The sequence below is a fragment of the Nonomuraea sp. ATR24 genome, from assembly GCF_041950485.1.
Taxonomy (GTDB): Bacteria; Actinomycetota; Actinomycetes; order Streptosporangiales; family Streptosporangiaceae; genus Nonomuraea; species Nonomuraea ceibae.
Genome location: NZ_JBGNUU010000009.1, coordinates 110,960 through 167,358 on the forward strand (window position 1 = coordinate 110,960; position 56,399 = coordinate 167,358).

At 72.3% G+C, this 56,399-nt stretch carries 54 protein-coding genes and 1 riboswitch (2 of these 55 running past the window's edge); of the genes, 19 read left to right on the forward strand and 35 right to left on the reverse strand.

Features of this window, described 5'->3' with window-relative positions:
* Positions 1–338 carry the beginning of an FG-GAP and VCBS repeat-containing protein gene (locus ACBI99_RS22850; RefSeq protein ID WP_375073413.1) on the reverse strand. It extends 1,027 nt beyond the left edge of the window, so 338 of the gene's 1,365 nt are visible here — the first part of the coding sequence; its start codon is at positions 336–338; its stop codon lies off the left edge, out of view.
* A 67-nt stretch (positions 339–405) separates the two neighbouring features.
* On the opposite strand from ACBI99_RS22850, the gene ACBI99_RS22855 reads away from it, so the two are divergent.
* A complete protein-coding gene (locus ACBI99_RS22855) occupies positions 406–1,635 on the forward strand; it encodes a cytochrome P450 (protein ID WP_308126103.1) in 1,230 nt (409 codons plus the stop codon).
* Here ACBI99_RS22855 and ACBI99_RS22860 read toward each other — a convergent pair.
* The 5 genes from ACBI99_RS22860 to ACBI99_RS22880 form a co-directional block, all read right to left on the reverse strand.
* Complete coding sequence (locus ACBI99_RS22860; protein ID WP_357590562.1) at positions 1,625–3,001, reverse strand: MFS transporter; 1,377 nt, start codon at positions 2,999–3,001, stop codon at positions 1,625–1,627. The genes ACBI99_RS22855 and ACBI99_RS22860 overlap by 11 nt on opposite strands.
* A complete protein-coding gene (locus tag ACBI99_RS22865; RefSeq protein ID WP_219513998.1) occupies positions 2,998–3,597 on the reverse strand; it encodes a TetR/AcrR family transcriptional regulator in 600 nt (199 codons plus the stop codon). The genes ACBI99_RS22860 and ACBI99_RS22865 overlap by 4 nt, the downstream gene beginning before the upstream one ends.
* Positions 3,598–3,618: 21 nt before the next feature.
* Positions 3,619–4,263 (reverse strand): heme oxygenase (biliverdin-producing), encoded by a 645-nt coding sequence (locus tag ACBI99_RS22870; RefSeq protein ID WP_219513990.1) that lies wholly within the window; start codon positions 4,261–4,263, stop codon positions 3,619–3,621.
* Positions 4,264–5,116: 853 nt separating this feature from the next.
* Positions 5,117–5,779: a response regulator transcription factor gene (locus ACBI99_RS22875; protein WP_219519048.1), complete on the reverse strand. Its 663-nt coding sequence runs from the start codon at positions 5,777–5,779 to the stop codon at positions 5,117–5,119.
* Entirely contained in the window at positions 5,776–7,029 is a 1,254-nt protein-coding gene (locus ACBI99_RS22880; protein ID WP_357590564.1) for a sensor histidine kinase, read from the reverse strand. The genes ACBI99_RS22875 and ACBI99_RS22880 overlap by 4 nt, the downstream gene beginning before the upstream one ends.
* A 175-nt stretch (positions 7,030–7,204) precedes the next feature.
* On the opposite strand from ACBI99_RS22880, the gene lon reads away from it, so the two are divergent.
* From lon to ACBI99_RS22915, 7 genes are all read left to right on the forward strand, one after another.
* The gene (gene lon, locus ACBI99_RS22885; protein WP_219519044.1) at positions 7,205–9,565 is read left to right on the forward strand and encodes an endopeptidase La; all 2,361 of its coding nucleotides are present in this window, start codon (positions 7,205–7,207) and stop codon (positions 9,563–9,565) included.
* A gap of 134 nt (positions 9,566–9,699) precedes the next feature.
* The gene (locus tag ACBI99_RS22890) at positions 9,700–10,827 is read left to right on the forward strand and encodes a Fic family protein (protein WP_375073414.1); all 1,128 of its coding nucleotides are present in this window, start codon (positions 9,700–9,702) and stop codon (positions 10,825–10,827) included.
* Between the two features lie 301 nt (positions 10,828–11,128).
* The gene (locus ACBI99_RS22895; RefSeq protein WP_375073415.1) at positions 11,129–12,079 is read left to right on the forward strand and encodes a methionine ABC transporter ATP-binding protein; all 951 of its coding nucleotides are present in this window, start codon (positions 11,129–11,131) and stop codon (positions 12,077–12,079) included.
* Positions 12,080–12,122: 43 nt separating this feature from the next.
* Positions 12,123–12,779, forward strand: a complete 657-nt coding sequence (locus ACBI99_RS22900; protein WP_219519039.1) for a methionine ABC transporter permease — start codon at positions 12,123–12,125, stop codon at positions 12,777–12,779.
* Between the two features lie 10 nt (positions 12,780–12,789).
* Positions 12,790–13,629: a MetQ/NlpA family ABC transporter substrate-binding protein gene (locus ACBI99_RS22905; RefSeq protein WP_375073416.1), complete on the forward strand. Its 840-nt coding sequence runs from the start codon at positions 12,790–12,792 to the stop codon at positions 13,627–13,629.
* 132 nt (positions 13,630–13,761) lie between these two features.
* On the forward strand, positions 13,762–14,325 hold the full coding sequence (locus tag ACBI99_RS22910) for a hypothetical protein (RefSeq protein ID WP_219519033.1): 564 nt from the start codon (positions 13,762–13,764) through the stop codon (positions 14,323–14,325).
* Between the two features lie 94 nt (positions 14,326–14,419).
* Positions 14,420–15,955, forward strand: a complete 1,536-nt coding sequence (locus ACBI99_RS22915) for an AMP-binding protein (RefSeq protein ID WP_375073417.1) — start codon at positions 14,420–14,422, stop codon at positions 15,953–15,955.
* Between the two features lie 39 nt (positions 15,956–15,994).
* Here the strand turns inward: ACBI99_RS22915 and ACBI99_RS22920 are convergent, their stop codons facing one another.
* Complete coding sequence (locus ACBI99_RS22920) at positions 15,995–16,471, reverse strand: VOC family protein (RefSeq protein ID WP_375073418.1); 477 nt, start codon at positions 16,469–16,471, stop codon at positions 15,995–15,997.
* A 244-nt stretch (positions 16,472–16,715) separates the two neighbouring features.
* Here ACBI99_RS22920 and ACBI99_RS22925 point away from each other — a divergent pair, with 244 nt between their 5' ends.
* Positions 16,716–17,957 carry a trypsin-like peptidase domain-containing protein gene (locus tag ACBI99_RS22925; protein WP_364181996.1) on the forward strand — a complete coding sequence of 414 codons (1,242 nt, stop codon included), beginning with the start codon at positions 16,716–16,718 and terminating at the stop codon, positions 17,955–17,957.
* An 81-nt stretch (positions 17,958–18,038) separates the two neighbouring features.
* Here the strand turns inward: ACBI99_RS22925 and ACBI99_RS22930 are convergent, their stop codons facing one another.
* The 8 genes from ACBI99_RS22930 to ACBI99_RS22965 all read right to left on the reverse strand — a co-directional run bounded on the left by ACBI99_RS22930 (position 18,039) and on the right by ACBI99_RS22965 (position 26,331).
* Positions 18,039–18,779, reverse strand: coding sequence for an ABC transporter permease (locus tag ACBI99_RS22930; RefSeq protein WP_375073419.1), 741 nt, complete (start codon positions 18,777–18,779; stop codon positions 18,039–18,041).
* A complete protein-coding gene (locus ACBI99_RS22935; protein WP_375073420.1) occupies positions 18,772–19,653 on the reverse strand; it encodes an ABC transporter ATP-binding protein in 882 nt (293 codons plus the stop codon). The genes ACBI99_RS22930 and ACBI99_RS22935 overlap by 8 nt, the downstream gene beginning before the upstream one ends.
* Entirely contained in the window at positions 19,650–19,979 is a 330-nt protein-coding gene (locus tag ACBI99_RS22940) for a transcriptional regulator (protein WP_364181988.1), read from the reverse strand. The genes ACBI99_RS22935 and ACBI99_RS22940 overlap by 4 nt, the downstream gene beginning before the upstream one ends.
* On the reverse strand, positions 19,964–20,587 hold the full coding sequence (locus ACBI99_RS22945; RefSeq protein WP_357590578.1) for a hypothetical protein: 624 nt from the start codon (positions 20,585–20,587) through the stop codon (positions 19,964–19,966). Before ACBI99_RS22945 ends, ACBI99_RS22940 begins: the two co-directional genes overlap by 16 nt.
* A gap of 81 nt (positions 20,588–20,668) precedes the next feature.
* Complete coding sequence (cydC, locus tag ACBI99_RS22950) at positions 20,669–22,348, reverse strand: thiol reductant ABC exporter subunit CydC (RefSeq protein WP_357590580.1); 1,680 nt, start codon at positions 22,346–22,348, stop codon at positions 20,669–20,671.
* The gene (gene cydD, locus ACBI99_RS22955; protein WP_375073421.1) at positions 22,345–24,369 is read right to left on the reverse strand and encodes a thiol reductant ABC exporter subunit CydD; all 2,025 of its coding nucleotides are present in this window, start codon (positions 24,367–24,369) and stop codon (positions 22,345–22,347) included. The genes cydC and cydD overlap by 4 nt, the downstream gene beginning before the upstream one ends.
* A gap of 17 nt (positions 24,370–24,386) precedes the next feature.
* On the reverse strand, positions 24,387–25,151 hold the full coding sequence (locus ACBI99_RS22960) for a cytochrome d ubiquinol oxidase subunit II (protein ID WP_375073422.1): 765 nt from the start codon (positions 25,149–25,151) through the stop codon (positions 24,387–24,389).
* A 10-nt stretch (positions 25,152–25,161) separates the two neighbouring features.
* A complete protein-coding gene (locus tag ACBI99_RS22965) occupies positions 25,162–26,331 on the reverse strand; it encodes a cytochrome ubiquinol oxidase subunit I (RefSeq protein WP_375073423.1) in 1,170 nt (389 codons plus the stop codon).
* An 88-nt stretch (positions 26,332–26,419) separates the two neighbouring features.
* On the opposite strand from ACBI99_RS22965, the gene ACBI99_RS22970 reads away from it, so the two are divergent.
* Positions 26,420–26,755, forward strand: coding sequence for a PadR family transcriptional regulator (locus tag ACBI99_RS22970; RefSeq protein WP_219509391.1), 336 nt, complete (start codon positions 26,420–26,422; stop codon positions 26,753–26,755).
* Here the strand turns inward: ACBI99_RS22970 and ACBI99_RS22975 are convergent.
* Positions 26,727–27,383 carry a permease prefix domain 1-containing protein gene (locus ACBI99_RS22975; RefSeq protein WP_375073424.1) on the reverse strand — a complete coding sequence of 219 codons (657 nt, stop codon included), beginning with the start codon at positions 27,381–27,383 and terminating at the stop codon, positions 26,727–26,729. The genes ACBI99_RS22970 and ACBI99_RS22975 overlap by 29 nt on opposite strands.
* Positions 27,384–27,478: 95 nt before the next feature.
* Here ACBI99_RS22975 and ACBI99_RS22980 point away from each other — a divergent pair, with 95 nt between their 5' ends.
* The 3 genes from ACBI99_RS22980 to ACBI99_RS22990 are packed head-to-tail and all read left to right on the forward strand — an operon-like array spanning position 27,479 to position 28,570.
* Positions 27,479–27,832, forward strand: coding sequence for a VOC family protein (locus ACBI99_RS22980; protein WP_219509393.1), 354 nt, complete (start codon positions 27,479–27,481; stop codon positions 27,830–27,832).
* Complete coding sequence (locus ACBI99_RS22985; protein WP_219509394.1) at positions 27,829–28,155, forward strand: helix-turn-helix transcriptional regulator; 327 nt, start codon at positions 27,829–27,831, stop codon at positions 28,153–28,155. Before ACBI99_RS22980 ends, ACBI99_RS22985 begins: the two co-directional genes overlap by 4 nt.
* A complete protein-coding gene (locus ACBI99_RS22990) occupies positions 28,148–28,570 on the forward strand; it encodes an SRPBCC domain-containing protein (protein ID WP_219509395.1) in 423 nt (140 codons plus the stop codon). Before ACBI99_RS22985 ends, ACBI99_RS22990 begins: the two co-directional genes overlap by 8 nt.
* Here the strand turns inward: ACBI99_RS22990 and ACBI99_RS22995 are convergent.
* Positions 28,536–29,573: a pentapeptide repeat-containing protein gene (locus ACBI99_RS22995; RefSeq protein WP_219509396.1), complete on the reverse strand. Its 1,038-nt coding sequence runs from the start codon at positions 29,571–29,573 to the stop codon at positions 28,536–28,538. The two genes, ACBI99_RS22990 and ACBI99_RS22995, sit on opposite strands and share 35 nt — an antisense overlap.
* 106 nt (positions 29,574–29,679) lie before the next feature.
* On the opposite strand from ACBI99_RS22995, the gene ACBI99_RS23000 reads away from it, so the two are divergent.
* Both ACBI99_RS23000 and trxA read left to right on the forward strand, forming a co-directional pair.
* Positions 29,680–31,377: an ExeM/NucH family extracellular endonuclease gene (locus ACBI99_RS23000; protein ID WP_375073425.1), complete on the forward strand. Its 1,698-nt coding sequence runs from the start codon at positions 29,680–29,682 to the stop codon at positions 31,375–31,377.
* A gap of 89 nt (positions 31,378–31,466) precedes the next feature.
* Complete coding sequence (gene trxA, locus ACBI99_RS23005; RefSeq protein WP_219509398.1) at positions 31,467–31,844, forward strand: thioredoxin; 378 nt, start codon at positions 31,467–31,469, stop codon at positions 31,842–31,844.
* A gap of 61 nt (positions 31,845–31,905) precedes the next feature.
* On the opposite strand, the gene ACBI99_RS23010 is transcribed toward trxA, so the two are convergent.
* From ACBI99_RS23010 to ACBI99_RS23020, 3 genes are all read right to left on the reverse strand, one after another.
* The gene (locus ACBI99_RS23010; RefSeq protein ID WP_375073426.1) at positions 31,906–32,679 is read right to left on the reverse strand and encodes an SAM-dependent methyltransferase; all 774 of its coding nucleotides are present in this window, start codon (positions 32,677–32,679) and stop codon (positions 31,906–31,908) included.
* 91 nt (positions 32,680–32,770) lie between these two features.
* A complete protein-coding gene (locus ACBI99_RS23015; protein WP_246645915.1) occupies positions 32,771–34,105 on the reverse strand; it encodes a class II 3-deoxy-7-phosphoheptulonate synthase in 1,335 nt (444 codons plus the stop codon).
* 5 nt (positions 34,106–34,110) lie between these two features.
* A complete protein-coding gene (locus ACBI99_RS23020; RefSeq protein WP_246645911.1) occupies positions 34,111–35,385 on the reverse strand; it encodes an FAD-dependent oxidoreductase in 1,275 nt (424 codons plus the stop codon).
* 112 nt (positions 35,386–35,497) lie between these two features.
* Between ACBI99_RS23020 and ACBI99_RS23025 the strand changes: the two genes are divergently transcribed.
* Positions 35,498–35,842 (forward strand): zf-HC2 domain-containing protein, encoded by a 345-nt coding sequence (locus ACBI99_RS23025; protein ID WP_357590590.1) that lies wholly within the window; start codon positions 35,498–35,500, stop codon positions 35,840–35,842.
* Between the two features lie 41 nt (positions 35,843–35,883).
* Here ACBI99_RS23025 and ACBI99_RS23030 read toward each other — a convergent pair whose 3' ends face one another.
* On the reverse strand, positions 35,884–36,813 hold the full coding sequence (locus ACBI99_RS23030) for a LysR family transcriptional regulator (RefSeq protein WP_357590592.1): 930 nt from the start codon (positions 36,811–36,813) through the stop codon (positions 35,884–35,886).
* A 77-nt stretch (positions 36,814–36,890) separates the two neighbouring features.
* Here ACBI99_RS23030 and ACBI99_RS23035 point away from each other — a divergent pair, with 77 nt between their 5' ends.
* Positions 36,891–39,161 (forward strand): M64 family metallopeptidase, encoded by a 2,271-nt coding sequence (locus tag ACBI99_RS23035; RefSeq protein ID WP_375073427.1) that lies wholly within the window; start codon positions 36,891–36,893, stop codon positions 39,159–39,161.
* Here the strand turns inward: ACBI99_RS23035 and ACBI99_RS23040 are convergent.
* The 12 genes from ACBI99_RS23040 to ACBI99_RS23095 all read right to left on the reverse strand — a co-directional run bounded on the left by ACBI99_RS23040 (position 39,105) and on the right by ACBI99_RS23095 (position 52,212).
* Positions 39,105–40,100, reverse strand: coding sequence for a phosphotransferase family protein (locus tag ACBI99_RS23040; RefSeq protein ID WP_375073428.1), 996 nt, complete (start codon positions 40,098–40,100; stop codon positions 39,105–39,107). The genes ACBI99_RS23035 and ACBI99_RS23040 overlap by 57 nt on opposite strands.
* A 16-nt stretch (positions 40,101–40,116) precedes the next feature.
* Positions 40,117–40,944, reverse strand: coding sequence for an aldose 1-epimerase family protein (locus ACBI99_RS23045; RefSeq protein WP_357590596.1), 828 nt, complete (start codon positions 40,942–40,944; stop codon positions 40,117–40,119).
* Positions 40,945–40,996: 52 nt separating this feature from the next.
* Complete coding sequence (locus ACBI99_RS23050) at positions 40,997–41,998, reverse strand: LacI family DNA-binding transcriptional regulator (RefSeq protein WP_375073429.1); 1,002 nt, start codon at positions 41,996–41,998, stop codon at positions 40,997–40,999.
* Positions 41,979–43,388, reverse strand: a complete 1,410-nt coding sequence (locus tag ACBI99_RS23055) for a GH1 family beta-glucosidase (protein ID WP_219509407.1) — start codon at positions 43,386–43,388, stop codon at positions 41,979–41,981. The genes ACBI99_RS23050 and ACBI99_RS23055 overlap by 20 nt, the downstream gene beginning before the upstream one ends.
* Positions 43,385–44,236: a carbohydrate ABC transporter permease gene (locus tag ACBI99_RS23060; RefSeq protein WP_375073430.1), complete on the reverse strand. Its 852-nt coding sequence runs from the start codon at positions 44,234–44,236 to the stop codon at positions 43,385–43,387. Before ACBI99_RS23060 ends, ACBI99_RS23055 begins: the two co-directional genes overlap by 4 nt.
* Complete coding sequence (locus ACBI99_RS23065) at positions 44,233–45,186, reverse strand: carbohydrate ABC transporter permease (RefSeq protein ID WP_375073431.1); 954 nt, start codon at positions 45,184–45,186, stop codon at positions 44,233–44,235. The genes ACBI99_RS23060 and ACBI99_RS23065 overlap by 4 nt, the downstream gene beginning before the upstream one ends.
* An 81-nt stretch (positions 45,187–45,267) precedes the next feature.
* A complete protein-coding gene (locus ACBI99_RS23070) occupies positions 45,268–46,602 on the reverse strand; it encodes an ABC transporter substrate-binding protein (RefSeq protein ID WP_219509410.1) in 1,335 nt (444 codons plus the stop codon).
* Positions 46,603–46,870: 268 nt separating this feature from the next.
* Positions 46,871–48,088 (reverse strand): RNA polymerase sigma factor, encoded by a 1,218-nt coding sequence (locus tag ACBI99_RS23075; RefSeq protein ID WP_375073501.1) that lies wholly within the window; start codon positions 48,086–48,088, stop codon positions 46,871–46,873.
* 751 nt (positions 48,089–48,839) lie between these two features.
* Complete coding sequence (locus ACBI99_RS23080) at positions 48,840–49,277, reverse strand: YciI family protein (RefSeq protein ID WP_357590602.1); 438 nt, start codon at positions 49,275–49,277, stop codon at positions 48,840–48,842.
* Positions 49,278–49,430: 153 nt separating this feature from the next.
* Positions 49,431–50,126, reverse strand: a complete 696-nt coding sequence (locus tag ACBI99_RS23085; RefSeq protein WP_375073432.1) for a CHAP domain-containing protein — start codon at positions 50,124–50,126, stop codon at positions 49,431–49,433.
* A gap of 12 nt (positions 50,127–50,138) precedes the next feature.
* Positions 50,139–50,276, reverse strand: a riboswitch (cyclic di-AMP (ydaO/yuaA leader).
* A 114-nt stretch (positions 50,277–50,390) separates the two neighbouring features.
* On the reverse strand, positions 50,391–51,344 hold the full coding sequence (locus ACBI99_RS23090) for a Gfo/Idh/MocA family protein (RefSeq protein ID WP_375073433.1): 954 nt from the start codon (positions 51,342–51,344) through the stop codon (positions 50,391–50,393).
* 52 nt (positions 51,345–51,396) lie between these two features.
* Complete coding sequence (locus ACBI99_RS23095; protein ID WP_219509414.1) at positions 51,397–52,212, reverse strand: aldo/keto reductase; 816 nt, start codon at positions 52,210–52,212, stop codon at positions 51,397–51,399.
* A gap of 97 nt (positions 52,213–52,309) precedes the next feature.
* Between ACBI99_RS23095 and ACBI99_RS23100 the strand changes: the two genes are divergently transcribed.
* Complete coding sequence (locus tag ACBI99_RS23100) at positions 52,310–53,263, forward strand: hypothetical protein (RefSeq protein WP_375073434.1); 954 nt, start codon at positions 52,310–52,312, stop codon at positions 53,261–53,263.
* Positions 53,260–54,426: a DUF6716 putative glycosyltransferase gene (locus tag ACBI99_RS23105; RefSeq protein ID WP_219509416.1), complete on the forward strand. Its 1,167-nt coding sequence runs from the start codon at positions 53,260–53,262 to the stop codon at positions 54,424–54,426. Before ACBI99_RS23100 ends, ACBI99_RS23105 begins: the two co-directional genes overlap by 4 nt.
* Here ACBI99_RS23105 and ACBI99_RS23110 read toward each other — a convergent pair.
* Together ACBI99_RS23110 and ACBI99_RS23115 are read right to left on the reverse strand one after the other, a co-directional pair.
* Entirely contained in the window at positions 54,405–55,652 is a 1,248-nt protein-coding gene (locus ACBI99_RS23110) for an alpha-2,8-polysialyltransferase family protein (RefSeq protein WP_375073435.1), read from the reverse strand. The genes ACBI99_RS23105 and ACBI99_RS23110 overlap by 22 nt on opposite strands.
* On the reverse strand, positions 55,649–56,399 hold the 3' portion of the coding sequence (locus ACBI99_RS23115) for a glycosyltransferase family 2 protein (protein ID WP_375073436.1). 224 nt of this gene lie beyond the right edge of the window; 751 of the gene's 975 nt are visible here — the last part of the coding sequence; its start codon lies off the right edge, out of view; the stop codon is at positions 55,649–55,651. Before ACBI99_RS23115 ends, ACBI99_RS23110 begins: the two co-directional genes overlap by 4 nt.

Consider the following 56,399-nt stretch of genomic DNA (forward strand, 5'->3'; position numbering starts at 1 on the left):
TTGCCGTCGGCGCCGGGCACCCGCTCGCCCGCGAACTCCTCCGACACCCCCACCGCCAGGTCCGCGCACCCGTCGCCGTCGAAGTCGCCCGTCGCCAGCGCCGACCCGAACGCGTCACCCGGCTCCGCGCCGTCCTGGACGAGCTTCACCCGCTCGCCCGACCCGTACAGGATCGTCACGGAACCGGCCCTGCGGTCGTCGTACGGGGCCGCCACCGCCACGTCCGGGCGGCCGTCGGCGTCGAAGTCCGACGGCGTCCCGGAACACCGCGCCACCTGGGCGGGGGCCGTACCGGCGGCGAGGGGGAGGAGCAGGCAGGCGGCCAGCAGAGCGTTCATACCTCTAGGAATGTCCGCACCAGCCGAACCCGGTCTTAACTCCACGGGAACGTGCCAGGATAGGCATGTGGACATCGACCTCGCCGATCTCGACTTCTGGCGCAAGCCACTCAAAGAACGACACGAGGCGTTCGCCCGGCTCCGCGATCTGGACCGGCCGGTGTTCTTCCCGGAGAAGAAGGTGCCGTTCCTGCGGTCCGGCAAGGGCTTCTACGCCCTGGTGCGCCACGCCGACGTGGTCGAGGCCAGCCGCAACGCCAAGCTGTTCTCCAGCGAGCCGGCCGTGACCAACCCCGAGCCGCCCGGCTGGGTCAAGCAGGTGTTCGGCGAGTCCATGGTCAACATGGACGACCCCCGGCACGCCCGGCTGCGCCGCATCGTCACCCGGTCGTTCAGCCCGCGCATGCTCGCCGGGCTGCAGTCCGGCATCGAGGCCGCGTGCGCCCGCATCGTCGACGACGCCGTCAAGGAGGGGCCGCGCGACTTCGTCTCCCAGATCGCAGCCCGGCTCCCCATCCACGTCATCTGCGACATGCTCGACATCCCCGCCGAGCTGCGGGCCAAGGTCCACCAGCACGTCGACGTGTCCACCGCCTACACCGGCGTCCGGCCCAGCCTGGCCCGCAGCGTCCAGCTCGCCGGGCAGAACATGCTGGCCCTGCTCGCCCTCCAGCGCATGGTGATCAAGCTCGGGCACGAGCGCGCCGCCGACCCCAAGGGCGACCTGATCTCCCTGCTCGTCACCGCCAACCCCGACGGTGAGAAGCTCACCGACCGCGAGCTCGGCTCGTTCTTCGCGCTCCTGCTCGTGGCCGGCAACGAGACCGCACGCAACACCATGGCCCACGGCATCAAGCTCCTCACCGACAACCCGGCCCAGCGCGAGCTGCTGATGAGCGACTTCGACGCGCACATCGCCGGCGCCGTCGAGGAGATGGTCCGCTACGTCTCACCGATCATGCAGTTCCGCCGCACCGTCACCGAGGACTGCGCGCTGCGCGACCTGGAGCTGAAGAAGGGCGACAAGGTCGTGCTCTTCTACGGCTCCGCCAACCGGGACGAGTCGGTCTTCCCGGATGCCGACCGGTTCGACATCACCCGCGACACCAAGCCGCACGTCGGCTTCGGCGGCCCCGGCCCGCACTTCTGCCTCGGCGCCAACCTGGCCCGCCAGGAGATGCGCACGATGTTCCGCGAGCTGCTGACCCGGCTGCCGGAGATCCGCTCCGTCGGCGAGCCCGAGCTGCTGGTGTCCAACTTCGACAACAGCGTCCGCAGGCAGGCGTTCACGTTCTGAGCACGTTCTCCCGGATCGAGACCGCGGTGATCAGCGCGGCCACCGCCATCATCCCCGCGCTGATCAGCATCGCCTGCCGGAACCCGGCGTCGAACACCGGCGCGTTCTGGAACGCGTCGCCGACCAGGCCCACCAGCGGCGGCACCGCCGCCACCGCGAGCAGCCCGCCGGTGCGCGCCACCGCGTTGTTGATCCCGCTCGCCGTGCCCGCGTAGCGGTCGTCGACCGTGGCCAGTACGGTCGCCGTCAGCGGCGCCACCGCCGCCGACAGGCCGAGCCCGAACACGGTGACCGCCGGCAGCACCTGAAGCACGTACGAGGCCCCGGGGCCGATCGTGCTCATCCACACGAACCCCACGCCCGCCAGCGCGATGCCGCACGTCATCGGCAGCCGCGGCCCGACGCGCTTGGCCAGGTCGCCCGCCCGCGGCGACAGCACCAGCATCAGCACCGTGACCGGCAGCAGCGCCGAGGCCGCCGCCACCGGAGTGAACCCCGACACCACGATGAGCTGCACCGCCAGCAGGAAGAACACCACACCCATCGCGCCGTACATGATCAGCGTCACGACGTTCACCGCGCTGAACACCCGGCTGCGGAACAGCCCCACCGGCACCAGCGCGTCAGGCGACCTGCGCCGCTCCAGCCACACGAACGCCACGCCCAGCGCCACGCCCGCGCCAAGCACCACCGGCGCGCCCAGCTCGATCAGCCCGTACGTGATCCCCGCCAGCGCGAGCGCGGCCAGCGCCGCCCCCAGCACGTCGAAACGGCCCGTGGCGGACTCGTCGCGGCTCTCGGGCACGTGCCGCGCCGTCACCAGCACCACCAGCGCCGCGAACGGCAGATTGATCAGGAACGCCCACCGCCAGCCCACGGTCTGCACCATCAGCCCGCCCAGCAGCGGCCCCACCGCGCTCGCCACCCCGCCGAGCCCCGACCAGACACCGATCGCGCGCGGCCGGTCGGCGCGGTCGAACGACGCCTGGATGATCGCCAGCGAGCCCGGCGTGAGCAGCGCCCCGCCCACCCCCTGCAACGCGCGGGCCGCCACCAGGAACTCGATGTTCGGCGCCAGCCCGCACAGCGCCGACGCCAGCGCGAACCAGACCGTGCCGACGAGGAACACCCGCCGCCGGCCGTAACGGTCGCCCAGCGAGCCGCCCAGCAGGATCAGCCCCGCCAGCGTCAGCGTGTAGGCGTTGACCGTCCACTGCAGCCCCGCCATGCCCGTGCGCAGCTCCGCGCCCAGATACGGCAGCGCCACGTTGACCACCGTGCTGTCGAGCATCGCCAGGCCCGAGCCGAGCACCGTGGCGGCGAGCACCCAGCGGCCCTGCGCCGACCTGATCGCCAGATGGCTCATCGCGAGGCCGCGAGCGCGCGCAGCACGAACCCGGAGACCACCTCGGCCGCCTGGTCCACCGTGACCGCGCCGCTGATCAGCGGAACCCGCTCGGCGCCGACCACCGCGAGGATCATGCGGCTCGTCGCCGCCCGGTCGGCCACCTGGAAGTCACCCGAGGCGACGCCGCCGTCAAGGATGTCCAGCAGCACCCGCTGCATCGGCGCCACGTGCTCGGCCAGCCGCTGGTAGGCGTCCGGCCCCAGCGCCGCGCCCAGATCGGCCGCCCCCGGATGCGGGTGCGCCAGCAGCCCCTCGAGCTGCAGCCGCACGAACGCCCGCAGCCGGTCGGCCGGCGAGGCGTCCTCCGGCAGGCCGCGCTCGTAGCTGTCGATGAAGTAACTCGTCACCCGCTCGGCGAACGCCAGCAGCAGCGCCGCCTTGTCCGGGTAGTAGTTGTAGAGCACGGTGCGGGTGATGCCGGCCTCGCCCGCCACGTCCGTCATCGAGATGGCGTCGATGCCCTGCACCCTCGACAGGCGCGAGACGGCCTGCAGGATCCGGTCGCGCGTCTGGGCACGGTGCTCGCCGATGGTGGCGGCGGAGATGCGGGGCATAGGGCCATCGTAGGCTTTCGCTCAGGCGGCGGCCCGTAGCGTGTGCATGAGTTCGGCCAGGACCTCGGTGTTGAGCTGGTACGCCAGCCGCACCTCGCGGATGATCCGCTGCCGCTCCCGCTCGTCGAGCTCCAGCGCGTCCAGCCGCGCCCGATACTCGTCCTTGAACCGGGGCAGGCTGCCCACCTCGTCGAACACGTAGAAGTCGGCACCCCCGCCGCCCCTGCGGTAGCCGTAGATCTTCTCCAGCTCCATCCGGATGAACTGCCCGCCGGACAGGTCGCCGAGATAGCGGGTGTAGTGGTGGGCGATGTAGCCGCCCGGCCAGTCGGCCACCTGCTCGATCCGCGCGACCAGCGTCCGCGTCGCCTTCGACGGCGCGATCCGCTCCCGCCAGCCCGGCCCGTACACCGTCGCCAGATCCCGCTCCAGCGCCGCCTCCCGGTAGAGCTCCGGGAAGACGAACCGGCCCGCCACCGGGTGCCCGCTCAGCCCGCGCGACACCGAGTCGAGGGCGACGTAGGCGAAGTAGTGCTGGGCGACCATCTCGCCGTACTCGGGCTCGCTCAGGCGGCCGCCCATCAGCTCCTTGAGATAGCTCTCCCCCTCGGCCGACTCGTGGTCGCCCCAGGTGGCGGCTCTCAGGGTCTCGGAGAACGAGGTCACGGCTCACCCCAACATGTGCACGGCTCTTTCATGACACAGTGTCACAAACCTTGGGTGTGGCGGTCAAGTGGATGACGACACCATGTCACCAACCGTACGTACCCACCGTCACCACCCCCGACCCCCACCCAATACCCCCACCACCCCAACCCCCCACCTACACCAGCCCCGACCCCGAACTCCGACCCGCCCCAGCCCCCAGCCCTCAGGCCCCTGGCGCCGCCCCGAGGCCCCCTGCCCCCGGCCCCCGGGCCCCCGGCCTCCGGGCCCCCGGCCTCCGGGCCTCCGGGCCTCCCGGCCTCCGGGCCTCCCGGCCTCCGGGCCTCCGGGCCTCCGGGCCTCCGGGCCTCCGGGCCTCCGGGCCCCCGGCCTCCCAGCCTCCGGGCCCCCGGCCTCCCAGCCTCCGGGCCCCCGGCCTCCCGGCCTCCGGGCCCCCGGGCCTCTGGGCCTCTGGACCCGGCCGCCCCGGACCCCGAGGTGCCCGGCCCCCTGGCACCCGGCCCCGGACCCTGGGCCCATTGGCTCCTACCCCCCGGGCACCCGGACCCCGCCTCCTGGCTCGCGACCCCGGCCCCCCAGGCCCCGGGCCCCGGCCCTGGTCAGGGCCGTCCGTGCTGGGGCCGGGCGCTCGTGTGGTCGCCCGCCACTCCCTACGGTGGCGGGGTGGGCGCGGGTGCGCGGGTGCATCGGCGCATCGGCGGGCCGGCGGGGCGGCGAGGCGGAGGAACCTCCGGCGTTTCGGCGGCCCTGCAGGGCGCCCCCGGGCGTGTCGGCAAGGTGGGCAGGCTGCGCGGTGCATCGGCCCTACGGCGGGCCAGGCGTCCCAGGTGTGTCGGTGTCGTGCGGTGCGCGGCTACTCGCCCGGGCGTACGAGGCCGGTTTCGTAGGCGTAGACGATGGCCTGGGCCCGGTCGCGGAGGCCGAGCTTCATCAGGACGCGCCCCACGTGGGTCTTGACCGTCTGCTCCGCCAGCACGAGCTTGTCGGCGATCTCCTGGTTGGACAGCGCCTGGGCGATGAGCGTGAGGACCTCGGTCTCGCGGTCGGTGAGCTCGCCGAGGCGGCTGTCGGCGGGGGAGGAGGCGCGGGGGCGGGGCAGTTTGGCGAACTCGTGGATGAGCCGCCGGGTGATCGCCGGGGCGATGAGGGCGTCGCCGGCGGCGACGATGCGCACGGCTTCGGCGAGCTGGGCGGCGGAGGCGTCCTTGAGGAGGAACCCGCTGGCCCCGGCCCGCAGGGCCTCGTAGACGTAGTCGTCGAGGTCGAACGTCGTCAGGATGAGCACCTTGGACCGCGCGCCGGAGGCCAGCAGGCGGCGGGTGGCCTCCAGGCCGTCCATGACGGGCATGCGCACGTCCATGAGCACCACGTCGGGGGCCAGCTCGGCGGCGCGCTCGATCGCCTCGCGGCCGTCGGCGGCCTCGCCCACGACCTGGATGTCCGGTTGCGCGCTCAGGAACACGGTGAACCCCGTGCGCACCATGCCCTGGTCGTCGGCGATCAGCACCCGGATCACCCGGCCCCCCGTTCGTCGATCGGCAGTGTCGCGGTCACCTGGAAACCTCCCACGGGCACCGGGCCGGCGTCGAGCGTGCCGCCGAGCAGGGCGGCCCGTTCGCGCATGCCGACGAGGCCCTGCCCGGCGCCGGGCTCGCCGGCGGGGGAGGAGCCGGGCCCGTTGGTGACGTGCAGCCGCAGCCCGGTGTCGTCGCGGCCGATGTCGAGCATGACGGTGGCGCCGGGGGCGTGGCGCATGGCGTTGCTGAGCGACTCCTGGATGATCCGGTAGGCCGACAGGCCCACCGCCGGCGGCAGCCCGTCGACCGATTCGGGCCGTTTGACCAGCACGGACAGCCCGGTGGCGCGGGCGTTGGCGACGAGCTCGTCGATGCGGTCGAGGCCGGGCTGGGGCGCGGTGTCGGTGCGGCCCTCCTGGTCGCGCAGCACGCCGAGCACCTGGCGCAGCTGGGCGATCGCCTCCAGGGACAGGCCGCGGATCTCGGCCAGGCCGGCTTCCAGCTGGGCCGGATCGCCCGCCGCCCGCAGCGGCACGGCCTCGGCCTGGATGGCGATCACCGACATGTGGTGCGCGACGACGTCGTGCAGCTCGCGGGCGATGCGGGCGCGCTCCTCCAGCACGGCCTGGGCGCCCTCGGCCTCCTGGGTGCGCCGCTCCTCGGCGAGCAGCCGGGCGGTGGCGTTGCGTCGCACCCGCACGTTGTAGCCGAACAGGACGGCGATCGTCACCATGGTGAGCGCGATGGCCACTGAGTCGGGATGGAAGAGCCAGGTCGCCAGCGCGGTCAGCGCCCAGACCGCGACCGTGATCCGCCGGTCGCAGCGCACCGCGACCGCGTAGGTCACCAGCAGGTAGCAGATGATCGCCGGCGCCGTGTAGGGCAGCGTGTCGTCGGAGGGACGCTCGCGCATCCAGATCGTGAGGGGGATCAGCCCGGCGGCGATCCGCCAGGCGACCAGCGGGTGGCGTCCGCGCAGCGCCAGGGGCAGGGAGAAGGCGAAGGCCGCCACGTACGGCAGGAACTGGCCCAGGGCGCCGCCCCCGCGCAGGCCCGCCCGCTCGGAGGCCGTGGTGACGAAGAAGAGGGCGGCCAGCGCCAGATCGCCGGCCTGCACGAGGTCGATCCGGCGGAACGGCAGCAGGCCGAGCCAGCGCGGCACGCGCACGGTGAGGCGGCGGGGCGGCGGCGGGTCGGCGTCGCCCCGATAGAGCGCGAGCCTGAGCGGCTCCAGCACTGCCGAGAACACCCCCGAAGCCTACGAGCCGCGAGGTCCTGGCCGCGTCGGACCAAGGGTTGATCCGCCCTCACCCTCAGGTATGGCTTACAACATTACGATCGCTGTGAGCGAACATCGGCAGAGAAGGGAACAACGATAGGCTCCAATGAATTGAGTCGATGTAACTCAACCCTTTGGAGTTCGCATGAGTGAGAGCTTGATCCTCCCGGTCCTGCCGCTGGACGACGAGGTCGTCCTGCCGGGCATGGTGGTTCCGCTGGACCTGTCCGACTCCGAGGTGCGCTCCGCCATAGACGCGGCACAGGCATCCGGTGGCAACAAGCCACGGGTCCTGCTCGTTCCCCGGATCGACGGCCGTTACGGCGCCGTGGGCGTACAGGCCGTGGTCGAGCAGGTCGGGAGGCTGCCAGGCGGCGAGCCCGCCGCCGTCGTCCGCGGTGTCAACCGGGTGCGGGTGGGCACCGGCACGACCGGCCCCGGCGCTGCGCTGTGGGTCGAGGCCATCACGATCGACACGGTCGCCGCCGGCGAGCGCGCCCAGGAGCTGGCCAAGGAGTACAAGGCCCTGGCCACCACGATCCTGCAGAAGCGCGGCGCCTGGCAGGTCGTCGACCAGGTCAACCAGATCGACGACCCGTCGGTGCTGGCCGACAGCTCCGGCTACACGCCCTGGCTGACCACCGCCCAGAAGGTCGAGCTGCTGGAGGCGGCCGACCCCGCCGACCGGCTGGCCAAGCTCGTCGAGTGGTCCCGCGAGCACCTCGCCGAGCTGGACGTGGCCGAGACGATCCGCAAGGACGTCCAGGAGGGAATGGAGAAGCAGCAGCGCGAGTTCCTGCTGCGCCAGCAGCTCGCCGCCGTCCGCAAGGAGCTCAAGGAGCTCAACGGCGACTCGGCCGAGACCGAGGAGGAGGACTACCGCGCCCGCGTCGAGGCTGCCGACCTGCCGCAGAAGGTGCGCGAGGCCGCGCTCAAGGAGGTCGACAAGCTGGAGCGGACCTCCGAGCAGTCCCCGGAGACCGGCTGGATCCGCACCTGGCTCGACACCGTCCTCGACATCCCGTGGAACGAGCGCACCGAGGACAACTACGACATCACCGGCGCCCGCGCCGTGCTGGACGCCGACCACACCGGCCTGGCCGACGTCAAGGATCGCATCATCGAGCACCTGGCCGTGCGCAAGCGCCGTCAGGACAAGGGGCTCGGCGTCGTGAGCGGCCGCCGCAGCGGCGCCGTCCTCGCCCTGTCGGGCCCGCCCGGGGTCGGCAAGACCTCGCTCGGCGAGTCCGTGGCCCGCGCGATGGGCCGCAAGTTCGTCCGCGTGGCGCTCGGCGGCGTCCGCGACGAGGCGGAGATCCGCGGCCACCGGCGCACCTACGTCGGCGCGCTGCCCGGCCGCATCGTCCGCGCGATCCGCGAGGCCGGCTCGATGAACCCGGTCGTCCTGCTCGACGAGATCGACAAGGTCGGCGCCGACTACCGGGGCGACCCCACGGCCGCGCTGCTGGAGGTGCTCGACCCGGCGCAGAACCACACGTTCCGCGACCACTACCTGGAGGTCGAGCTCGACCTGAGCGACGTGCTGTTCCTGGCCACGGCCAACGTCCTGGAGGCGATCCCCGGGCCGCTGCTCGACCGCATGGAGGTCGTCACGCTCGACGGCTACACCGAGGACGAGAAGGTCGCGATCGCCCGCGACCACCTGCTGCCCCGCCAGCTCGACCTGGCCGGCCTGACCGCCGACGAGGTCACCGTCCAGGACGACGCGCTGCGCAGGCTCGCCGCCGAGTACACCCGCGAGGCCGGCGTCCGCTCCCTGGAGCGCTCGGTCGCCCGCATCCTGCGCAAGGTCGCGGCCAACGACGAGCTGCCCGTCACGGTCGGCGCCGACGACCTGGTCGGCTACCTGGGACGGCCCCGGTTCGTGCCGGAGTCGTCGCTGCCGGAGGCCACCCAGCGCACCTCGGTGCCCGGCGTCGCCACGGGCCTGGCCGTCACCGGCGCGGGCGGCGACGTCCTGTACGTGGAGGCGTCGCTGGCCGACCCCGAGACCGGCGAGACCGGCCTCACGCTGACCGGCCAGCTCGGCGACGTGATGAAGGAGTCGGCCCGCATCGCGATGTCCTACCTGCGCTCCCACGGCGCGGAGCTGGAGCTGCCGGTCACCGCGCTGAAGGACCGCTCGGTGCACGTCCACTTCCCGGCGGGCGCCGTGCCCAAGGACGGCCCCTCCGCGGGCGTGACGCTGACGACCGCGCTGGCCTCGCTGCTGTCGGGCCGCCTGGTCCGCGGCGACGTGGCCATGACCGGTGAGATCTCGCTGACCGGGCGGGTCCTGCCGATCGGCGGCGTCAAGCAGAAGCTGCTCGCGGCGCACCGGGCGGGCATCACGACCGTCCTGATCCCGGCCCGCAACGAGCCGGACCTGGACGACGTGCCCCAGGAGGTGCGCGACGAGCTCACCATCCACGCGGTGAGCGACGTGCGCGAGGTTCTCGACATCGCCCTCGCCCCGGCCCAGGTCGCCACCACGGTCGCGGCCTGACGCCCGACCGCCCCCCGCCCCGCCGTGTCTGGACACGGCGGGGCGTCGGCATTTCGTACGGCGGGGTGTCGGGAATAGATGGATAAATCATCCCGCCGTTTGACTGAATGATTCGTGCATGCTTGCCTGACCTCATGCTGTACGACACGCCCGCGTTGGAGCCGGAGGACAAGGCCGTCCTCCAAGAGGTCGAGGAGATGCGGCGGGATCTCAAGTACCGGCTCGCCGAGACCCACCGCTGGGACGGCCAGCTCCGCCGCCAGCTCCAGGCCAGAGCCATTCAGGGGTCCAACTCCATCGAGGGCTACCGGGCCAGCGTGGAGGACATCGAGTCCATCATGGAGGGGGAGGAGCCGCTGGAGGCGTCCGCCTCGGTCACCCGGGAGATCGCCGGCTACCAGCTGGCGCTCACCTACATCCAGCACCTGTCACGGGCCCCGAAGTTCCGCTACGACGCGGGCTTGCTCAACGCGCTCAACTTCATGATGATCGGGCATCACCGCGACAAGGGGCCGGGGGTGGTGCGACCCGGCGGCATCTACATCCGCAACTCGGAGACGGGTGAGGTGGTCTACGAAGGGCCTGACGCCGAATTGGTGCCTGGCCTGCTGGGTGAGCTGGTCCATTGGCTCAATGAGGGCGATCTGGATGCTCCCAGCTATGTCCGGGCAGCCATGGCGCACCTCAATCTGGTGAAGATCCACCCGTGGCGGGACGGCAACGGGCGGATGTCGAGGGCGCTGCAGACGCTCGTCCTCGGACGGGACCGGATCACCACCCCGGAGTTCTCGTCAATCGAGGAATGGCTGGGGCAACACCGGGCCACACTGGACTACTACGACGTTCTCGGTGAGGTCGGTGGGCGCCGATGGGGCCCGCACGGCGACACCCTGCCCTGGGTGCGGTTCTGTCTGCGGGCTCATCACATGCAGGCGCAGCGGGTCGGGCAGCGGCTGGCGCAGGCGGGGGAGATCTGGATGCTCCTCGAGGAAGAGGTGGACCGTGAAGGGCTCAACGTCCGTTGCGTGGCCGCCCTCTACGAAGTGTTCGTGAACCGGAGGGTCCGCCGCAGCCGTTATCAGGCGGATGAGGGGCTGAGTCAGGGGCAGGCGGCGCGGGATCTGCGGGATCTGGCCGCGCGCAAGTGGTTGCAGCCGTACGGGGAGACGAAGGGGCGCTTCTACGAGCCGGGCCCTCGGATGCTGGCGATCAGGGCGGAGTTCGCGGGGCGGGTGCGGCCGTTGCGGGACCCGTACCGGTAAGTGACGCAGATCACCCGGCAAGTCCGGAATACCGGGCGGCACGCAGGCCGTTGACCACGGCGTGAACGAGGCATACGCGGACCGCCGGAGCGCCATGGGCCCCCGGTGTTGTCGCATGTGTACGGGGCGAATGCCTACCCCCCGCACCCGCTGACGATCCGCCGTCTCCTCGAAGGTCACCATGATCACTCCGCACTTCGTGCTGCGCAGGCTGAGCCACCTGCCCTACCACCCCGGCACCGCGTAGCCCCCACCTTTCGCGTACCGACGTTTGTTCGTTCCAGATCTGTGGGGAATTGTTGTGATCCAGGCTTCCGGCCTGCGCAAGTCGTACGGCGGCACCGTCGCGCTGGACGGCGTCGACCTGCACGTGCGCCAGGGTGAGATCTACGGCGTGGTGGGCCAGAGCGGCGCGGGCAAGAGCACGCTGCTGCGCTGCGTCAACCTGCTCGAACGCCCTGACGCGGGCACCGTCACGGTCGACGGGCAGGAGCTAACCGCGCTGAGCGGCAAGGAGCTGAACCTGGCCCGCCGCCGCATCGGCATGATCCACCAGCATTTCGCGCTGCTGTCCTCGCGCACCGTCGCGGGGAACGTGGCCTTCCCCCTGGAGGTCATGGGCGTCCCGGCGGCCGAGCGCCGCCGCCGCGTCGGCGAGCTGCTGGAGCTGGTCGGGCTCGGCGGGCGTGGCGGCGACCGGCCGAACCAGCTCTCCGGCGGGCAGAAGCAGCGCGTGGGCATCGCCCGCGCGCTGGCCGGCAACCCGTCGGTGCTGCTGTCGGACGAGGCCACGTCCGCGCTGGACCCGGCCACCACGCAGTCGATCCTGGCCCTGCTCAAGCGGCTCAACACCGAGCTCGGCCTGACGATCCTGCTCATCACCCACGAGATGGACGTGATCAAGAGCGTCTGCGACTCGGCCGCCATCATGGCCGGCGGCCGGATCGAGGAGTCCGGCGCCATCGCGGACCTGATCAGGACGCCCGGGTCGCGGCTGACCCGGGAGATCTTCCCGCTGCCCGAGCCCGCGCCCGCGGGGTCGGTCACGCTCACCTTCACCGGCGACCCGCGCCAGCCGGTGGTGTCGGAGGTCGTGCGGAAGTTCGACGTGGACCTGAGCATCCTGGGCGGCTCCATCGAGGAGCTGACGGCCGGCCCGGTCGGCCGCCTGCGCGTCGCCCTCACGGGCGACGAGGCCGCCCCCGCGCTGGACTACCTGCGCGAGCGCGGCCTGCTGGTGGAGACGGCGTGAGCACGGGCGTCAGTACGCGTGCGAGTGCGCGGAGGGGGAAGCGATGACCTGGGACGAGATGGTTCCGCTGCTGGGCGAGGCCACCTGGCAGACGGCGCTGATGGTGGCCTGGTCGACGCTGTTCACGGTGCTGCTCGGGCTGCCGCTCGGAGTGGCGCTGGTGGTGTTCGACCGGGGCGGGCTGCGGCCGATGCCGGTGCTCAAGTCGGCGCTCGGCATGGTCGTGAACGTCGGGCGGTCGCTGCCGTTCATCGTGCTGATGATCGCCATCATCCCGTTCACCCGGCTGGTCGTGGGCACCACGATCGGCACGGCGGCGGTGGTCGTGCCGCTCACGGTGGGCGCGGTGCCGTTCTTCGCCCGGCTGGTCGAGACGGCGCTGCGCGAGGTCGACCGGGACGTGGTGCAGGCCGCGCAGGCGATGGGCGCCGGGCGGACCACGATCGTGCGCAAGGTGCTGCTGCCGGAGGCGCTGCCGGGGATCGTCGCGGGTGTGACCGTGACCGTGGTGGCGCTCATCGGCTACACGGCCATGGCGGGCACGATCGGCGGCGGCGGCCTGGGCGACCTGGCGGTGCGCTACGGATACATGCGCTTCGAGACCGAAATCATGATCGCGACGGTGGTGGTGCTCGTCGTGATCGTGCAGATCATGCAAAGCCTGGGCGATCTCGTCGCTCGGCGTCTTTCACATAAATAAAGGAAAAATCATGAAAATTCGTAGCATCGTAGGCGCGGCCGCCCTCTCCCTGTTGCTCACCGCATGCGGCTCGACACAGTCCGCCACCACGGACGCCGGCGCGGCCGGCCCGGCCGAGTCGGCCGACACCGTGCTGAAGGTGGGCGCCAGCCCCGTCCCGCACGGCGAGATCCTCGCCTACGTGAAGGACAACCTGGCCCCGGCCGCCGGCCTGAAGCTGGAGATCGTGGAGTTCACCGACTACGTCCAGCCGAACATCCAGCTCAGCGAGGGCCAGCTGGCCGCCAACTTCTTCCAGCACAAGCCGTACCTGGACGACTTCAACGCCTCCAAGGGCACCGAGCTGAGCTTCGTCACCCCGGTGCACCTGGAGCCGCTCGGCCTGTACTCGAAGAAGGCGACGGACCTGGCCGCGCTGCCCTCCGGCGCCACGGTCGCCGTGCCGAACGACGCCACCAACCTGGGCCGCGCCCTCAAGCTGCTGGCCGACAACGGCACGATCACCCTCAAGGAGGGCGCCGGCACCGCCGCCACCGAGCGCGACGTCACCGGCAACCCGAAGAACCTGCAGTTCAAGCCGCTGGAGGCGGCACAGCTCCCGCGCTCGCTCGACGACGTGGACGCGGCGGTCATCAACGGCAACTACGCGATCGAGGCCGGGCTCAAGCCCGCCACCGAGGCCCTGGTGCTGGAGAAGACCGAGGGGAACCCGTACGTGAACGGCCTGGTCGTGGCCAAGGGCCACGAGAAGGACGCGAGCATCGTCACGCTCGGCAAGCTCCTCCAGGACCAGAAGGTCAAGGACTTCATCGCGCAGAAGTACCAGGGCTCGGTCATCGCGGCCGGCTGAAGAACGACCGGCTGAGAAATCCGGCTGAAACGAAATTGCTGGACCGTTTCAAGCCGGATGAAAGCCGCGGGCAATGGGGGCGGCGTACGAATACGGGGACAGAAGAACTCACCTCTCCCGAGGAGTCCCCGAATGCGATTCGTCAGCCGGATCCTGATCGGCGTCGCCGCCGCCACCGCGGTCGCGATCGCCGCCCCCGCCGCGGCCTCGGCCACCACGCCGGCCTCCTACGAGGCCGGCTGGGGAGCCTATTTCTCCACCGACCACGACGCCAAGGCCCAGGGCCACGTGAGCGTGGACCAGAAGAAGTACAAGGACTGGTACTGGAAGACGTACTGGGTGAAGAAGCGCGTCTGCTGGAAGGACGCCGACGGCCACAAGAAGTGCAAGTGGGTCACCCAGAAGGTCAAGAAGCACAAGTGGGAGTGGAAGTACGAGGACGTCTTCACCGTGCGCAGCAAGCTCACCAACGACAAGTGGTGGGGCAGGAACAGGTGCGCGTGGGAGGTCTTCAAGGTCGTGACCGGCGAGGGCGACACGTACGTCAAGCGGTTCAAGAACTGCGGCGAGTCCCCGAAGCACTTCTCCTTCTCCGGTACGGACGCCGCCCACATCTACGTGGACGTCAGCCGGGGCCGCGCCTGGGGCCCCACCGGCAAGCACTCGGGCTGGAAGGACGTCTACCACGCCGCGTGACCCACGCCGAGCCGCGGTTCCCGGGAGGGGGGGCCGCGGCTCCGCCGTGTCCGGGTCCTGGCGCGGGACGAATCGGCAGAATAGTGTTCGGTCCATGCACCCGGGAGCCATCGCAGCCGTCACCCCCGACAAGCCCGCTGTGATCATGGCGGGCTCCGGAGAGGTCGTCACCTACCGCCGGCTCGACGAGGAGTCGAACCGCCTGGCCCACCTGTTCCGCGCCGCCGGCCTCCAGCCGGGGGACCACGTCGCCTTCATGCTCTCCAACCACCCGCTCTTCCTGGCCGTCGCCTGGGCGGCGCACCGCTCCGGCCTCTACTACACGGCGATCAGCTCGCGGCTGCAGAGCGACGAGCTCGCCTACATCGTCGGCAACTGCGGCGCCCGGGTGTTCATCGCGAGCGCCGACCTGGCCGCCGTCGCCACCTCCGTCACCGACGCCACCCCCGGCGTGGAGCTGCGCCTGATGCTCGACGGCGTCGCCGAGGGCTTCACCTCGTACGAGGAGGCCGTGGCGGCGCATCCGGCCACCCCGATCCCCGACGAGTGCCAGGGCGCCGACATGCTCTACTCCTCGGGCACCACCGGCAGGCCCAAGGGCGTCAAGCCCGCCCTGTCCAAGGCGCCGCTGGCCGAGCCGAACGTGCTGCTCAAGCTCATCGAGGGCCTGTTCGCGCCCACGGCCGACAGCGTCTACCTGTCGCCGGCGCCGCTCTACCACGCCGCGCCGCTGCGCTACTGCATGTCCTTCCAGCGGCTCGGCGCGACCGTCGTCGTCATGGAGCGCTTCGACCCCGAGCAGTACCTGGCCCTGGTGGAGAAGCACCGGGTCACGCACTCGCAGCTCGTGCCGACGATGTTCGTCAAGATGCTCAAGCTGCCCGAGGAGACGCGCAACCGCTACGACCTGTCGTCGCTGACGTGCGCCGTCCACGCCGCCGCGCCCTGCCCGGTCCCGGTCAAGGAGCGGATGATCGAGTGGTGGGGGCCCATCGTGCACGAGTACTACGCGGGCACCGAGGGCAACGGCTTCCTGTACGCGAACGCGCACGACTGGCTGGAGCACCGGGGCACGGTGGGGCGTTCGCTGCTCGGCCCCGTGCACGTGTGCGATGAGGAGGGCGAGGAGCTGCCGCCGGGCGAGCACGGCACGGTCTACTTCGAGAGCGCCGCGTTCGAGTATCACGGCGACCCGGACAAGACCCGGTCCGTGCAGGACCCGAAGGGCAGGGGCTGGACGACCCTCGGCGACATCGGCTACCTGGACGACGACGGGTTCCTCTACCTCACCGACCGCCGCTCGTACATGATCATCTCTGGCGGGGTGAACATCTACCCGCAGGAGGCCGAGAACGTGCTGTGCCTGCACCCGCGCGTCGCCGACGTGGCCGTGCTCGGCGTGCCGGACGAGGAGATGGGCGAGCAGGTCAAGGCCGTGGTCGAGCCGGTGTCGATGGACGAGGCCGGGCCGGAGCTGGAGGCGGAGCTGATCGCGTACTGCCGCGAGCGGCTGGCGCACTACAAGTGCCCCAAGTCGGTCGACTTCCGCGCGGAGCTGCCGAGGCACCCGACGGGGAAGCTGTACAAACGCCTGCTGAAGGACGAGTACCGGGCCCGCTACCAGCAGTGACAGGCGCCTCCCGGGCTCCGGCCGAACCGCGGGCAGCTCCTAGTCGCCCGGGCGGTCGGCGTCCGTGCCGAAGCCGTCGTGCGACGCGCGCTCCTCAAGGGTGCTCAACTCCTGGAAGACCGTGATGTGCAGGCCGCCGGGCGCGTCGAGCCGGGCGTTCAGCGACTCCCACGGGGTGACCGTGGGCGGCGCCACCTCGTCCGCGCCCGCGGCGACCAGCCGCGCGGTGGTCGCGCGAGCGTCGTCCACCTCGAACGCCACCCGGAACTTGGGCGCCACCTGCCGTCCGACCTCGACCTCGTCGATCATCTTCTTCTGCGCCGGGTTGGCGATCTCGAGCGTGGCCCGCCCGGCGTCCAGGATCGCCACCCGCGCCCCGTCGCCGCCGCTGAAGGCCGCCTGCTCGGGCAGGCCGAGAACGTCGCGGTAGAAGGCCACGGCGGCCTCGTAGTCCTCCGCCTCCACCACCAGCCTGAGCTGGCGGACGGCCGGGCTGCTCTCCTGGGGGGCGCTCATGGGGGCTCCTTCGGGTACGCGGGGTTCTGTGTCCCTGTGCCCAACCCTCGGCCGCTCCTGTTCATTCCGATCGTCGCGGAACGGCGCGGCATCGATTTCCGCGCGATCTGAGCTGCGTAATCGGGCCCCCACCAGCAGTGATAAGCGCCACGTCAGCGCTCTCAGGCTTCTCTGATCAATGCCTTAACCGGCGCTTACGCTGCTCTTGGCACCCTTGAGTCATCGGGACTTGAGGAGATGTGAGATGAACGCGAACGAGCCTCACGAGCAGGGCGCCGGAGGGTGGAGCCAGTTCGGTGACACGCCGCCCTCCGCCGGGGGCTTCCCCCGGCGCGACGACACCCGGGCGATGGCCCAGCCGGTGCCGCCGCCCCCGCCGCCACCGGCGGGGAAGCCGGGCTTCTCCGCCCGGCAGAAGGCGGTCGCCGGGCTGGCGATGGCGGCCATGGCCCTCGTCGGCGGCGTCGTGGGCGGCGCGGTCGTCACCTCCTTCCAGCAGCCGTCCGTCGCCGCGGTGAGCGCGCCGAGCCCGACGTTCAAGCAGGCCTCCAACCCGCTCTCCGTGGCCGAGGTCGCCCGGCGCACGCAGCCGTCCGTGGTGATGATCCAGGGCGCCTCCGGCGAGGGCTCGGGTGTCGTGCTGTCGGCCGACGGGCTGATCCTCACCAACAACCACGTCGTGGTCGGCGCCGCGCAGGGCGGCCAGATGTCGGTCAAGTTCAGTGACGGCAAGACGGCCAAGGCCACCGTGGTCGGCACCGACCCGGCCACCGACCTGGCCGTCATCAGGGCCGAGGGCGTCTCCGGCCTCACCGCGGCGCAGCTCGGCGACAGCGGCCGGCTCCAGGTCGGCGACTCGGTGCTGGCGATGGGCAGCCCGCTCGGCCTCGACGGCTCGGTCACCATGGGCATCATCAGCGCCCTGGACCGCACGCTGACGGTCGGCGGCGGCGGGCAGGAGCAGCTTCCCCCGGGCTGGGGGCGCGAGCAGGGCCAGTCGGGCCAGCCGACGACGATCGGCGGCGCCATCCAGACCGACGCCGCCATCAACCCCGGCAACTCGGGCGGCGCGCTCGTCAACGCCTCCGGCCAGGTCGTCGGCATCAACACCGCGATCGCCACGGCCGGCAGCAACGGCAGCATCGGCGTCGGCTTCGCGATCCCGATCAACACCGCCAAGCACGTGTCCGAGCAGCTCATCAGCACCGGCAAGGTCAGGCACGCGTTCCTCGGCGTGAGCGTCACCGACGCCACCGGCGACGTGGCCGGCGCCCTGGTCAGCCAGGTGAACGCCGGAAGCCCGGCGGAGAAGGCCGGGCTGAAGCAGGGAGACCTGATCACCAAGATCGGCGACAAGCCGGTCGACGGCTCCGAGAACGTTGTCGGGCAGGTCAGAGGTTTCAAACCGGGCCAACAGGTTCAGATCACTTATATGAGGGACGGTCGCCAGAGCACCGCCACCGTGACCCTCGAAGAGAAGAAATAACAGAAGCCCCCTCCCGGACGGGTGTGCCGTTGAGATCGCTGCGGACTCGGCGGCACACCCCCCGTACGCGGGGCCCGTACGTCAGGAGTAGCGGCGGCCCTCGTCGCGCCGGTACGCCCACGCCGCGACCGCCCCGGCCACGACCGTCCACACCGCCAGCGTCACCAGCGGCAGCACGCCGGGCTCGACGCCCGTGGTCGCCCACCACACCAGCTCGCCCGCGCCCCGGCTGGGCACGAACTGCGCGACCGTCCGCACCAGCTCCGGCATCATCTCCAGCGGCAGCATCAGCCCGCCCAGGATGGCGAACGGGAAGAACAGCAGCTGCGACACGCCGATCGCCGCCTTCGACGGCAGCAGGAAGCCCAGCACCAGGCCGATCAGCATGAACGGCACCGACGAGACGATCACCGCGCCCACCCCGAGCAGCAGCCGCAGCGGCGTCACCGTCGCCTCGGTGAACAGCGCCGCGATCAGCAGCACCGGGACCATCGACACCAGCATCACCGCCGTCGTGGTGATGATGCGGCCCGCGAAGCGCGGCAGCGGCCCGGCGGGCAGCGTGCGCAGGTAGGGGTCCCAGGGCTGCTCCCGGTCCTGCGCCACCGTGATCGACAACCCCATCAGCGCCGCCGACATGGCCCCGACCAGCGTCATCGACCCGGTCGACACCGTCGAGGACAGCGGGTCGTCGCCGACGAACGGCACCGCGAACGCCAGCATCGCGATGGCCGGGAACAGGCTGCTGGCCAGCAGGCCGATCGGCACCCGGATCTGCTCCAGCATCTGGTGCCGGGTGTGGGCCAGGACGAGGCTAGACATGCGCGCTCTCCTTCTCGGTGATGGCGAGGAAGGCCTCCTCGAGCGAACTGGGCCGGATCTCCAGGCCGGAGAACGGCACCCCGCTGCGCACCAGCTCGACGACCAGCTCGTCGGAGTCGGACGTCAGCAGGTGGAAGCGGCCGTCCTCACGGTCGCTGGAGATGAGCCCGGGCAGCTCCGGCAGCCGGTCGGCGACGAGCGAGACCCGTCGCACGCCCACCATGTCGCGCACGGCGCGGACCGTGTCGTCGGCGAGCACCCGGCCCCGGCCGACGACCACGACCCGCTCCGCCAGGGCCTCGATCTCCTCCAGGTAGTGGCTGGTCAGCAGGACGGTGCCGCCGGACTCGTGGTAGGCCTTGACGCCGTCCCACAGCGTGCGCCTGGCCTCGACGTCGAGCCCGGTGGTCGGCTCGTCCAGGAACACCATCCGCGGGTTGCCCGCGAACGCCAGCGCCACGGCCAGCCGCCGCTTCTGCCCGCCGGACAGCCCGCCGACCTGCCGCTTGGCCAGGTCCTCCAGCCCGAACTTGGCCAGCAGCTCCGCCTTGCCCGCCGCGTCGGGGTAGTGCGCCGACACCAGGTCCACGATCTCGCCCACCCGCAGCGCCTCGGGCAGGCCGGTCTCCTGCGGCGTGACGCCGATGCCGCGCCGCACCAGCGGGTCGGCGGGGGAGCCGCCGAGCAGCTCCACCAGCCCCGACGACGGGCGGCGCAGCCCCACGAACAGGTTGATCAGCGTCGACTTGCCGGCCCCGTTGGGACCCAGGAGGCCGACGATCTCGCCCGCGCGGATCTCCAGCGACACCCGGTCGAGCGCCACCACCTCGCCGTAGCGGCGTGTGGCCTCGACGGCTCTGGCCAGGACGGTCATGCGGTGCCTCCCGCGGTGTCGAGCAGGGCGCGGATCGCCCTGGTGTAGTCCTCCAGGGCCGCCCGGCCCCGTTTCGTCATGGCGACGTACGTGACGGGCGTGCGGCCCTTGTGGGTCTTGACGATGCGCACGTACTCCGCCTCTTCCAGTTTGGACAGGTGCACGGACAGGTTCCCGGCGGTCATGCCGAGCAGGTCCTTGAGGGACGGGAAGGCCATCTCGTCGCCTTCCGGCAGCGTGTTGAGCGTGACCATCACCCGCAGCCGGGCCTGGGCGTGGATGACCGGGTCGAGCTCCGGGGCGGCGTCGGTCACGAGCGCCGCCACAGCCACAGCCCCACGGCGATCTGGCCGCCGCCGAGCAGGACCGCCGTCAGCAGCGCGTGCCAGCCCGCCCCGACCAGCACGCCGACCCCGTTGACGGCGGCGATCCAGACGCCGAGGAAGAACATCGGCCACTGCAGCCAGAGCGCGCCGCCCGCCATGTAGAGGATCGCCACCACGGTCAGCATGCCGCCCGCCCACAGCAGGCCGGACAGCTCCGGAGGCAGCAGCGGCGACACGCGCATCGCGATCAGGATCATCAGCACCATGCCGGCGAACCACGTGTAGCCGTACATGGTGCCCCTGGCCTGGTTGTCGCCGCGCGTGTGGCCGCTCATCCGGACGATCTCGTACGCCGCCACCGACCCGGCCACGATCTGGGCGACCATCAGCACGGTCAGCGCCTGCATCTGGCCGATCGGCGCGTACGACTCGCCGTGCAGGCCGTAGTGCAGGAAGAACGCGGTGAAGCCGACGAGCCAGGCCACGCCCCACGGCACGTACATCCGCAGCGGGTTGGGCTGCAGCGCCCGCGCCGTGGCGGCGCGCTGCTGCTCGATGACCCGCAGCGTCTCCTCGGGGCTCGGGATCCGCTCGCCGTCTTCTGTCATCCCAACTCCTCTTGGCCTCAAACTGGTTTGTACTTTAAACCAGCTTGCCACGCCAACGCAAGGTGAGGGGATTCCGGCGCCTCACCGCCGGGTCAGGACCTCCGACTCCCACAGGTCGCGGTAGTAGCCGGGCGAGCGCACCAGCTCGTCATGGCGGCCCCGCTGCGTCACGCGGCCCTCCTCCAGCACCACGATCTCGTCGACCGACTCCAGGCCCCGCAGCCGGTGCGTGACCAGCAGCGTCGTACGGCCGCGCGTCACGTCCAGCAGGTCGGCCATCAGCGCGTCGGCCGTCTCCTCGTCCAGCGCCTCCGCGGGCTCGTCCAGCAGCATCACCGGCGGGTCGTGCAGCAGCGCCCTGGCCAGGGCCAGCCGCTGCAACTGGCCGCCCGACACCGTCCGGCCGTCCTCGCCCAGCTCGGCGTCCCACCCCGTGCGATCGGCCCACTCCTCCAGCCGCGCGTCCCGTACGGCCCGCCGCAGCTCCTCCTCGCCCGCCTCCGGCCCCGCCAGCCGCAGGTTGTCGCGGAACGTCGTCTGGAAGATGTACGGGTCCTGCGTCAGGCCCGTCATCATCGCCCGCACGTCATCGGAGTCCATCGCGCGGACGTCGGTCCCGTTCACCGTCACGCCGCCCGACTCCGGCTCCACCAGCCGCATCAGCGCCGACAGCACCGTGCTCTTCCCGGCGCCGCTCGGCCCCACCAGCGCCACCCGCCTGCCCGGCGTCAGCGTCAGCGACACCCCGTCCACGGCCGGCCGGTCCGCGCCCGGATGGCGTACCACCAGATCGGCGACCTCCACCGTCAGCGGCGCCGACGGCCGCGCCACCGGCGCGACCGGGTCCGTCACGGCCGGGGGAGCGTCACGCACGGCGCGCAGCCGGCGCAGCGCCGCCAGCACGCCCGCCAGCCGCTCACCCGCCGCCGCCAGCGGCAGCACCGGCTCGAACGACACCAGCGCCGTCAGCGCCAGCACCGCCGTCGCCACCGTGCCCGCGCCCGCCCCCTGCGCGATCAGCACGATCGCCGCCACCGTCAGCCCCTGCACCAGCGTGCCCCCGGCCAGCGCCGCCGCGTGCACCCGCGCCTGACGCCGCTCCAGCGACGCCAGAGCCTCGTCCGCCGCCCGCGCGTCGCCCAGCGCCCGCCCCGCAGCGCCGTACGCGGCCAGGTCCGCCGAACCGTGCACCAGATCCGCCACCCGGCCCGCCAGCTCCGCCCGGGCCGGCGCGATCCTGGCCGCCCAGCGCCGCGCCGCCGCCGCCGTGCCCGCCGGCAGCAGCACCCCCGCCACCACCAGGCCCGCCACCAGCACCAGCGCCGTCACCGGCAGCACGAACAGGCCCACCGTCACCGCCGCCAGCCCCGCCAGCGCCGCCGCCGCGGCCGGCAGCAGGCAGCGCACCAGCAGATCCTGCACCGCCTCCGTGTCGTCCACCATCCGGCTCAGCAGATCCGCGCCGCCCAGCCCGTCACGGCGCGGCGGGATCAGCGACTCGTACAGCCGCTCCCGCGTCCCCGCCTGCGCCCGCAACGCCACGTCGTGACCCGTCAGCCGCTCGGCGTAACGGAACACGCCCCGGCTCGTCGCGAACGCCCGCGTCGCCACGATGGCCACGCTCAACGCCGCCAGCGGCGGCTGCTCGGCCGCCCTCGTGATGAGCCACGCGGCGGCCGCGATCAGGCCCACGCCGGCCAGATCGGCCGCCCCGCCGGCCAGCACCGCCCCGGCCAGCCGCCACCCCATCCGCCGCCTCACAACGCCCCCTCGACCCGAGCCGCGAACCCCTGACCAGAACCCGCCCCACCAGCGGCCACCCCACCGGGAGACGCCGTACCGGTGGGCACCCCACCGCCGGGTGGCGCACCGCCGTAGGCGCCCCTCTCTCCGCCAGTGGGCCCTTCCCCGTCACCGACCCCCGAGCCACCGACGGCCCCGTCGTCGTCCCCAGAGGACGCGCGGGCCGTCCCGCCACCAGAGGTGGCCTCGCCGTCCCCGAAGGGCGCGCCGCTACGGGGCGTCCCGCTGTTGGGCGACGTCCCGCCACCCGAGGGGGCGCCGCCATCCCCGAAGGGCGCGCCACTGCGGGGTGGCTCGCCGCCGTACGGGGCGTCGCCGTCCACGGGAGGGGGGTCGGGGAGGAGGTGGCCGTCGTGCAGGCGGATGACCCGGTCGGCGAGGTCGATCATGGCGGGCCGGTGGGCGACGACGATGGCGGTGCGGTCCTGGCAGAGGGCGGCGGTGGCGGCCACGACGGCGGCCTCGCTGCGCCCGTCGAGGCGGGCCGTGGGCTCGTCCAGCAGGAGCACCGACGCCGAGGGGCGGCAGAAGGCGCGGGCGAGGGCGACGCGCTGGCGCTGCCCGGCCGACAGGTTGGCGCCCCGCTCGCCGACCGGCGTCTCGTAGCCCTGGGGGAGCGCGTCGATGAACGCGTCGGCCTGGGCGGCCCGGGCGGCGCGGCGTACGTCGTCGAGAGACGCGGAGGGGTCCCCGAGACGGATGTTGTCGGCGACAGAGGTGGTGAACAGGTGGGGCCGCTGCGGGACGAAGGCCAGCCGGGCCCGCCACGCCTCCAGGTCGAGCTCGCGCAGGTCGGTGCCGTCGACGAGCACCCGGCCCGCGGCCGGCTGGACGAAGCCGAGCACGAGCCCGAGCACGGTGCTCTTGCCGCCTCCGCTCTCGCCGACGAGGGCGACCCGTTCGCCGGGCTCGATGGTGAGGGTGACGTCGCGCAGGGCGGGGTCGTCGCGGCCGGGGTAGCGCACGGTGACGTTCTCGAGCTGGATCCGCGGGGCGGCGCCGCCGACGGGGGGCGCGGTGCGGGCGCCGGGGGCGGGCCGTTCGCCGGGCTCCTGGTCGAGGACGGCGAAGGCGGCGTCGGCGGCGGCGACGCCCTCCATCGAGGCGTGGAAGCGGGTGCCCATGGCGCGCAGCGGCAGGTACGCCTCGGGCGCGAGCAGCAGCACCAGCAGCGCGGTCGTCAGGTCGAGGCTGCCGCCGAGCAGGCGCAGCCCGATGGGCACGGCGACGAGGGCCAGCGAGAGCGACGCGCACAGCTCCAGCACGAGCGACGACAGGAAGGCCACGCGCAGCGTGCGCATGGTGGCGGCGCGGTGGGCGTCGGCGACCTGCCGGATGACGGTGGCCTGGTAGCGGGCGCGGCCGAAGGCGCGCAGGGTGGGCAGGCCGCGCACCACGTCGAGGAAGTGGCCGCCGAGCCGCGACAGGGCGTGGAACTGCTTCTCGGTGACGGCCTTGGTGGTCAGCCCGACCAGCGCCCCGAAGATCGGGATGAGCGGCAGCGTGACGAGCACGATGACGGCGCTGGCCAGGTCGGCGGCGAGCAGCCGGACGAGCACGGCGACGGGCACGACGGCGGCGACGGCGATGGAGGGCAGGTAGCCGGTCAGGTAGGCGTCGAGGCCGTCGAGCCCGCGCCCGGTGAGGGTGACGAGCTCGCCGGAGCGGTGGCCGGTGAGGCGGGCCGGCCCGAGCTCCTGCAGCCGGGCCAGCAGCCGGTGGCGCAGCGCCGACTTGACGCCGGTGGCGGTGCGCCCGGCGAACACGCCCTGCGTCCAGCCGAGCAGCGCCCGCAGGGCGACCACGGCCGCCACCCCGGCCAGCGCCACGGCGGTGAACCGGCCGGACAGCACGCCGGCCAGCAGCTCGGCCTGGACCAGGACGAGCAGCCCGGCGACCGTGGCCGCGGCGAAGGTGACGGCGAGGTGGCGGCGGACAGCCCGCTCGGCCCGCATGAGCCGCAGAAGATCTTTGTGCACGGTGCCTCGGAGGTGCCTCAGAAGAACGACGGAATCCGGTCGGCGCCCTTGCCCGGCCGGAAAGTGCGCCATACCCATACTTGCGCGGCGACCATGAGGGGTGCGAACGGGAGCACCATGAGACTGAGCACATTCAGCGTGGCCGGGGGCGCGCTGTGGTCGAGCAGGTAGCCCATGGCGCCCGCGAGCAGGCCGAGCGCGGGCAGCGCGGCGACCGTCCCGGTGAGGACGAGCATGCGTCCCGGCCGGGCGGCGCCGGTGAGCGCGGGGTCGCGCCAGCCGAGGAACGTCCAGCCGTGGAAGGCGAACAGCAGCGTGACCACGACGCCCAGCAGCAGCCCCACGGGGTGCATGGGGGACGAGGTGAACCCGGTGGCGGCCCCGTACAGGGCCATGCCCCAGCCGGCCGACAGCCACAGCGAGCCGAGCGCGATAAGGGCGTCCCAGAAGCGGCGCCAGCCGGGGCCGCCCACGCGGCGGCGGAACCACAGCCCGGCGTCGCGCACGACCCACGCCAGCAGCATGGCCACGACCAGCGGGTAGAGCCCGAACAGCACCTCGCCTTCGAGCATCGGGTAGACGCCGAACAGCGTCCCGGCGACGGCGACCAGCCACACCTCGTTGGCGAGCACGAACGGCGCGATGGCGGCGACCATCCGGTCACGGCGTTCGACGGTCCGGCCGAGGACGGGCAGCAGCAGCCCCACGCCCAGGTCGAACCCCTCAAGGGCGAAATATCCGGCAAGCAGCACGGCGAAGAGGGCGAACCACAGCAGTTCCATGTGCGACTCCCTAGTACGTCAGCGCGGGGGCGCGCCGCTCGCCGGCGGCGCCGAGGGACAGGTCGTCGCCGGGCCCGCGCCGGATGATCCGGGCGATGAGCACGTAGTCGACGACCGCGAGCAGCCCGAGCACCGCGGTGAACCCGGCGAGCGAGGCGGTGACCATGCCCGAGGTGAGCCCGGGCGTCAGGGCGTCGGCGACGGTGAGCCGCTCCCAGATCATCCACGGCTGCCGCCCGATCTCCCTGGCCAGCCAGCCGAGAACGGCCAGCACGAACGGCAGCGGCGTCAGCGCGATCAGCAGCGGGTGCGCCCACCGCCAGCGGGGCAGCAGGCGGATGCACGGCAGCATGAAGAACAGCACGATCAGCGAGAACAGGTGCCCGCCCTCGACCATGAAGCCGAGCGGCACGGCGGCGGCCGCGTTGCCGGAGAACTTCCCGGGCTGGACGCCGGCGGCGAACTGCGCGTAGCCGAACATCACGGTCACCGTGATGCCGATCGCGGCGGTGATCACGCCGGTCTTCATCGACCGGGTGAAGAACTCCACCTCGGCGGTGCGGCGCCGCAACTGGTAGGCGCTGGCGCCGACGAGCACCATCCCCCCGGTGAACAGCCCGGCGCCCAGCACGTGCGGGAACGCGTACACCAGGGCGTCGTTGGTGAGCAGCGCGCCGAAGTCGGTCAGCTCCAGCCGCCCGCCGGACAGCACCGCGCCCGCCGGGTTCTGCAGGAACGCGTTCGCGGTCAGGATGAAGAACGCGCTGCCGTACGCGGTGGCGGTGACCATCCAGATGCACGCCACGTGCGCCCACTTGGGCAGCCGTCCCCAGCCGAAGATCCACAGTCCGAGGAAGGTGGATTCGAGGAAGAACGCCACCAGGGTCTCCATGGCCAGCGGCGCGCCGAACACGTCGCCCGCGTAGTGCGACAGCCCGCTCCACGCCAGCCCGAACTGGAACTCCATCACCAGACCGGTCACGATGCCGAGGGCGTAGTTGATCAGGTAGATCTGCCCCCAGAAGCGCGTCATCCGCTCGTGCAGCGGCAGGCCGGTGCGCGCCCAGCGGGTGTGCATGATCGCCACCAGCGGCGCGAGCCCCAGGGTGAGCAGCACGAACAGGAAGTGCAGGCTTCCCGTCGCGGCGAACTGGGTGCGCGCCAGGTCGAGTACGTCCAAGGTTCCGCTCCGTCGTTGTGTCTGTCTACATATAGAGAGCCTACATGTAGGCTGGCTACATGAAGAACGGATGCCTAGGATCGATGACATGAATCCCGACGCGCTCCGCGGCCACATGGACGCGCTGCTGCTGTCCGTGCTGGAGCGCGAGCCCCTGCACGGCTACGCCATCATCGAGGCCCTGCAGGAGCGCAGCGAGGGCGCGCTCTCCGTGCCGACCGGCACGGTCTACCCGGCGCTGCGCCGGCTGGAGCGCACCGGCTGCCTGGCCAGTGAGTGGGCCACGGTCGGCGGGCGCAGGCGGCGCACCTACCGGCTGACCGACGCGGGGCGCAAGCAGCTCGCCGCGGAGCGGTCGGCCTGGCGCGAGTTCGCCGGCGTGATCGGCAGCGTGCTCAGGCCCGACCCCGGACCGGCCGGCTGACCCGCAGGCACCGGGTGGCGCAGTAGAGCTGCATGCCCCAGAACGCCCAGGTCACCAGGTTGGCCAGCACCGCGGGCAGGAAGAGCGCGACCCCGGCGGGGGAGGTCTGCGCGAGCACCAGGCTCAGCACCCCGGTGACCGGCAGCATCACCCACACGATCACGCCCAGCGACCGGGTGACCAGGCCGGGCCGCACCAGGCCCCGGGCCAGGGCCAGCAGTGCGGCCCCGCCGTACAGGCCGGTGCCGAGCTGGAGCATGTCGAGCAGCCGCGAGGCGAACACGTGCCAGTCGGCGCGCGGCCCGTAGCCCGCGAAGGAGCCCGGGTGGAAGCGCCAGACCACCGACCACATGACCACGGTCACCGGCACGCTGACGAACAGCAGCAGCCCCAGCCGCCGCCCCGCGACCGCGGTGAGCTCCGACTGGAAGCCGGGCGCGATGTCGCGGACCGGGCCGAACTCCTCGATCGCCAGCCGCTCGGCCTCCTCCCGCCCGGCCCCGCCCGCCTCGTAGGCGTCGGCGGCGTCGACCAGGCTGTCGCGGGCCTCGACGACCATGTCCCGCTTCGGCCCGGACGGCCCGGACAGGGCGCGGCCGAGGTCGGTGACGTAGTCGTCGATGCGCATGCGCACCAGTGTACGAACGGTCCCGCCGGGAGCCCATCAGGGTTTTCCCTGATTCGGGTTGTTACGTAGGAAAAAACCTACGTATAGTGGCTGACATGCTCATCTCGCACATCGTGACCGTGACCGTGCCCGTCTCCGACCAGGACGCCGCGCACGCCTTCTACACCGGCGTCCTCGGCTTCGAGGTCCGCACCGACAACCCGTTCCCGATGGGCCGCTGGCTCACCGTCGCGCCCAAGGGGGCCGAGAGCACGCTGCTGCTCGCCTCCTGGTTCCCGTCGATGGCGCCGATCGGCGGCCTGGTCCTCTCCTCGCCCGGCGTCGACGCCCTCGCCGAGCGGCTGCGCGAGCACGGCGTGGCCGCCGAAGGGCCCACCGACGAGCCGTGGGGCAAGCAGCTGCTGTTCTCCGACCCGTTCGGCAACGGCTTCGTGGTCAGCCAGGAATGACCGCCGACCACGTCTTCACCGCGCTGGCCAGCCCGGCCAGGCGCGAACTGCTGAGGCTGCTGCGCGAGGAGGGCTCGCAGCCCGCCGGCCGGCTGGCCGACCGCTTCGACATGAGCCGGCCCAGCGTCTCCGAGCACCTCAAGGTGCTCAGGGACGCCGGGCTGGTGGCCGAGACCCGCAAGGGCCGCGAGAGGCACTACCGGCTGGAGGCGGCGCCGCTCATGGAGATCCGCGACTGGCTGACCCCGTACGAGCGCTTCTGGCGCCAGAAGCTGACCGATCTCACCGACCTGCTGGACGACCTGGAGGACGACGATGCCTGACGACAGGAGGGCGATCCGGCTGGACCAGTTCATCGGCCACCCGCCCGCCAAGGTGTGGCGGGCGCTCACCGACCCCGGCCTGGTGACCCGCTGGCTCATGCCCGGCGACTACCGGGCCGAGGTGGGGCACCGGTTCACCTTCACCACGACGCCCAGGCCCGACGTCGGCTTCGACGGCGTGGTGCCCTGCGAGGTGCTGGAGGTCGAGCCGGAGAAACTGGTCAAGCTGGCCTGGGGCCGCGAAGGCTGGATCGTCACCTGGCGGCTCGAACCCGAGGGCCACGGCACCCGGTTCTTCCTCGACCACGAGGGCTTCGACCCGGACGACCCGGCCCAGCAGCTGTCGCGCCGGATCATGGGCGGCGGCTGGCCGCGCATCGTCACCCTGATCGGGCGGATCGCCGGCGAGCTGTGAGCCAGCGCAGCATCGGCCAGAGCGTCCCGCGCCGGCCGAGCGCCAGCGTGCACTCCGTGAGCCGCAGCCCCGACGGGTGGGCCAGCCCGGCGAACCGGCAGGACGACAGGTCCAGCCCGGCCAGCGCCAGGCTGGCCGCGTCCACCTGGCGCAGCGACGTCAGCGTGGCCCGGCCGCGCCCGGTCACCGTCGCCGGGCCGCGCAGCACCGCACCCTCCAGGTCGGCCTGCGAATCGGTCAGCCGCAGCGTGGTCGCGCCCGCCACCCGCACCTGGCGCAGGTCCACCCCGCAGCCGCGCACGGCCACGTCCAGCGTCGCGTCGGCCCGCGCGCGGGCGGCCGACAGCCGGCCGGTCGCCGACAGGTAGGCGTCGGCGGCGAAGTGCGCGGCGTCGAACCCGGCGCTGCCGGCCACCTTGCGGAACGACAGCGTGCGCCCGAACCGCGCGCCCCGGAAGCACGCCGCCTCGCCCAGCCGGGCGCCGTCGAACGTCGCGTACCCGTCGAACCTGGCGCTCTCGCACGACAGCCCGTGCTCGAAGACGGCCTGGCTGAACAGCGCGTCGCGCGACATCACCGCCCGGTCCAGCGACACGTGCCCGCGCGCCCGCACCCCGTGGAAGGACAGCTCCCTGGCGAACCAGGCCCCGGCCAGCGACACGTTGCCGTCGAAGCGGGCGCCGAAGAACGACGCCAGGCGCTCGAACCTGGCCCCGTCGAGCGACACGTCCCCCTGGAAGGCCACGCCCGACAGCCGCACGTCGCCGGTGAACCTGGCCCGGTCCAGCCGCGCCCGGCCCGGCCGGTCGCCCGCCGCCGCCAGCACCCGGCGCAGCAGGTCGCCGCCCACGGTGGTGCCGCGCAGGTCCAGCAGGCGGCCCGGGGCCAGGGCGGCGAGGGCGGCCGACAGCTCCTCGTGGGGCAGATGGGCCAGGCAGCGCCCGGACGGCGGGCGGGCGACTCCGGTGCAGGCGGCCGAGTGCGCGCAGGTGACCCAGTCCATGCAGGGGTCATACCCGGGGCGGGTCCATGTCAAGGTTCGGAGATTTCATGTTCCAGCCTTGTCCATGGAGGAAGATACGGCGGGGACTGCCTCTAAAGTGCGGATTATGCGTGCTTTACCGCTTGCCGCGCTCACCGTGGCAGCCACCCTCACCGCCACCCTCACTGCCGGGGCCGTACCCGCCTCCGCGGCCCCTGCCGGGCCCTGTGACACCCCGGCGGACCGGCAGGTCGCCGAGGTCCAGGGCCGCGGCGCCGCCACCCCGCTCGCCGGGCAGACCGTCCGGGTGGAGGGCGTCGTCACCGGCGACTTCCAGCGCGGCGACCAGCTCAGCGGCTTCTTCCTCCAGGACCCGACGCCGGACGGCGACCCGGCCACCTCCGACGGCCTGTTCGCCTTCGCCCGCGACACCTTCAAGGACGTCAAGGTCGGCGACCGCGTCCTGGTGACGGGCCGGGCGATCGAGTACAACGGCTGGACCGAGCTGTCACCGGTCACCGCCGTCGACGTGTGCGGCACCGGCTCCGTCGCGCCCCTGCGCCAGAGCCTGCCCGCCGACGGGCTGGAGTCCGTGGAGAACGTGCTGCTCACCTTCCCGCAGCCGCTGACCGTCAGCGACCACTACGACCTGGGCCGCTTCGGCGAGGTGACGCTCTCCTCCGGCGGCCGGCTGTTCCAGCCGACCGACCGGCCCGGCGTCGACCCGGCGCTCAACCAGCAGCGCTCCCTGCTGCTCGACGACGGCTCCTCCCGCCAGAACCCCGCCACCCTCCCGCCCCTGGCCCGCGCCGGCGACACCGTCACCGGCCTCACCGGCGTCCTCGGGTACGGGTTCGGCGCCTACCGCCTGCAGCCCACCGAGCCCGTCGCCTACCGAGCGGCCAACCCGCGCCCGGCCAGGCCCGCCCGGGTGGGCGGCAACGTCAAGGTGGCCTCGTTCAACACGCTCAACTGGTTCACCACGCTCGGCTCGCGCGGCGCCACCGACGCCGCCGAGCAGCAGCGGCAGCTCGCCAAGCTGGTGGCCGCGCTCAAGGGCCTCGACGCCGACGCCGTCGGCCTCATGGAGGTCGAGAACAACGGCCGGACCGCACTCCAGGCGCTGGTCGACGCCGTCAACGCCGAGGTGGGCGCGGGCACGTACGCCGCCCTGACCCACCCGTACCCGGGCACCGACGCCATCCAGGTCGGCCTCATCTACAAGCCCGCCAAGCTCAAGCCGGTCGGCGAGCCCGCGGCGTCGCGCGACCCGGTCTTCAGCCGGCCGCCGCTCGTCCAGACGTTCCGCCGCACCGGCGGCGGCCAGCCGTTCACCATGATCGTCAACCATCTCAAGTCCAAGGGCTCCTGCCCCGACGACGGCCCCGACGCCGACCAGGGCGACGGCCAGGGCTGCTGGAACGCCACCCGCGTCAAGCAGGCACAGGCGCTGCTCGGCCTGACCGCGGACCTGCCCAACCCGATCGTGCTCGGCGACCTCAACGCCTACGGCGAGGAGGACCCCATCGGCACGCTCGAAGCCGGCGGCCTCACCAGCGTCACCAAGAAGCACGTGCCCGCCTCCCAGCGCTACAGCTACGTCTTCGAGGGCCTGGCCGGGGAGCTCGACCACATGCTGGTCGGCAGGCAGCTCCTCAAGCGCGTCACCGGCGCCGCCATCTGGCACGTGAACGCCGACGAGCCTCGCATCCTCGACTACAACACCGAGTTCAACCCGCCCGGCCTCTACCGGCCGGACGCCTACCGCTCCTCCGACCACGACCCGCTCGTCGTCGGGCTCGCCCTGCCGGGAGGCCGCGGCTGAGGGCTGGAATGCCCGCGCGAGGGTAGGGGTTCTTCCTGTGTAGAGATGTTGACGTACACACGCTGACGGACGAATGCGAGGAGCCACTTGTGGCGACCATCGAAGTAACCGAGAAGAACTTCAACGACATCGCCGACAAGGGGATCGTCCTGCTCGACTTCTGGGCGGACTGGTGCGGCCCCTGCAAGATGTTCGGGCCGATCTTCGAGAAGGCTTCCGAGGAGCACCAGGACATCACGTTCGGCAAGATCGACACCGATCAGGAGCAGGCGCTCTCGCAGGGCTTCGAGATCCGGTCCATCCCGACGCTGATGGCGATCCGCGACGGCATCGTGGTGTTCTCGCAGCCGGGCGCCATCCCGGCCCCGGCCCTGGCCGACCTCATCCGCCAGGTCCGCGCCCTGGACATGGACGAGATCCGCGCCGAGCTCGACAAGGAGCTCAAGGACGCGCAGCGGCAGCAGTGAGACGACAGGGCAGCCCCGCTCGCGGCGGGGCTGCCGTGTTTTCAGTGACGCCCGGTGAGGCTCAGGGGCCGGTCTTGCGGCCCACGCCCGCGTAGCCGATGGCGGTGCCGCCGCCGTAGGTCTCCCCGCCGTCGGGCCGCCAGTCCTTCGGGAAGACCAGACCCGGCTCCAGCAGCTCGTAGCCGTCGAAGAAGCGGACGATCTCCTCGTGTGTGCGCAGGTTCAGCCCGGCCGTGGCCTGGTTGTAGACCTCGATCGCCTGCGGCGTGGTGTCCGGCTTGGCGTCGATCGCGTGGCTGATCACCAGATGGCTGCCGGGCACGCTCACGTCACGCAGCTTGCCGACGATCCCGTACGCGTCGTCGTCCGGGATGAAGTGCAGGATGGCCAGCATCATGAACGCCACCGGCTGCCCGAAGTCCACCATCCCGTCGAGGCGTTCGAGCACCTCGTCCGGCTTCCTCGCGTCGGCCTGCAAGAAGTCCACCTTCTCGCCCCTGGCCAGCAGGGCACGCCCGTGCGTGCACACCACGGGGTCGTAGTCCACGTACACCACGCGCGCCTCGGGCGCGATCTCGTGCGTGTTGCCCTGGGTGGGCAGGCCCGCCCCCAGGTCGATGATCTGCCGGACGCCGCCCGCGACCACCTCGCGCACGGCCCGGCGCAGGAACGCCCGGTTCTCCCTGGCGGCGTCCTTGGTGACCGGGAAGATCTTCATGATCCGCTCGGCCGCTTCACGGTCGGCCGCGAAGTTGTCCTTGCCGTCGAGGTAGTAGTCGTACATCCTCGCGACGTTGGGCACGTTGGGGTCGACGCCCTCCGGAGCACTATCCACCAAAACTCCTGATATTTCGCCCTTTACAGCGCGATCCTAGGAGATCACGGGGGTCACCGTGACCGATGACCCCCGGTGTGAGGTGGATCACTCAGCCGCGGTAGAGCTCCGCCACCCGGAACGCCAGATCCAGCGACTGACCACGGTTGAGCCGCGGGTCGCAGGCCGTCTCGTAGCGCGTGGCCAGGTCGCCCTCGGCGATCTCGTGGCCGCCGCCCACGCACTCCGTCACGTCGTCGCCGGTGAACTCGATGTGGATGCCGCCCGGGTGCGTGCCGAGCGAACGGTGCACCTCGAAGAAGCCCGCCACCTCGTTGAGCACGTCGTCGAGCCGCCGCGTCTTGTGGCCGCTCGGCGCCTCGAACGTGTTGCCGTGCATCGGGTCGCAGATCCAGGCGATCTGCGCGCCCGAGGCGGTGACCTCCTTGACCAGCCGCGGCAGGTGCTCGCGGATCTTGGAGGCGCCCATCCGGGTGATGAACGTCAGCCGGCCCGGCACGTTGTCCGGGTTGAGCTTGTCGATCAGCGCCAGCGCCTCGTCCGGCGTGGTCGTCGGGCCCAGCTTGACGCCGATCGGGTTGCGGATGCGGGAGAAGAACTCCACGTGCGCCCCGTCGAGCTGCCGGGTCCGCTCGCCGATCCAGACCATGTGCGCCGACACGTCGTAGGGCAGCCCCGTACGCGAGTCGATGCGGGTGAGCGCCTGGTCGTAGTCGAGGATCAGCGCCTCGTGCGAGGAGTAGAACTCCACCGAGTGGAACTCCTCCGGGTCGGCCCCGCACGCCCGCATGAACGCCAGCGCCTGGTCGATCTCCCGGGCGAGCTGGTCGTAGCGGCGCCCGGCGGGCGACTCGGCCACGAAGTCCTGGTTCCATGCGTGGACCTGCCGCAGGTCGGCATAGCCGCCCTTGGTGAACGCCCGCGCCAGGTTGAGCGTAACGGCCGAGGAGTGGTAGGCCTTCAGCAGCCGCCACGGGTCGGGGCGGCGCGACTCGGCGGTGAAGTCGAAGCCGTTGACCATGTCGCCCCTGTAGGCGGGCAGCTCGACGCCCTCGCGGGTCTCGGTGCCCTTCGAGCGCGGCTTGGCGAACTGCCCCGCCAGCCGGCCGATCTTCACGACCGGCACCTTGCCCGCGTAGGTGAGCACGATCGCCATCTGCAGCAGCGTCTTGAGCTTGTTGCGGACGTTGTCGGCGGTCGCCGCCGCGAACGTCTCGGCGCAGTCGCCGCCCTGCAGCACGAAGGCCTCGCCCCGCGCCACGGCGGCGAGCTCGTCCTTGAGCTGGTCGCACTCTCCGGCGAAGACCAGCGGGGGGAGGCCGCCGAGCTCGGCGACGACCTTCTTGAGCTCGCCGTGATCGGGCCAGTCGGGTTGCTGGGCCGCGGGGAGGGCTCGCCACGAATCGAGATTCAGCGAATTGGTCAGTGCGCTCACGACATACGAGGGTATTCCACCGGGTCCTCCCCACCGACCGCCGTGTCCACGTTGTGAGAAGACGGTGTCAAAATAGGGGTCGCCCGCACGTGCTCGGGGCGCACCCCGAGACCGACGAAGCGGCGGACCAGCCGGTTGAGCACCGGCACCCGCGCCAGGTCCGGGCGCACCCGCGGCGGCCCGAATTTCCTGGTCAGCGCCGGTTTGATGAGCTGGTTCTGCACCAGCCGCTGCACCGCCTGCGTCACCAGGGTCGGCGGCATGCGCCGCCGCTGCACCCGGCGCAGCGCCGCCTCCGGGACCGGCCCGCGCCCGGGGGAGCGCAGCGCGCCCGCCAGCAGGCCGGCCGTGGCGACCGCGTCCTGCACCGCCAGGTTGATGCCGACGCCGAACACCGGCGACATCGCGTGCGCCGCGTCGCCGATGCACAGGAACCCCGGCCGGTGCCAGCGGCGCAGCCGGTTGAGCCGCACCGTCAGCATGCTCACGTCGTCGAAGCCGCCGATCACGCCCAGCCGCCCGGCCGCGAACGGCAGCATCCGCGCCACCGGCTCGCGCAGCGCCTCGATGCCCCGGCCTGCCAGCTCCTCGTAGCCGCCCTTGCGGATCACGTACGCGAGCTGCCAGTAGGTCTCGCGGTTGATCGCGACGACCACGTGGCCGCTGGAGACCCGCAGGAACGGCTGGTCCGGGTCGGACTCCTCGCGTGGCACCCGGAACCACAGCACGTCCATCGGCGCGCCCAGCTCCTGCGGCGCCAGCCCGGCCCGCCCGCGCAGCACCGAGCCGCGCCCGTCGGCGGCGACCGTCAGCGCCGCCCGGACCTCGTGCTCGCCCGACGGGTCGCGGTAGCGCAGCCCGCGCACCGCCCCGCCCTCGCGGATCAGGTCGTACGCCTCGGCCCGCATCAGCAGGCGGAAGTTCGGGTAGCGGGCCGCCTCGGACGTGATGAGGTCCAGGAAGTCCCACTGCGGGACGAACGCGATGTAGTCGTAGCGGCCGGGCAGCCCCCGCAGGCTCGCCAGCCGGATCGGCCCGCTGTCGGTCACGACGCTCAGCTCGTGGGCCTTGCGGTGCGGCAGCGCCAGGAAGCGGCCGGCCAGCCCCAGCTCGTCGAGCACCTGCAGCGTGGACGGATGGATGGTGTCGCCGCGGAAGTCGCGCAGGAAGTCGGCGTGCTTCTCCAGCAGCGTCACCTCGACGCCGGTCCGGGCCAGCAGCAGGGCGAGCATCGCGCCCGCCGGGCCGCCGCCCGCGATCACACAGCTCATAATTCATCACCTGATGAGATTGTCTCACGGGCCGGGAAAGGGAGCAATACCCGCATCCGGAAAGGCGGAAGGACCGAATCAGGTGATGCAGCCGCCTCTCCCGGGAGTGGACATGAACGACGACCTCCACCTCCTCACCGGCGCCTACGCCGTGCACGCGCTGCCCGCCGCCGACCTGGCCCCCTTCGAACGCCACCTGACCCGCTGCCCCTCCTGCCGGGCCGAGGTCCGCCGCCTGCGCGAGACCGCCGCCCGCCTCGCCGCCCCCGTCCCGCCGCCGCCCGCCCTGCGCACCCGCCTGCTCGGCTCCCTCCACCCCCACGGCGGAGCCCTGCGGGAGCAGGAAGAGGAGCCCCCCGGCGAGCCGGCCCCGCCCCCGCCCCCCGCCCGCCGAGGCCGCGGCCCCCCACCCCTGCTGCGGGGCCCGCATCCCTCCCGGGGAAGGCCCCCGCCGTGACGGCGCGGACGGGCCCCGGCGCCCGCGGGCCGGGTGGCGGGTCAGGGCTGGCGGGTGAGCCAGGTGGTGTACGGGGGGCGGCGGGCGGCGACGGCGGCGTGGGCGGCGCGGGCGCTGTCCAGCAGGGCCGGTACGTGGGCCGCGAACCCCGGGCGCCACACGAGCACCTGTCGCATCCACAGCGGGTTGCCCGCCAGCGGCCGCACGACGACGCCGGGCCCGGGGTCGTGCAGCGCCTGGCAGGCGGAGACCGCGTGCCCGGCGCCGATGAGCTCGCCGCGTACCCCGGCCCCGATGAGCTGGTAGCGGGCGCGGGGCGTGAAGCCGGCGCGCCCGCACGCGTCCAGCAGGTGCTCGGGCCACCCGAGCCCGTCCGGCGGCGGCAGCACCCACGGCTCGCCGGCCAGGTCGGCGAGCTCGACCTCCTCCCGCGAGGCGAGCGGGTGGGCGGCGGGCAGGGCGACGAACACCGGCTCGACGGCCACGGCCTCCAGCCCGAGCGAGGGCTGGGGGCGCAGTTCGTGCCCCGGGTAGTCGGCGACGAGGGCGACGTCGAGCCGGCCGTTGGCGACCATGTCGACCAGGACGCGGACGAAGTGCTCGGTCTGCAGGGTGATGCGCGCCTCGGGGAAGGCGCGCATCAGGTTGGCGACGAGCGGCACGACGACGGGGTGCTCGAAGCTGCCGACGCGCACGGCCTGCCCGGCGAGCTCGTACGGCCCGGCGGCGAGCAGGTCGTCCACGCCGGCGAGCACCACCCGGGCCCTGGCCAGCACGAACTCGCCGAACGGGGTGGCGGTGACGCCGCGGTGGTCGCGGGCGAAGACGGGCCCGCCGAGCACCCCCTCGATGCGGCGGAGCTGGGCGGTGAGCGCGGGCTGGGAGACGCCGAGCGCGGCGGCGGCCCTGGTGACGCTGCCTTGGTCGGCGATGGTCCGGAGCGTCTCCAGATGCCGCAGCTCCAGCTTCATCCGGCAGAAGGTATCACGCCGGGGTTATGCCCTTATGGGATGAGACGTCCGGCGTGGCCGGGCCGATAGTGCTGGGCATGCGCACAATCGCGGCCCTCGTGCTGGCCGCCGCAGTCGTGTACGTCCCCTCCCAGGCTGTCGCCACCACCGCCACGGTGGCGGCCACGGTGTCCGCCGCCGAGCCCGGCGCCGCCACCGTCGTGCCCGTGCAGGTCACCGGCGCGCCGGAGAAGCGTTTCAACCTGATCGTCATGGGCGACGGCTACACCGAGTCAGAGCAGGCGAAGTTCGGCCAGGACGTCGACCGTCACCTCAACGTGATGTGGTCGATCGAGCCGTTCAAGTCCTACCGCAACTACATCAACGTCTACCGGGTCGACATCGTGTCCGGCGAATCGGGCATCAGCTGTGACCCCGACCTGACCTCGCCGCGCAGGACGACCCCGCTGAGCATGGGCTTCTGGGGCCGCTGCAACCCCGGCAGCGTGCAGCGGCTCATCACCATGGACAACGGCGCCGCCAACCGCTACGCCAACCTGGTCGCCGGCACCACGTCCGGCAACCGGCAGATCCTCGCCCTGGGCAACAGCGGCACGTACGGCGGCGCGGGCGGCTCGTACGCCACCGCGTCGGGCAGCAACGCCATGTCCGCCCTGATCAGCCCGCACGAGCTGGGCCACTCACTGGGCGGGCTGCAGGACGAGTACGACTACTACCAGCGCGGCGAACCCGGCGGCGCCTACAGCGGCGGCGAGCCGTCGTCGGCGCACCACACGCTGCTGACCGAGCAGCAGATGCGCGAGCAGCAGCGCAAGTGGTGGCGCTGGCTCGGCGAGCCCAGCGAGTCGGGCGGCCCGATCGCCCGCTACGAGGGCGGCCTGTACGCCACGACGGGCGTGTGGCGGCCGAGTCAGCACTCGATGATGAAGACCCTCGGCTACTACTTCGACCAGGTCAGCCGCGAGGTCATGGTCCGGCGCATCACCGCGAAGACCGCGGTCGTGCAGGACGCCACCCCGTCCGGGCAGCCGGTCGGCGCGGACCGCGTGCTGTGGGTCGAGCCGATGCGCCCGGTCAGCCACAGCCTGACCACCACCTGGAACGTCGACGGCAAGGACCTGCCGGGTGACGCCGACACGCTCGACCTGCGCACGCTCGGCCTCAGCCCCGGCACCCACACGGTCAAGGCCACGGTGACCGACCCGACGGAGTTCGTCCGCGACCCGGCCGTGCGCGCCGCGCTGACGGCGAGCAGGACGTGGACCGTCGACACGACGCTCACCACCCCGCCCGACGGCGTCGAGCCGGGCTTCACCTCCTCCACCCCGACCGGCCGCCCGGCGGGCGCCGAGGACGTCATATACGTTGAGACCACGCACCCGGCGCACACCGTGCCGAAGGTCGCCTGGGAGCTCGACGGCGAGCGCGTCGGCGACGGCGGCACCGACCTCGACCTGGGCGAGCTTGACCTGAGCCCCGGCACGCACCAGCTCACCGCGAGCCTCGGCGGCGACACGCTGACCTGGACGGTCGACGCCGTCGCCCCCGCGACCGGCTACGAGCTGTCGGAGCCGCTGGTCAGGTCCGGCGACACCTACGTCTACAACGGCCCGTTCTCGATGCGGCTGACCGGCGACGACGACCGCGACGGGTACGTGGTCTCGGAGTCGCGGGTCGACGGCGACGGCTGGTTCAACTACTTCGGCTGGCCGACCTCCTCGGAGCTGCCGTGGACGTTCACCGAGGAGGGCACGGTCATCGACCACCTCGTGTACGGCAAGCTGCCCCGGGGCCGGCACACGGTCGAGTACCGCTCGATCGACGCGGCGGGCAACGCGGGCAAGGCGAAGTCGTTCACCGTCACGACGATCGCGCCGCCCCCCGCCTGCACCCGCACGGTCACCGGCGCCCACCGCGGCCCGCTCACCGTGACCGGCGGCGTGACCTGCCTCGACGGCGCCACCGTCACCGGGCCGGTCCAGGTGCGGGCCGGGGCGTCGCTGGTGGCCGACGGCGGCCGGATCTCCGGCACGCTCACCGCCTCCGGCGCCGCCGAGCTGCACCTGCTGGGCACCCGCGTGGACGGCGCGCTGACCGCCGACCGGACCGGGACGCTCACCGTCGTGGGCGCCGAGCTGCGCGGCGCGGCCTCGCTGACCCGCAACACGGCCCCGGCCGTGTCCGGCACCACGGTCAAGGGCGCGCTCTCCTGCACCGGCAACACCCCCGCCCCGGCGGACCTGGGCGTGCCGAACCGGGTCACCGGCGCGGGCGGCGGCCAGTGCCGCGACCTACGCGAGGGCCCCAGGGGCGGGAGCTACGAGGCGATCCAGCAGCTCGCCCAGTGAGCTGAACGCCGCGTCGCGGATCCGGGCGTACTCCTCCTCGGGGTACTGCCTGGGTCCGTTCTCCACCAGCAGGATCAGCGACAGGTAGGCGCGGTAGAGGTCGAGCCGGGTACGCGCGGACGCGGTGAGCTCCAGCGGGCGCACCTCGCGGTACCCGGCCAGCATCGGATCGTCCTCGCGCAGCTCCCCGAAGATCGTCGGGGTGACGAACTCGGCCAGCGGATCGCCCCAGAACGCCCGCTCGTGGTCGATGATCGCCTGGATGCGCGGCGTGCCCGACACGTCGAGGAACACGTTCCCCTTCCAGATGTCGAAGTGCACCAGCCGCGGCGTCGTCACCTCGTCCAGCACCGGCGAGGCCGCCTCCAGCACCTCCATGATCCCGCCGGGCGGCGCGGGCAGCGGCGTCGGGTAGCGCCCGGTGTCGCCGAGCAGCGCCCCCGCCATCGCCAGGAACGCCTCCCGCCAGGTCGCGCCGGTGATCCCGGCGTGCGGGTAGCCGAACACCTCGCCGGTCACCGAGTTGAAGCGGGCCATCAGCCGGCCCAGCTCGCGCCGCAGCTCGTCCTCGTTGCCCGGCCGCGCGTCGTTCCACGACACGCCGTCGAGCGCGGACAGCATCAGGTAGTCGCCGCCCAGCACCGGATCGTCGAAGCCGGCCCGCAGCAGCGCCGCCACCGGCACCCCGGCCGCCGCCACCAGCTCGTACGCGGCCGCCTCCATGCGCAGCAGGTTGCGTTCGTAGCTGAGCTGGTCGAGCTCGGGCGGCGGCGCCAGCTTGCACACCACCTCGCGGCCGTCGTCCAGCCGCAGCCGCCACACGGCGTTGGCGTAGCCGTCGGTCAGCTCGGTGTGCCCCACGACCCCGGCGCCCAGCGCGCGGCGGGCCAGGGCGTCGAGCTCGGCGGGGGATAAGCGGCGTTTCGTCCTGCTGTCCACGCGAGCAAGTGTGGCCTCAGGCCGCGCCGATCGTCCAGCGCGCCTCGTGCTCGCCGCCCGGCTTCAGCACCACCAGGTCGGTGCCCGAGTTGAACGCGTCGGGCGGGCACGTCATCGGCTCCACAGCCACGCCCTCGTAGCCGAGCTGACGGCTGGTGCACACCTGCACCCACGGCAGCACCGCCGGGTCCCACGTCAGCCGCACCCCGCCGACCCGCACCTCGCCCCGCGCCAGGCCGGTGAACGCGTGGTCGACCACCGCGCCGTCCACCGCCCGGACGCGCGTGAAGTCGTACGGGGTGCCGGAGACGTCCGCCAGCTCGCGGGGGAGCAGCGCGTCGTCGGGCAGCAGCACCTTGGCCGCCGGCACCTCCAGCTCGTCGCCGAGCAGCCACGGGTGCGGCCCGCACCCGTAGGGCGCGTCGTGCTCGCCCGCGTTGCGGGCCAGCACCGTCGTGGTCAGCCCCCGCTCGCCCAGCTCGTGCGTCACCGCCAGCTCCAGCGTGAACGGATAGCCGGGCGCGCCGTCGATCCGGTACGTGAGCCGCACCCGGGAGCCGTCCGCCTCGGCGATCTCCCAGTCGTCACGCGCCACCAGCCCGTGGATGGCGTGGCCGCGCTCCGGCTCGGTCACCGCCAGCTCGTGCGTGCGGCCCTCGAAGGTGTAGCGGGCGCCGCCCACCCGGTTGGGCCACGGCGCCAGGATCGTGCCCGCGAAGTAGGGCACCGGCCCGCCCTCGGGCCACGAGGTGACCAGGTCGCGCTCGCCGTGCCTGAGTGTCCTGAGCGCGGCTCCGCGGCGGCTCACCTGAGCGGTGTAGCCCCCGCCGACAAGCTGAGGCACGACAGACGTCCTCTCGACTGGTGTAAACGGTTTCGGAAATGATATCGGCAGGTCAGGCGGATTCGCGGCGCACCAGGTGAGTGTCGAGGATGACGACCGGCTGGCGCAGCTCCTCGCCGTTGATGCGGGCCACCAGCAGCAGCGCCATCTGCCGGCCCATCGCCTCCATCGGCTGGTGCACGGTGGTCAGCGGCGGGTCGGCGTGCAGCGCGGCCTTGGAGTCGTCGAACCCGATCACCGCCACGTCCTCCGGGATCGCCCGGCCCGCCGCCTTGAGCACCCGCATCGCGCCCAGCGCCATCGGGTCGGAGGCGGCGAACACCGCGTCGACGTCGGGATGGGCGGCCAGCAGCTCGGCCATGGCCGACTCGCCGCTCTCCTCGGAGAAGTCGCCGTAGGCCACCAGCTCCGGCAGGCCCGTCGGCAGCACCGCGTCGCGGTAGCCCGACAGACGGTCGACGCCCACGCCCATGTCCTGCGGCCCGGCGATGGTGGCGATCCGGCCGCGGCCGAGGCCCAGCAGGTGCTTGACCGCCTGCCGGGCCCCCGCCCTGTTGTCCATGTCGACGTAGCTGTAGGGGGTCGCAGGACCGACCGGCCGGCCGCCCAGCACGGTCGGCACGCCCATCGCCTCCAGGCGGCCCGGCAGCGGGTCGTCGCCGTGCAGCGACAGCAGCAGCACGCCGTCGACGTGCTGGCCGGTCAGGTAGTGCTCCAGCCGGGCGTGCTCCTGCCGCGAGCGGGCCATCGCCAGGATGAGCTGCAGCCCCGTCTCGGTCAGCGCCGAGCCGATGCCCCGGATGGTGCCGGCGAAGTAGGGCTCGTCGAACACCCGGAACTCCGACTCCGACACCACCAGGGCCACCGTGTCGGTGCGCCGCGTCACCAGCGCGCGGGCCGCCCGGTTGGGCACGTAACCCAGCTCCTGGATGGCCTGCTGGACCGCCTCGCGGGCCTTCTCGCTGACGTTGGGTGAGCCGTTGATGACTCTCGACACGGTGCCCCGGCCGACGCCGGCCCGAGCTGCGACTGCCTCAAGAGTCGGTCGGTTCATGGGCCCTATTCTGCCGGATGATCTCGGCATACCAGATCGCGCTGTCCTTCAGCACCCGCTGCTGCGTCTCGTAGTCGACGCGGACCAGCCCGAACCGCTTGCCGTACCCCCAGGCCCACTCGAAGTTGTCCATCAGCGACCAGGCGAAGTAGCCCTCGAGCGGCACGCCGGAGTCGATCGCCGTGCGGCAGGCGCGCAGGTGCGCCTCGATGTAGTCACGGCGCTCGGTGTCGCGCACCCGGCCGTCCTCCAGCACGTCGTCGAAGGCCGCGCCGTTCTCCGAGACCACCAGCGGAACCGGCGGATAGTCGCGCGCCACCCGCTGCAGCACCTCGACCAGGCCGTCCTCGTCGATCTCCCAGCCCATCGAGGTGACGGGCCGGCCGCCGTTGACGAACGACACGTGCTCGCTGCCGATCCACGGCGAGCCCGTCTCGGTCGGCGCGGCCGAGGCCGACGCCTTCCCGCCGGCCTCACCGGAGACGGTGAAGCGGCTGTAGTAGTTGACCAGCAGCACGTCGATGGGCGCGTTGATGGTCTTGAGGTCGCCGTCCTCGATGAAGGACAGGTCCATCCCCAGGTCGTCCAGGACGTCCTGGGGATAGCGGCCCGTCAGCAGCGCGTCGAGGAAGAACCGGTTCTGCAGCCCGTCGATGCGGCGGGCGGCGTCCTGGTCAGCCTCACTGGCCGTGGCCGGGGTGATCGCGTACAGGTTGACGCAACCCCCCACCCGCCTGGCGCCCATGGCCTGGACCCCTAGTCCATGGGCGAGGTTGAGGTGGTGCGCGGCCCGGATCGCGTTCTCGGGCTCGCGGCGTCCCGGAGCGTGCTCGCCCGAGGCGTAACCCAGGAAGGCCGCGCACCACGGCTCGTTGACGGTGCTCCACGTGTGCACGTGATCCTTCAGCGCGTCGTGCACCGCCGCCGCGTACTCGGCGAAGCGCAGCGCGGTGTCGCGCTCCGGCCAGCCGCCCTTGTCCTCCAGGGCCTGGGGCAGGTCCCAGTGGTAGAGCGTCAGCCAGGGATCGATGCCGTGCGAGCGGAGCTCGTCCGTCAGTCGCTTGTAGAAGTCGAGACCCTTGTGGTTGACGGGTCCCGAACCGTACGGCTGGACGCGCGGCCACGACACGGAGAACCTGTAGGAGCTCAGCCCCAGGTCCGCCATGATCCGCACGTCGTCGCGGTAACGGTGGTAATGGTCGATGGCCACGTCCGCGTGCTGGCCGCCGACCACCCTGCCCGGCGTCCTGGTGAACGTGTCCCAGATGGAGACGCCGCGGCCGTCGGCCGTCACCGCGCCCTCGATCTGGTAGGCAGAGGTGGCCGCACCCCACGCGAACCCGGTGGGGAATCGCAGCTCGGAGCGGGTCTGCTCCTCCTGAGTCGTCACGCCTTGACCGCACCTTCCATCAGGCCGCCGACGATCTGCCGGCCGAACAGCACGAAAACCACGAAGAGAGGGAGGACCGAGGCCGCGGTGCCGGCGAACAGCATCACGTAGTCGGTGCCGTGCGCCTGGTTGAGCGCCGCGATCGAGGTCTGCACCACCGGGTTCTCCGGCAGCAGCACGATGAGCGGCCACATGAACTCGTTCCACGTCTGCATGAAGACCAGCAGCGCGAGCACCGCCATGCCCGGCCGCAGCGCCGGCAGGATGACCTTGCGGTAGATGCCCATCGTGGACGCCCCGTCGACCCGCGCCGCCTCGACCAGCTCGTCGGGCACCGCCTGGGAGGCGTACTGCGTCATCATGAACACGCCGAACCCGTTCACCAGGAACGGCAGGATCACCGCCTGGAGCTTGCCGGTCCAGCCGAGCGTCACCATGAGCTCGTAGAGCGGGACGATGCCCATCTGCTGCAGCGGCACCATCATCGTCGCCAGGATCACGCCGAGCAGCACCTTCGAGCCGCGGAAGCGCAGCTTGGAGAAGGCGAACCCGGCCAGCGTCGAGATGAGCACCACCGACACCGTGACGGTCGTGGCCACGATCGCCGAGTTGACCAGGCCGGTGATGAAGTACGCGTCCTCGGTGGTGAGCAGGCGTTCGACGTTCTCGCCCAGGTGGCCGCCGGGCAGGAGCGGCGGCGGCACGTCGAGCGCGTCGTCGTTCGTCCGCGTCGCCATGATGAACATGTAGTAGATGGGGAAGGCGGACAGCAGCAGCGCCACGGCCAGCACGACCTTGGTGAGAGCCCCCGCTTCCCACAGGCGGCCGGTCGGTTGTCCGGCGGTCATCGCGCACCCCCGATGCGGCGAGTGAAGAAGTAGTTGATCATCGTGCCGATGAGGATCAGCACGAACAGCAGCCAGGCCGCCGCGGAGGCGTAGCCGATCTCGAAGCTGCCCCGGAAGGCCTGCTCCACGATGAACATCGCCACCGTCTGGTACTGGCCGGTGGTGCCGCCGGTCATCATCTGCTCGCCCTCGAACGTCACCGGCTCGGTGAACAGCGTCAGGCCGCCGATGGTGGAGATGAAGACCACGAACACGATCGTCGGGCGCAGCATCGGCAGCGTGATCTGCCAGAACTGCCGCCGGGCCGACGCGCCGTCGATGGCGGCGGCCTCGTACAGGTCCTTGGGGATCGTCTGCATCGCGGCGAGCAGGATGATCGCGTTGTAGCCGGTCCAGCGCCAGTCGACCATCGTGGCGATGGCGATCCAGGACGACCACTTCTCGTTCTGCCAGGCGATCGGCTCGATGCCCACCAGGCCGAGGGCCCAGTTGAACAGGCCGTAGTCACGGCTGTAGAGCTGGCTGAAGATGACGGCCACCGCGACCACCGAGGTGATCATCGGCAACAGCACGCCGAGGCGCAGCAGCAGCCGGCCGCGCAGCCTCTTGTTCAGCGCGTTGGCCAGCACCAGCGACAGGATCAGCTGCGGGACGGTGGCCAGCACGAACATGCCGACCGTGTTGAACACCGCGTTCCAGAACTCGGCGTCGGCGATCAGCTCGGCGTAGTTGCCGAGGCCGGCGAAGGTCCGGTCCCCGGCCAGCTCGGCGTCGTGCAGCGACAGCCAGAGCGTGTAGACCAGGGGGAAGATCCCGAATATGGCGAAGAGCAGGAAGTAAGGGGACACCAGGAGATACGGCATCCCCTTGATGTCGAAGCGGGCCATACGCCGCCTGGGCGCCGCCCGCCTGCCGGACGCGTGCCGCGGCGGCGCGAGTTGGAGAGTCATGAAGGGCCTTTCGAGCCGGGGCGGGAGTGAGGTGGCGTCCGCCGCGGGGGAGGACGCCACCCGTTTCCTTCAGGCGAGCCGTCAGCCGGCTGCCTTGACGCCCGCTTCGACGAACTTGGTCCAGGCCTCGTCGTAGCCGATGGCGCCCTGGTCCATGCCCTCGAGCACCTTCTCCACCGAGGTCTTGACCTGGGCGTGCTTCTCGCCGAGGAACACCGGCTGCAGGTCCTTGACCGAGGCCGCGAAGATCTCGCCCGTCGGCACGTCGTTGAAGTACTCGTTCTTCAGGCCCGCCACCTCAGGGTCCTGCTGGGCCGGGATGGAGCTCGGGAACGCGCCCGCCTCCTTGAAGGCCGCCACGTGGCCCTCCTTGCCCGTCAGGTAGTTGAGCACCTGCGCGGCTTCCTTCGGGTGCTTGGTCTGCTTGGGGATGGCCAGCCAGGAGCCGCCCCAGTTGCCCGACCCGCCCGGCACGGCCGCGACGTCCCAGTTGCCCTTGTTCTCGTCACCGGCCGCGCCGGAGATCACGCCGAGCATCCACGACGGGCAGCCCATGGTGGCGAAGTCGCCGCCCTTGATGGCCTTGTTCCACGGCGGGCTGAACGCCTGCAGCTTGGCCGTCAGGCCCTGCTGGCTGAACTTCTGCACCCAGTCGAAGGACGTCTTGACCGCCGGGTTCGTCTCCAGCACGAGCTGGTTGCTCTTGTCGAAGTAGGAGACGTTGCCGTTCTTCGGCGCCTCCTGCGACAGGATCACGTTGTAGATGGTGTTCGGGCCGTCCATCCACTTGGCGTCCTTGTTGGCGGCCTGGAACTTCTTGCCGGCCTCCAGGTACGCGTCCCAGGTCGGCCAGAGCTTGGCGACCTCCTCGCGGTCGGTCGGCAGCCCCGCCTTCTCGAACAGGTCCTTGCGGTAGCACATGGTCATGCCGCCGATGTCGGTGCCGAGCGCGAACAGCTTGCCGTCGGCGTTGACGCCCGCCTCCCACTTGGCCGCCGGGAAGTCGGCCTTGCGGTCCTGCAGCCCGTGCTCGCCCAGGTCGGTGAAGAACTGCGGCCGGGCGGCCATCAGGCCCATCGCGCCCTCGTCGATGCCGACGATGTCGCCGGCGCCGCTGCCCGCCTGCAGGCGCTGGAGCAGCTGCGGCAGGTAGACGTCCTCGAACCGGTCGGTCAGGTTCGTGTACTTGATCTGGATGTTCGGGTGCTCGGCGTTCCACTTCTCGACGGCGGCGTCGTAACCGAAGTTCTCGCCACCGCCGAAGGTGTGCACATTGATCGTGACAGGCTCTGCCGCCGCCGTCGTCTCACCGGCCCCGGCCGGCGTCGTCGTGCCGCCGCCGCCACACGCGGCCGTCGCGACGGCCAGCGCCGCGACCATGACACCGGAAACAGCAAAGCGCTTGTGGTTCGTCATTCCGTACCCCTTTTGGGTGTGGATCGTGGGAGGTGCATCGCGGGGTGAGCCGCGAGAGGAAGGTCTTTGGGAGCGCTCCCACAAAGAGTGCCCGTACGGCGTGCGGACGTCAACGTCCCGAAACTCAACCGTTACCTATGGGGTGTTTCGGGCCACTAGAAGCGGATTTTTCACCTTAAAGGGCTCATATAGCCCTTTGGGAGCGCTCCCATCTCATGCGCACCTATTCCACACCACTCCGGGCAGCCCACCCCGGCGGCGGCGCGGATCAGCCGCAGGCCAGGGCACGCTCCTCCAGCAGCCGCCGCTCCCGGCCGTTGCGCGTCAGCCCCGCCGCCCGCACGAACTCCGCCCGCGCCTCCGCCAGCCGGCCCAGCCGGAACAGCAGATCCCCGCGCACGCTCGGCAGCAGGTGGTAGCCGCGCATCGCGGGCTCCCCGGCGATCTGGTCCACCAGCTCCAGCCCCACCGCCGGGCCGTACGCCATCGCCAGCGCCACCGCCCGGTTCAGCTCCACCACCGGCGAGCGCGACAGGCGCGCCAGCTCCTCGTACAGCGCCGCGATCCGCGCCCAGTCGGTCTCCTCCGCCGTCAGCGCGCGCGCGTGACAGGCGGCGATCGCCGCCTGCAACGTGTACGGCCCCATCCCCCCGCCCGCATCCCCGCCCGCATCCCCGCCCGCATCCCCGCCCAGGTCCCCGCCCCGGTCCCCGCTCAGCTCCTCGGCCCGCGCCAGCGCCGCCAGGCCGCGGCCGATGAGCAGCCGGTCCCAGCGCGCCCGGTTCTGCTCCAGCAGCAGCACCGGCTCGCCCGACGGCCCCACCCGCGCCGCCGCCCGCGACGCCTGGATCTCCATCAGCGCCACCAGCCCGTGCACCTCCGCCTCCTTCGGCATCAGCCCGGCCAGCACCCGCCCCAGCCGCAGCGCGTCCTCGCACAGCCCCGGCCGCATCCAGTCGTCACCCGCCGTAGCCGAGTAGCCCTCGTTGAAGATCAGGTAGATGACCTCCAGCACCGACGACAGCCGATCCGCCAGCTCAGCGCCCCCCGGCACCTCGAACGGCACCCCGCGCTCCGCCAGCGTCCGCTTGGCCCGCACCACCCGCTGCGCCATCGTCGACTCCGGCACCAGGAACGCCCGCGCGATCTCGTCCGTCGACAGCCCGCCCAGCACCCGCAACGTCAGCGCCACCCGCGCCTCCGTCGACAGCACCGGATGGCACGCCGTGAACACCAGCCGCAGCAGGTCGTCCTCGATCTCCTCGACGCCCGGCAGCTCCGTCTCGTCGTCCAGCTCCCGGCCCAGCTCGACCAGCTTGCGCTCGAACCGCTCCCGCCGCCGGATCATGTCCACCGCCCGGCGCTTGCCCACGGTCATCAGCCAGGCGCCCGGATTGCGCGGCACCCCCTCCCGCGGCCACTGCTCCAGCGCCGCCACCAGCGCGTCCTGCGCCAGCTCCTCCGCCAGGCCGACGTCACGCACCATCCCGGCCAGCCCGGCGATCACCCGGGCCGCCTCGATCCGCCACACCGCCTCAATGGCCCGATGAGTCTCCGACGCCGTCACCCGCCCATGACAACAGCCCCACCCGCTTACTCGCAACCCAAGCGCTCTCTCGTGGGACGCACCCCTTCCACCACACGGCCCCTGCCGCTCCGTGGGGGCACGCCTCCCTGAGGCGGCGGCTTCCCACGAGGCGGCGGCTGCGCCGCACCACGCGGCCCGCAACCCACCAGCACCGCCCAGCCCAGCAGCCGGGTCGGACCGTCCGGGGTACGGGCGGCCGGTGGGGCCGCACCCCCGGGAGCCGGGCACCGGAGGGGCTGGGTCCGGCCTGCCGGTGGGGCCGGGCTGTCCGGGGCGCGCGCCGCCGGTGGGGCCGCGCCCCTGGGGAGCCCGACCGGGATCGCCGGTGGGGTGGGGCCGCCTCGGCGGAGGCCGCCAGAGGGCCGGATTGCCTGGGGCACCGGTGGGTTGGGCCGTCCGGGGCGTGGCTGCCAGTGCGGTCGGGCCGCTCCGCCGGGGGTCGCCGGTGGGGTGGGGCCGCCCCGGCGGAGGCCGCCAGAGGGCCGGACTGCCCGAGGCGCCCCTTCCGGGGGCCCGCCCCCTCCCGGGGTTGCCGCCATCCTGGGGCTTTCCGCCTGCCCCGGCGGGGGTGTGGCCTCCCCGGGAGGGGCCGCCGCAGCGGGCCGCCTCCCGCGGGGGCGCCTCCCTCGGGGGCGTCGCTCTCGGACGGTCAGGGCTCAGGTGGGGAGTCGAGAGCGGCGCGGATGACGGCGTGGCGTTGGGCGGTTTCGGGGGTCAGGGAGGTCTCGGGCATGTCCGAGGGGTCGAAGACCTGCCAGACGTCCAGGCCGACGCCGTCGTGGCCGGGCGGGACGGGGACGCGCAGGGCCCATTCGAGCGCCTCCTCCCGCGACTTGACCTGGATGAGCCAGAAGCCTGCGATGAGCTCCTTGGCCTCGGCGAACGGCCCGTCGATGACGCGGGCCTTGCCGCCGCTGTAGGCGATGCGGGCGCCGCGCGAGCTGGGGTGGAGCCCTTCGGCGGCGAGCAGGACGCCCGCTTTCACGAGCGACTCGTTGAAGGCCGTCATGTTGTCGACGAGCTCCTGGCTCGGCAGGGCGCCGGCCTCGGTCTCCTCGCTGGCCTTGCCGACGATCAGGAATTTCACGGTGCGTTCTCCTCGTCCAGGCGGTGAAGCGGGCTCCCGGCGAGCCTGCCACACCTGTGCGTCGTCCCGGAGGGGGCCGGATCGACACGGGGAGGGGAGAAAGCGCGGAAGCGGGGGCCCGGGGGAGGGGCGCGCGCTTCGCCAGGGGGAGGGTCAGGCGGCGTACGAGGGGTAGCCGTAGCCGACGACCTGGGACTTGGGCCGGACGCGCTCCTCGACCTTGCCGTTGCCGGTGTTGCCCTCGATCGTGGAGATCGTGCCGTCGCCGTTGTCCTTGACGACGAAGCCGACGTGCTGGATGGCGCTGATGCTCTTGCTGCCGTTCCAGGCGAAGAAGACGACGGCGCCGGGCTTGGCCTCCTGACCCCAGCGGTCGTTGGCGGCGAACCACTTGGCGTGGGTGACGGTGTAGGCGTCCCAGCCGACCTGCGGGCGGGCGCCGGTCTGCTCGCCGACCCAGGAGACGAACATGGAGCACCAGGGGGCGTTGAGGTAGGCGCTGGGGTTGCCGCCGTCGCGGGCGACGGTCTCGAGGGCGCGCTTGGAGCTGGCGTACCACTCCTGGAACTTGGTGCCGCCGCCGTAGGCGTTCTCGGAGGTGCCGACCTGGGCCTTGGCCAGGGCCAGGACCTGGGAGGCGGTGACGTTGACCTGGTTGGCGCCGGTCCTGGTCTGCGTGGACTCGGACATGGTCTGGGTCTCGACCTGGTGGCCGGGCTCGGCGGCCTGGGCGGGGAGTGCGGTGGTCATCCCGGCGCCGAGTCCGGCGGCCAGGACGGTTGCGCCGAGGGAGGCGCCGGCGCGGGGGTGAAGCTTCTTCGGGGCACGGGTAAGACGGTGCTTCGCCATCGAGGGGATTACTCCTTGCTTCCATGCCGCTTACCGGGTTAGCTGACGGGTTCGGGCGTGGAAGCTGCCCTACGGCACACAAGGTGCCGATTCACCCCAAAGGACATGGGTCCCCGGCTCCGCGCAAGGCGGATTCAGCGGTCACAGGACGATCCTGTGAGTGTCGTGCGATGGTTGGCAACGACCGGACAAACCGGACGTAAGCCGCGAATGCGCCATAAGGTAATACATCCGCCAAGGCATTACAAGTCGATAAAGTTGCAGCTAGGCGAGTTGCCCGCGCGCGTCGGCCAGGAGCCCCATCATGGCAAGGGATTCGTCAAGAGGCATGATCGCGCTCTCGGTCCGGTTCTCGGCCAGCGCGTCCCGCACCTCGCGCAGCTCCCCGGCGTAGCCGTTGTCGGCCGGGTCGAGCTCGTGCTCCTCGGTCTCCATCGACGGCCCGCTGAGCACCACCCGCCGGGGCGCCCAGAACGGCGCGTCCAGGTCGGCGCGCATCCCGGTGCCCACGATGCTGGCCGAATTGGGGAAGTGCGCGAGCAGCGAGGTGTCGACCAGCGCCCGCCGGCCGCCTGGGTAGACGAGCACCCCGCCCGCCTCCGCGTCGACCCCGTTGGGCGCCAGCGCGCCCGTCAGGTGCATGGACTCGGGCATGCCGAGGAACAGCTGGGCCAGCCCCAGGGGATAGATGCCCAGGTCGAGCAGCGCGCCCCCGCCCAGCTCGGGCGCCCACAGCCGGTGCGCGGGATTGTACGGCAGCGCGAACCCGAACGAGGCCCGCACCGAGCGGATCTCCCCGAAGCGCGGGTCGTCCTTGAGCATGCGCACCAGCGGGTTGAACCGCATCCACATGGCCTCCATCAGGAAGACCCCGGCCTCGCGGGCCAGGCGGACCATGCGCTCGGCGTCGGCCAGGCTCGCCGCCAGCGGCTTCTCGCACAGCACCGCCTTGCCCGCCGCGATCGCGGCCTCGGCCACCTCCAGGTGCTGGGCGTGCGGGGTCGCCACGTAGACGGCGTCGACGGCCGGGTCGGCGCACAGCTCGGCGTAGGAGCCGTGGGCGGACTCGGCGCCCAGCGTCGCCGCCAGCGCCTTGGCCCGGCCCAGGTCGCGGGAGCCGACGGCGGCCACCCGCATGCCCGGCTCCGCCGCGATGACCGCCCCCACGGTCCTGGCGATGCCGCCCGTCGCCGCGATGCCCCACGCTAGATCTCGCACGCGGAAGATCGTACTGATTCATCCGCGGACGCGAAACCTGACCGGTTTCACCTCACGGGAACACGTCCGGGTCCGGGCCCAGCCGGCGGCCCGCGTTCAGGGCGCCGATGGCGGCCATGTCCTCCCGGTCGAGCGTGAAGTCGAAGACCGCGATGTTCTCTTTGATCCGCGCCGGCGTGACGGACTTGGGGATGACGATGTTGCCGAGCTGGATGTGCCAGCGCAGCACGATCTGCGCGGGCGTGCGGCCGTGCTTGTCGGCCAGCACCGCCAGCGCGGGCTCCGACAGCAGCCCCTTGCCCTGCCCGAGCGGGCTCCAGGCCTGCGTGAGGATGCCGTTCTTGTCGTGGAACTCGCGCAGCTCGCGCTGCTGGAAGTACGGGTGCAGCTCGATCTGGTTGATGCACGGCGGCACGTCGGCCTCGTCGAGCAGCCGCTCCAGCGTCTCGACGGTGAAGTTGGACACGCCGATGGCCTTGGCCCGGCCGTCCCGGTAGACCTTCTCCAGCGCGCGCCACGCCTGGACGTACTTGTCCTGCCGCTGCGCCGGCCAGTGGATCAGGTAGAGGTCGACGTAGTCGAGGCCGAGCCTGCCCAGGCTCTCCTCGAAGGCCTGCTCGGCGCGGTCGTGGTCGTTGTTCCACAGCTTCGTGGTGACGAACAGCTTCTCCCGCGGGATGCCGGAGGCGCGCACCGCCCGCCCGACGCCGGCCTCGTTGCGGTAGAGCTTGGCGGTGTCGATGTGGCGGTAGCCGCATGCGAGCGCGGTCGTGACCGCCTGCTCCGCCTCGTCGTCGGGCACCTGCCAGACGCCGAGCCCCAGCTGCGGGATCTCCACGCCGTCTCTGTATAGCCGTAGCGAGTTCATACCCTCCATTGTTCACGTGCCGTTCCGAGCGGCTTAAGCCGCCCGGGCTAGCTTGAAGCGGTCGTGAACGGGCCATCACCTGGCTGGGAGAACATCAGTGGTCAAACGGGCGTCGGCCTGGGTGGAGTCGCCGCTCCAGATGCTGTGCGCCGTCGAGGCCCACCATGCCGGGCTGCTGGGGCCGTCGGCCGAGGTCGTGCCGCGCGCGGGGCTGCGCGCGCTGCGGGTGACGCGGCGCGAGCTGCGCCGCCTGCCGCTGCCCGACGGCCTGGAGCTGGCCGAGCCGCGCGAGCGCATGCCGCGCCGGCCGTCGGCCGTCGGTGACGCGTTCTCGGGCAAGGTGCAGCTGCGCTGGCTGACGGCCCATCCGGGCCGCGTCGTCGTGGTCGACGACGGGCTGGCCACGATCCGGCTGCTGGAGCTGCTGGCGGCGGGCCCGTACCGGCCCCTGCTGCGGGCGCGCGCCCACCCCGGGCTGCTGCGCACGGCGCTCGGGCTGGCCGCGGCCCTCAGGCTGCGCGCCGGCCGGGTGACGGTGTTCACCGCGCTGCCGGTCTCCCGCGAGCTGGACAAGGCGGTCACCGAGGCGGGCGTCGACCTGGTGCGCCACGACTTCGCCTGGCTGCGCGGCCAGCCGCCGAGCGACCCCGGCCCGGCGGAGCGCACCGTGGTGCTCGGCACCTCGCTGGTGCGCAACGGGCTGGTGCACCGCGACCGCTACCTGACCTGGCTGACCGAGCTGGCCGCGCGCGAGCCGCTCGCCTACTACCCGCACCGCCGCGAGGACCCGGTGGACGTGGCGCTGATCCGGGAGCGTCCCGGCATCACCGTGCACGAGGCCGGGCTGCCCGCCGAGCTGCGGCTGCGCGGCCTCGACCCGGGGCAGCGGGTGCTCAGCCTGCCGTCCACCGCGATCTCCTCGCTGCGCGTGCTGCTGAGCCCGCGCGGGGTGGCGGTGGAGCCCGTCGAGGTGCCCGACGACTGGTGGACCAGCAGAGCGGCCCCCGCTCTGCGCTCGCATCTGACGGAAGTGACAGGAGTGACCGGGTGAGGGTGCTGGCGATAGCCGACTCCGACTCGTATCTGAAATGGGCGGCCTGCCTGCTCGGCGACCTGCCGGCGGGCTGCGCGAGCGAGCTCGTCGTGGTGCGCACGCCGATCGCGCCGTCCGCCGACCAGATCGCCGCGGCGGTGGGCGAGCTGCCCGCGCCGCCGGTGCTGACGGCCAGGGCGGTGCGCCGGCTGGCGGAACGGTCCAGGCCGGACGCGATCCTCGTGGCGTGCACCGGGCCGGTGGTGGACGTGCTCGTCTCGGGCGTGCTCGACGGGCTGCGGCCCCGGCCGGTGTTCGTCACCGGGCTGCCGGGCATCTCGGTGCCGGCCACGGACAAGGCGTGGATCTACCGCAGCGGCTGCGACCTGTTCGTGGTGCACAGCGAGCGGGAGGTGGCCGAGTTCGCCGCCGTGGCCGCCCGGCTGGGCGGGGGAGGGGCGGTCGGGCTGGCCAGGCTGCCGTTCCTGCGCCCGGCCCCCGGGCGCGGCGGCGGCGACCGGGTGGTGTTCGCCACCCAGGCCAAGGTGCCGCGCGCCCGCGAGGAGCGCGAGCGGGTGCTGCGCGGGCTGGCCGAGCTGGCCGCGGCGCGGCCCGACCTGGACGTGGTGGTGAAGCTGCGCGCCCTGGAGGACGAGCAGCAGACACACCGCGAGCGCCACCACTACCAGCGGCTCTGGCGGGAGCTCGGCGAGCCGGGCCGGCTGCGGTTCGAGGCGGGCTCGATGCGCGAGCACCTGGCGCACGCGGCCGGGTTCGTCACCGTCAGCTCGACGGCCGCGCTGGAGGCGATCGCGCAGGACGTGCCGCTCATCGTGCTCAGCGACTTCGGCGTGAACGCCGAGATGATCAACCTGGTGTTCGAGGGCAGCGGCCTGCTCGGCACCCTGGACGACCTGGCGCGCGGCGACTTCCGGCGGGCCGAGCCGCGCTGGACCGCCGCCAACTACTTCCACCCGGCCGGGCGCGACGACTGGACGGGCCTGCTGACCGGGCTGGTCGTCTCCCGGCCGAGGGTGCCGGCCAGGTCGCTGCTCGACGGGCCGGAGCACGCCGCGGCCCGCCGCCGCGCCCGGCTGCGGGTCGAGGTGCCGCCGAACATGCTGCGCGCGGGCCGGCGGGCCGAGCGGCGGGTGCGCCGCTACCTGAAGGCTCTCACCTGAGACAGCTTCCTGCGGAAGCGGCCCATCGCGCTGGGCCGTTCGGCCAGGCCGAGACTCTCCAGCCGCTTCCTCTTGAAGTAGCGCGGATCGAACTCCAGCGTCTCCGGCCGCAGCTCCGGGTAAGCGTCGGCCTGCATGCAGTAGCCCACCGCGCGCACCAGCGCGGTCACGTCCAGCCGGGGCGGCGCTTCCACGCTCCCGTCGGCCGACAGCCGGGGCAGCAGCGCGTCGGCGATCGTCGCCGGGACCCGGTTGCTGTTCTCGTACGGGGCCAGCCGCTCCAGCACCAGGCCGGTGCCGTACGTGGCCACCGGCAGGCTGAAGTAGCGCCGCGCGGTCATCAGCGCGGTCGAGAAGCAGCCGACGACCAGCTCCGGCCGCAGCGCGGCGAAGCACACCTCGGCCGGCACGCTCTCGCCGGCCACGATCAGCCGCACGCCGAGCGGCTCGGCCGCGGCCCGCAGGAGCTGGGCGTGCCGGCGGCCCGCCGCCGGGTGCGGCTTGAACGCGACCGTGGTGTGGCCACGCGCCACCAGGCCCCGCAGCATCGCCTCGTGCAGCTCCGCCTCCTCCTGCGGGGTGACGATGTCCAGCGCCGACAGGTACTGGCCGAGGATCAGCGCCCCGGCCGCCATCATGTCCGGCGCCGTCGCCGCCACCTCCCGCACCACGGCCAGGAACGCCTCCTGCGGCAGCGTCTCGGCGGGCACGCCGTACTCGCTGAGCAGCAGCGGCTCCAGGCCGGGCACCAGGTCCAGGTGGAGCAGCCGGGTGACGCGGCGGAAGATCTCGGCGGGCAGCGGGTCGCGGGTCGGGCCGTAGCTCATCAGCCCGTCGGAGTAGACGGTGATGGGGCAGTCGCGCACCAGCCCGGCGATCGTGCGGGCCGGCGGCACCGCGATCGACTCCAGCACCAGCTCGTCGACCCGCTCCAGCCCGAGCCGGGCGCCGATGAGCCGCTCCAGCATGGGCACCTCGATCACCCGGGCCCGCCAGTCCGACGGGTGCAGCGGCGCGATCAGCTCGTTCCACGAGTGCACCTCGTCGAAGCGGGTGCGCAGCGCGGCGAAGCCCGGCGTGGCGTCGAGCGGCGTGGCCGCCTCCGGCACGGCGCCGTTCGACGACACCAGCAGGACGGCGCGCCCGCCGCCGAACCGGCCGTCGTCGATCGCCGCCGCCAGCGACATCGCGCCGAACAGGGTCGAGGCGTAGAACACCGTGGTCATGGGTCCTCCCGATCGCGGCGATGGCGGGAACTGGCGGGCAGGCCGGGCAGCAGGGTCCGCAGCGTGGCCTCGCGCGAGGCGGACATGCCGGAGGCGGCCTCGGCCACCAGCTCGACCGGCAGCGAGCCGGCGAGCTGCGCGCCGCGCTCCTCGAAGCGGGCCCGCAGCGCGGGGGTGAACCGGTCGGCGATCTCCAGATGGTGGGCGAGCAGGGCGCAGAAGTTCCGCACCGCCTTGGGCAGGAACTCCTCCTCCAGGTCCTTGAACACCAGCTCGAAGGCGTCGAAGAAGTGCAGTTGCCGCTCGTCGCCGACCTGGGTGAGCGATCCGGCCACCTGCCGCCGGTAGAACACCCCGGCCAGCGACACCACGGCGAACGTCGCCGCCTCCCGGTGCAGCCGCCAGATCCACGGCCGGTCCTCGGCCGTGTGCAGCGATCCGGGGAAGTGCAGCAGGTCGCGCAGTGAGCGGCGGTAGACGCCCGCCCACGCGTACGGGTAGTCCACCATGGTGCGCACCCCGGCGGGCAGGATCGCGTCGCGAGGGTCGAGCACCGCGCCGCGCCGCGCCAGCGGGGCGCGGTGCACGACCCGCTTGCGGCCCTCCACCTGGACGTGGTCGGCGCGGACGAAGTCGCAGCCGAGCCCCTCGATGGCCTCGACGAGCCGTGCCAGGTAGCCGGGGGCCAGCCAGTCGTCGCCGTCCATGAACGTGACGTACCGGCCGGACGCGGCCGACAGCCCGGCG

Coding starts and splice junctions, on each gene's coding strand:
- ACBI99_RS22900 (WP_219519039.1), top strand. CDS start 12,123: ATGACCTGGGACGAGATGGTTCCGCTGCTGGGCGAGGCCACCTGGCAG.
- ACBI99_RS23065 (WP_375073431.1), bottom strand. CDS start 45,186: ATGACTCTCCAACTCGCGCCGCCGCGGCACGCGTCCGGCAGGCGGGCG.
- ACBI99_RS22910 (WP_219519033.1), top strand. CDS start 13,762: ATGCGATTCGTCAGCCGGATCCTGATCGGCGTCGCCGCCGCCACCGCG.
- ACBI99_RS22960 (WP_375073422.1), bottom strand. CDS start 25,151: ATGGAACTGCTGTGGTTCGCCCTCTTCGCCGTGCTGCTTGCCGGATAT.
- ACBI99_RS23025 (WP_357590590.1), top strand. CDS start 35,498: ATGAACGACGACCTCCACCTCCTCACCGGCGCCTACGCCGTGCACGCG.
- ACBI99_RS22865 (WP_219513998.1), bottom strand. CDS start 3,597: ATGCCCCGCATCTCCGCCGCCACCATCGGCGAGCACCGTGCCCAGACG.
- ACBI99_RS22985 (WP_219509394.1), top strand. CDS start 27,829: ATGACCGCCGACCACGTCTTCACCGCGCTGGCCAGCCCGGCCAGGCGC.
- ACBI99_RS23110 (WP_375073435.1), bottom strand. CDS start 55,652: ATGACCACGGTGTTCTACGCCTCGACCCTGTTCGGCGCGATGTCGCTG.
- ACBI99_RS23085 (WP_375073432.1), bottom strand. CDS start 50,126: ATGGCGAAGCACCGTCTTACCCGTGCCCCGAAGAAGCTTCACCCCCGC.
- ACBI99_RS23000 (WP_375073425.1), top strand. CDS start 29,680: ATGCGTGCTTTACCGCTTGCCGCGCTCACCGTGGCAGCCACCCTCACC.
- ACBI99_RS22970 (WP_219509391.1), top strand. CDS start 26,420: ATGAATCCCGACGCGCTCCGCGGCCACATGGACGCGCTGCTGCTGTCC.
- ACBI99_RS23050 (WP_375073429.1), bottom strand. CDS start 41,998: ATGAACCGACCGACTCTTGAGGCAGTCGCAGCTCGGGCCGGCGTCGGC.
- ACBI99_RS22995 (WP_219509396.1), bottom strand. CDS start 29,573: ATGGACTGGGTCACCTGCGCGCACTCGGCCGCCTGCACCGGAGTCGCC.
- ACBI99_RS22920 (WP_375073418.1), bottom strand. CDS start 16,471: ATGAGCGCCCCCCAGGAGAGCAGCCCGGCCGTCCGCCAGCTCAGGCTG.
- ACBI99_RS22905 (WP_375073416.1), top strand. CDS start 12,790: ATGAAAATTCGTAGCATCGTAGGCGCGGCCGCCCTCTCCCTGTTGCTC.
- ACBI99_RS23075 (WP_375073501.1), bottom strand. CDS start 48,088: ATGGTGCGTGACGTCGGCCTGGCGGAGGAGCTGGCGCAGGACGCGCTG.
- ACBI99_RS22975 (WP_375073424.1), bottom strand. CDS start 27,383: ATGCGCATCGACGACTACGTCACCGACCTCGGCCGCGCCCTGTCCGGG.
- ACBI99_RS23070 (WP_219509410.1), bottom strand. CDS start 46,602: ATGACGAACCACAAGCGCTTTGCTGTTTCCGGTGTCATGGTCGCGGCG.
- ACBI99_RS22925 (WP_364181996.1), top strand. CDS start 16,716: ATGAACGCGAACGAGCCTCACGAGCAGGGCGCCGGAGGGTGGAGCCAG.
- ACBI99_RS22890 (WP_375073414.1), top strand. CDS start 9,700: ATGCTGTACGACACGCCCGCGTTGGAGCCGGAGGACAAGGCCGTCCTC.
- ACBI99_RS23020 (WP_246645911.1), bottom strand. CDS start 35,385: ATGAGCTGTGTGATCGCGGGCGGCGGCCCGGCGGGCGCGATGCTCGCC.
- ACBI99_RS23030 (WP_357590592.1), bottom strand. CDS start 36,813: ATGAAGCTGGAGCTGCGGCATCTGGAGACGCTCCGGACCATCGCCGAC.
- ACBI99_RS23095 (WP_219509414.1), bottom strand. CDS start 52,212: ATGAACTCGCTACGGCTATACAGAGACGGCGTGGAGATCCCGCAGCTG.
- ACBI99_RS23035 (WP_375073427.1), top strand. CDS start 36,891: ATGCGCACAATCGCGGCCCTCGTGCTGGCCGCCGCAGTCGTGTACGTC.
- ACBI99_RS22915 (WP_375073417.1), top strand. CDS start 14,420: ATGCACCCGGGAGCCATCGCAGCCGTCACCCCCGACAAGCCCGCTGTG.
- ACBI99_RS22860 (WP_357590562.1), bottom strand. CDS start 3,001: ATGAGCCATCTGGCGATCAGGTCGGCGCAGGGCCGCTGGGTGCTCGCC.
- ACBI99_RS22930 (WP_375073419.1), bottom strand. CDS start 18,779: ATGTCTAGCCTCGTCCTGGCCCACACCCGGCACCAGATGCTGGAGCAG.
- ACBI99_RS23060 (WP_375073430.1), bottom strand. CDS start 44,236: ATGACCGCCGGACAACCGACCGGCCGCCTGTGGGAAGCGGGGGCTCTC.
- lon (WP_219519044.1), top strand. CDS start 7,205: ATGAGTGAGAGCTTGATCCTCCCGGTCCTGCCGCTGGACGACGAGGTC.
- ACBI99_RS22945 (WP_357590578.1), bottom strand. CDS start 20,587: ATGACAGAAGACGGCGAGCGGATCCCGAGCCCCGAGGAGACGCTGCGG.
- ACBI99_RS22935 (WP_375073420.1), bottom strand. CDS start 19,653: ATGACCGTCCTGGCCAGAGCCGTCGAGGCCACACGCCGCTACGGCGAG.
- ACBI99_RS22980 (WP_219509393.1), top strand. CDS start 27,479: ATGCTCATCTCGCACATCGTGACCGTGACCGTGCCCGTCTCCGACCAG.
- ACBI99_RS22990 (WP_219509395.1), top strand. CDS start 28,148: ATGCCTGACGACAGGAGGGCGATCCGGCTGGACCAGTTCATCGGCCAC.